Consider the following 55527-nt stretch of genomic DNA (forward strand, 5'->3'; position numbering starts at 1 on the left):
CGGCGGTGCGGGTGGCGGCGGTGATGCGGGTCAGTGGGGCGAGCATGCGGCCGGCGAGGATCCACCCTCCGACGAGGCCGAACACCAGCAGGAACGCCATCACGACGACGGCCGCCGGGGCGAAGACTGCTGGGCCGAAGGAGCCCGGATCGAAGACGTGCGGGAGGTTGGAGAGGTCGGGAACGCGGTAGGCGGTGGGCGTGCCGCGCAGGAGGAACACCCACACGGCCGCGAGCAGCAGGGCACCGGCGAGCACGAGGAACCCGGCGTAGCTGAGGGTGAGTTTGAGCCGAACGCTCAGCCCCGGCCGCCTGTCCACGGTCTCCTCCCTCACCCCCGCTGCCGGGTCCCTTTCCCCGATCACCACGCGCACCCGAGCTCTCGATGCTTCCAGCCGGGGCATATCGCCGGCATATCGGGAACCGCACACGTTCGGTCGGCACCACGCGGGCTCTGACACCCGGCGCCGGCCGGGCGCGCCGGGTCGCGCATCGCAGCATGGGGTGCAACCCCGGTGCAACTGTTGCCCCGCCGCGCCGGGCGGAGTGAAGTGGGTCACGCGGGGCGCAGGGGCCTCGCGGTGAGCTCGGAGGCGCGGGTGCAGCAGGGCGGGTCGAACGGGCGGGTGGCGCTGCCGTCCGGGACGACGGGGCTGCCGGTCGTGCCCGGCTCGACGGTCGGCATCGTCGCCAACCCGATGTCCGGGCGGGACATCCGCAGGCTCGTCGCACAGGCCTCGGTCTTCCCGAACGCGGAGAAGACCAACATGGCGCTGCGGCTCGTCTCCGCGACCGGGGCCACGGGCGTCGCGCGCGTGCTGATGTCGACCGACGGCATGGGCGTCGCGGCCGGCGTGCTGCGGGCGCGGGACAAGCGCCGTGCGGACGCGGCGCGCTGGCCCGAGCTGGAGTTCGTCGAGCTCGATGCGATCAGCGGCACCGCCGAGGACACCCGCGCGCTGGTGCGCCGGATGGTGGCCGCAGGGGCGTCGGTGATCGTCCTGCTCGGCGGGGACGGCACCGTACGGGCTGCCGCGGCGGCGAGCGGGGACGCCGCGCTGTTGCCGCTCTCCACGGGCACCAACAACGCGTTCCCCGAGATGTGGGAGGCGACGGTCGCCGGGACGGCGGCCGGGCTCGTCGCCACGGGCCGGGTGCCCCTCGCGGAGGCCAGCTACCGCGCGAAGGCCCTGCACGTGGTGGCGGGCGCGAGCCACGAGCTCGCACTCGTCGACGTGTGCGTCTCGACGGTGACGCACGTCGGCTCCCGTGCGCTGTGGCAGCCGGCCACGCTGCGCGAGCTCTTCTGCGCCTTCGCCGAGCCGCACGCGATCGGCCTGTCCAGCATCGCCGGGCTGCTGCATCCCGCCGCCCGCACCGACCCGCACGGGGTCGTCGTGCGGCTGGCCGGCGCCGAGGCCGCCCCGCATACCGTGCTCGCCCCGATCGCGCCGGGCGTCGTGGCGCCGATCGGCGTGCACCACGCCGGCCCGCTCGCCGCCGGGCAGCCGCATCCGGTCGGCCTCGCGCGCGGCACCGTCGCCGTGGACGGGGAGCGGGAGATCGAGTTCGGGCCTTCGACGCCCGTCACCGTCACGCTCGCGCCGGACGGGCCGCGGGTGCTCGACGTGCGCACCGTCCTCGCCGCCGCGGCGCAGCGGCGGCTGCTCGACCCGGACGCGATCACGCAGGAGGTCCGATCATGAGAGCGGCACGGTTCCACGGCAGGGGCGACATCCGCGTCGAGGAGGTGCCCGACCCACAGGTCGGACCGGGCCAGGTCGAGGTGAGCGTCGACTGGTGCGGGATCTGCGGCACCGACCTGCACGAGTTCCTCGAGGGTCCGATCTTCATCCCGCCGGAGGGGTCGCCGCACCCGATCACCGGTTCGGAGCTGCCCGTCGTCATGGGGCACGAGTTCGCGGGCGTCGTGTCCGCCGTCGGTTCCGGGGTCACGGGGGTGCAGGAGGGCGACCGGGTCGCCGTCGAGCCGTACTACGTCTGCGGCGAGTGCGTCGCCTGCACGGCGGGCCGCTACAACATCTGCCGCAAGCTCGGCTTCATCGGGCTGTCCGGGCAGGACGGCGGGTTCGCGGAGCGGTGCGTCGTGGACGCGCGCTGGGTGCACCCGCTGGGTGACCTCCCGACGGACGTCGGGGCCCTCGTCGAGCCCCTCGCGGTCGGCTACCACGCCGTGCGGCTGTCCGGTCTGGGGCCGGGAGGAACGGCGGCGGTGTTCGGTGCCGGGCCGATCGGCCTCGTCACGACGGCGGCGCTGAAGGCCGCCGGGGCCGGGAAGGTCGTCGTGGTGGAGCCCGCGGCCGCGCGCAAGGCGAAGGCGACGGGGGCGGGCGCCGACGAGGTCGTCGACCCGAGCGGCACCGACGTGCCCGACGCGATCCGCGACCTGACCGACGGTGCGGGCGCCGACGTCGCCTTCGAGTGCGCGGGGGTCGACGCGGTGCTGGCCGCCGCGATCGGCTCCGTCCGCCCGGGCGGCACCGTCGTGAACGTCGCGATCTGGGGCCACGTGCCGCAGGTGGCGATGAACGACCTCGTGCTGTCGGAGGTCACCGTGGTCGGCTCCCTCGCCTACTGCGGCGACCACGCCGACACGATCGCCCTGCTCCGCGACGGGAAGGTCGACGCCGGGCAGTTCATCACCGGCCGGATCGGGCTCGCCGACCTGGTCGACCGCGGCTTTCGGGAGCTGATCGACAACAAGGAGGAGAACGTGAAGATCCTCGTGTCGCCCAGGGACCTGTCGTGAGCGTCGCGGTGGTGACCGGCGCCGGGCGCGGGATCGGGCGCGGGATCGCGCTGCGGCTCGCCCGCGACGGGCACGCGGTCGCGGTCAACGACGTCGACAAGTCCACCGCCGAGGCGGTCGCGAGCGAGATCGCCGACGCGGGTGGGCGCTCGATCGCGGTGCCGGCGGACGTCACCGACCGGGACGCGGTGTTCGCGATGGTCGACCGCGCCGCAGCCGACCTGGGCAGCGTCGACGTCATGGTCGCCAACGCCGGGATCGCGCAGGTCAAGACATTGCTCGAGCTGACGCCCGCGGACCTGCAGCGGATGTTCGAGGTGAACGTCTTCGGCGTCGTGTACTGCCTGCAGGCCGCCGCCGAACGCATGATCGCGCAGGGCTCCGGCGGGAAGATCATCAATGCGGCGTCGATCGCCGCCCACTCCGGGTTCGACCACCTCGGGCACTACAGCGCCACCAAGTTCGCCGTGCGGGCGCTCACCCAGGCTGCCGCGAAGGAGCTCGCGCGCCACGGGATCACGGTGAACGCGTACTGCCCCGGGATCGTCGGCACGGAGATGTGGAACCAGATCGACGAGGGCCTCGGCGCCTACCTCGGCACCGGGAAGGGCGAGGCCCTCGCCCAGTACTCCCAGCTGATCGCGCTGGGTCGGGTGCAGACCCCGGAGGACGTCGCCGGGTTCGTCTCGTACCTCGCAGGACCGGATTCGGACTACATGACCGGGCAGTCGGTCATGATCGACGGAGGGATCGTGATGTCATGACGGGCACGCTCGCCAGCCCCGCCTCCCAGGACCTGACCCCCGACCAGCTCCTCGACGCCTACCGCGTGATGCGGACCATCCGGGACTTCGAGGAGCGGGTGCACGAGGAGTTCGCCGGTGGGGACATCCCCGGGTTCGTGCACCTGTACGCGGGCGAGGAGGCGTCCGCCGCCGGGGTGTGCGCGCACCTCGATGACCGCGACGCCATCGCCTCCACCCACCGCGGCCACGGGCACTGCATCGCCAAGGGCGTGAACATCGCCGGGATGATGGCCGAGATCTACGGCCGGAGCACCGGGTCCTGCCGGGGCAAGGGCGGCTCGATGCACATCGCCGACCTGTCCAAGGGCATGCTCGGCGCCAACGGCATCGTCGGCGGCGGCCCGCCGCTGATCTGCGGCCGTGCGCTCGCGTCCAAGCACAAGGGCGACGGCGGGGTGGCGGTCGCGTTCTTCGGCGACGGCGCGTCCAACCAGGGCACCACGCTCGAGTCGCTGAACCTCGCCACGGTCTGGAACCTGCCGGCGATCTTCGTGGCGGAGAACAACGGATACGCGGAGTCGACGTCGTCGAGCTGGTCGGTGGCCAGCGACGACATCGCCGACCGGGCCGCTGCCTTCGGGATGCCTGGCGTGATCGTCGACGGCTTCGACTTCTTCGCCGTGCACGAGGCCGCGGGCGAGGCGGTGGCGCGGGCCCGAGAGGGCGGCGGCCCGACGCTGATCGAGGTCAAGTTCACCCGCTACTTCGGCCACTTCGAGGGCGACCAGCAGCTCTACCGCGGCGCCGAGGTGGCCGACGCCCGCGAGCGGCTCGACTGCCTGAAGCGCTTCCGCGCGCGCGTCACCGAGGGTGGCCAGCTCTCCGCCGACCAGCTCGACGGGATCGACTCCGAGGTCGCCGCCGCCGTCGACGCGGCCGTGGCGGCCGCGAAGGCTGCCCCGAAACCGGGTCCGGACGACCTGCTCACCGACGTCTACGTCTCGTACTGAGGAGCGGAACCATGGCACGCACGATCACCTACCGCGAGGCGATCAACGAGGCGCTGGCGCAGGAGATGGAGCGCGACGAGCGCGTGATCGTCATGGGCGAGGACAACGCGGGCGGCGAGGGCGCCCCCGGCGACATGGACGCGTGGGGCGGGGTGCTCGGCGTCACCAAGGGCCTGTACGGGAAGTTCCCGGGCCGGGTGATGGACACCCCGATCTCGGAGTCGGCGTTCATCGGCGCGGCGATCGGGGCCGCCACCGGCGGCATGCGCCCGGTGGCCGAGCTGATGTTCATCGACTTCATGGGCGTCTGCTTCGACCAGATCTTCAACCAGGCCGCCAAGTTCCGGTACATGTTCGGCGGCAAGGCCGTCACCCCCGTCGTGATCCGGACGATGTGGGGCGCGGGTCTGCGGGCCGCCGCGCAGCACTCGCAGTCCCTTCTGTCGGTGTTCACGCACGTCCCGGGCCTGAAGGTCGCGGCGCCGTCCAACGCCTACGACGCCAAGGGGCTGATGATCGCGGCGATCCGCGACGACGACCCGGTGATCTTCGCCGAGCACAAGATGCTCTACGACACCTCCGCCGACGTGCCGGAGGAGAGCTACGCGCTCCCGTTCGGCGAGGCCAACGTCGTGCGGGAGGGTGGCGACGTCACGATCGTGGCCATCGGCCGGATGGTGCACACCGCGCTGGAGGCCGCCGACGAGCTCGCGGGCTCCGGTGTGCAGGCCGAGGTGATCGACCCGCGCACCACGAGCCCGCTCGACGTCGACACGATCCTGGAGTCGGTGGAGAACACCGGGCGCCTGGTCGTCGTGGACGAGTCGAACCCGCGCTGCTCGCTGGCCACGGACGTCGCGGCGACCGTCGCGCAGGACGCGTTCGGGTCGCTGCGGGCGCCGATCCAGCTGGTCACCGGCCCGCACACGCCGGTGCCGTTCGCCGACGCCCTGGAGGACCTGTTCATCCCGGACGCGGCGAAGATCGCCGGTGCCGTCAAGACGGCGGTGGACTATGAGCGATGAGCGAGCTTCCGAGCGAATCGATGACACAGCGCCCGCGCGGAGCGCACGACCGAGCGCAGCGAGGGAGAGCGAGAAGCGGATCCAGCGGGTGACGATGCCCAAGTGGGGCCTGTCGATGAAGACGGGCAAGATCGTCGACTGGTTCGTGTCCGAGGGCGACACGATCGCCAAGGGCGACGACATCGTCGACATCGAGACCGACAAGATCGCCGGCACCCTGGAGTCGCCGGTCGAGGGGCTGGTGCGGCGGATCATCGCCGAGCCGGGCTCCGACCTCCCGGTCGGCGCCGTGCTCGCCGTCGTCGCACCGGCCGACGTGCCCGACGCCGAGATCGACGCCGTCGTCGAGGAGGCGAGGGCCGCCGTCGAGTCGGGGGCGCTCGAGGAAGGGGACGAGCCGGAGCCGCAGCTCGTCGAGGTCGGCGGGCGGACGATCTCGTACCTGTCCCTCGGTCCGGACGAGGCGGATGCCCCGGTCGTCCTCGTGCACGGCTACGGTGGGGACAAGAACTCCTGGCTGTTCGTGCAGCAGCCGCTCGCCGAGGACGGGCACCGCGCGATCGCGCTCGACCTGCCCGGGCACGGCGCGTCGGGCAAGGACGTGGGCGACGGGTCGCTGAACACGCTCACCGAGACCGTCACCGGCTTCCTCGACGCGCTCGGGGTCGGACGGGCCCACCTCGTGGGGCACTCGCTCGGCGGGGCCGTGGTGGCCGCGGTGGCGCGGGCCGCACCCGGGAAGGTCGCCTCGCTGACGCTGATCGCCCCGGCCGGGTTCACGCCCGAGGTCGACGCGGAGTACCTGCGCGGGTTCGCGGCAGCATCCTCGCGGCGGGAGCTGAAACCGCTGGTCGGACGGCTGTTCGCGGACGAGGCCCTCGTCACGCGGCAGCTCGTCGACGACCTGCTGCGCTACAAGCGCCTCGACGGCGTCGACAAGGCGCTCACCGCCGTGCTCGGCACGTTGCTCGGCGACGGCGACCGGCAGGCCATCGACACGCCGGCCCTGCTCAAGGACGTCGACGTGCCACTGACGGTGGTGTGGGGCGCGTCCGACCGCATCGTCCCGGTGCCGGACGGGGTGGAGCTGACCCGGGTGGACGCCGGGCACATGGCGCACATGGAGGCGCCGGGCGAGGTCCTCACGGCGATCCGCGCCCGGCTCTGACGTCCCGCCGGCCCGGCCCGGAGTGCCAGCATGGTGGCCATACTGGCGTAACACGGCAGTATGGCCACCATGCTGCAACTCGGGCGGGGCCGGCCTCAGCTCGTGATGTCCTTCCGCTGGAAGCGCCAGACCGCGGCCGCGCCCAGCACCAGCGCGTAGATCGACGCCGAGAGTGCTCCCCGGGTCATGCCGTCCCAGTCCACCGGGTCGCCGAGCAGGCCCGCCCAGGCGTCGTCGAAGTGGGTGGGCAGGAAGTCGCGCAGGCCTTCGAGGGCGGTGATCTGGTCGAGGATCTGCGACACGATGGACACCATGACCGCCCCGCCCACCGCGCCGAGCGGGGCGTCGGTCGACACCGACAGCAGCAGTGCGAGCGCCGCCACCCAGCTCAGGTGCACCGCGAGGTACACCGCGCCGGACAGCACCCGCGCGGTGCCGGGCCCGTAGTCCAGCGACGCCCCCGTCGGGCTCACCATGTCGCCCGCGCCGTACGCGAGCGTGCCGACGACGAGCGACACGACCGGCAGCAGGAGCAGGGCCGCGAGCGACAGCATGGCGGCCACCACGGTCTTCTGCCGCAGCAGGCGCGCCCGCGGCACCGGCGCCGCGAGCAGGTAGCGCAGGCTCGACCAGGACGCCTCCGCCGCCACCGTGTCGCCGAAGAACAGCGCCACGACCACGACCAGCAGGAACGACGAGGACGCGAACATCGCGAAGACGGCGAAGTTCAGCCCGCTGCCGGTCGCGAGGTCGACGAGCGTGAGCGAGCCCGTGGGCGGGGCGTCCGGGGCCAGCTCGAACGCCACCCACAGCAGCACCGGCAGCAGCACGACGAGGCCGAACACCACCTGTGTCCGGCGGCGCCGCAGCTGGCGTTCGAGCTCGACCCGGAGCGGCAGCGTGCGCTCGGGGCGGAAGGGCCGGCGCGTCACCGACGAGGGCGGCTTCCCGAGGGTTTCGGTCAGTGCCGATGATTCGCTCGCAAGCTCACTCATGGCGTCCGGTCCTCCCCGACGAGCTGCAGGAACGCGTCCTCGAGGCGCCGCCGCGGACCCGCGCCCGTCACCTCGACCCCCGCGGTGACGAGCGCCCGCACCGCCTCGGCGCGCGGGGTGCCGTTCAGCTCCGCGTGCACGTCCCCGTCGACCACCTCGACCGAGCGGACGCCTGCGAGATCGGCGAGCACGGCCGCGGCGCGCTCCGGGGCGTCGACCGTGAACGTGGCGGCCCCACCGCCGCCGATGATCTCCTCGACGGTGCCGTCGGCCACCACCTCGCCGCGGTGCATGACGACCACGTGCGTGCACGTCTGCTCCACCTCGGCGAGCAGGTGGCTCGACACGACGACGGTCCGGCCCCGCGCGGCGTAGCGGCGCAGGACCTCGCGCATCGCGGAGATCTGGGGCGGGTCGAGCCCGTTGGTGGGCTCGTCGAGCACCAGCAGGTCGGGGAGGCCGAGCATCGCCTGCGCGATGGCCAGCCGCTGGCGCATGCCCTGGCTGTAGGTGCCCACGCGGCGGTCGAGCGCCGCGCCGAGCTCGGCGATCTCGAGCGCCTCCTCGAGGTGCGCGTCGGCGGCGGGACGGCCGGTGGCGGCCCAGTACAGGCGCAGGTTGTCCGCGCCGGACAGGTGCGGGAGGAAACCCGGGCCCTCGACGAACGCGCCGATCCGCGCCAGTACCGGCGCCCCGGGCCCGATCGGCTCCCCGAAAGCCGTGATCGTGCCGGCCGTCGGGCGCACCAGGCCCATGAGCATCCGCAGCACGGTGGTCTTGCCGGCCCCGTTGGGTCCGAGCAGGCCGAGCACCACGCCCCGCTCGACGGTGAACGAGACGGCCTTCACTGCCTGGAAGCCGCCGGAGTAGGTCTTGGCGAGGCCGGTGACGTGAAGCGGCGGGCCGTCGTCGGCGGAGGGCGTCTGGTCGCGCCGGCCGCGCAGCCGCGCCAGCACCCAGCCGAGCACCGCGATGGCGAGCACCACGCCGATCCCGGCCAGCGGCGCGAGCGGCACGGTGGAGGCGGTGGCGCTCGTGCCGGGCACCACCGGCACGGTGAGCTCGCCTGCCACGCCGACCTGCCAGACCGCGGGGTCGACCGGGCCGGTGAAGCCCTGGTCGGTGGTCGCGATCGAGACCTCGAGCTGGTTTCCGGACTCGACCGGCGCCACCACGCCCGGCAGCGCCACGGTCACCGTCGCGGGGCCGCCGTCGGCGGGTACCGGTACCCGCATCGGCGCGACCGCACCGCCGAGCAGGGTGCGCCGCCCGTCCGGTGACAGCTCCGTGACGCGGGCGAACAGCACGGCCTCGGCCGGGGCCGATTGCCCGGGTACGCGCGCGACGCTCACCTGCACACGAGGGGTGCCCGCCACCACGAGCGACGCCGCGAGCGGTGCCGTCCGGAACGTGGCGGACTGGCCGGGCGGGTCACCCGCGAACGCCGAGAGCCGGCCGGCGAGCGAGCCGAGTGCGCCGCCGATCCCGGGCAGCGACGTGATCGCCGCCGGATCGCCACCCGCGGGGTGCACGACCTGCTGCGGGGGGCCGTCGAGCGGGAGCGGGGTGGTGAGGAGGGGAGCGGACCCGGGCAGACCCGGGTAGGCGGGGGCGGCGAGGGTGCGGCTGGTGGGCGTGTTCGCGCCGGCGCGGACGCCGCTCGGCACCACGTAGGAGAACCCGGTGCCCGGGTCGTCGCCGGTGCCGGCGAGGTGGAAGTCGAACCAGTCGCCGATGTCGTCGCGGACGGCGTCGCCGGGGGCGGCGCCGTCGTGGCCGCCCGCGAACCACTCCACCTTCACGCGGCCGCCCGCGGCCGCTATCTGCCGGGCCGTCGCGTCGGCCTGGTCGAGGCCGAACAGCGTGTCCTGCTCGCCCTGCACCAGCAGCGTCGGCGCCGTGATCCGGCCGGCGACGGTGGCGGGCGACGAGCGGCTCAGGAGCTCCGCCGTGGCGGGGGAGAGCCGTCCGGTGGTGGCGGCCTCGGTGTAGGCGGAGCAGATCTCGGTGGTGAACCGCCCGCACGGGTTCGCCCCGGTTCCCCGGCCCTGGTCGTTCCCCGCCGAGAAGAGCATCCCCGCCCATCCGCTCTTGAACACCCCGTCCGGGGCGGCGATGCCGTGGGCGGGCGTGTCGGCCACGGGCGGGGTCGCGGTGGCCCGGTTCGGGAAGAGCGCCTGGCCGAGGTCGTTCCAGGTGATCACGGGGGCGAGCGCGTCGACGCGCGGGTCGTACCCGGCGAGCAGCAGCGCGAGCGCCCCGCCGTACGAGGCGCCGGTGACGCCGACGCGCGGGTCGCCCGGCCCGTCCTGCTGCACCTCGGCGAGGCCGGAGAGGTGGTCGACGAGCGCACGGGCGTCGGCCACCTCGTGGTCGGGCGAGTCGAGCGCGATCCGGCCGGTGCTCGTGCCGAACCCGCGCGCCGACCAGGTGAGCACCACGAACCCGCGTGCGGCGAGCGCGCGGGCGTCGGCGTCCACGGACGCCTTGCTCCCGCCGAAGCCGTGTGCCACCAGCACCGCGGGGGCGGGGGTGACGGCCGGCAGGTAGAGGGAGGTGTCCAGCTCGACGCCGTCGGACGTGCTGATCCGCTCCTCCGTCACACGCACGTCCGCGGGTGCCGCCGCGCCCGTGAGCAGGACGCCTGCCACCACCGCGAGCAGGACGCTGAGCGCGAGGGACGGCCGGGCGCCGCGGGCGGGGTGCACGGGACGACGTTACGGGGTGGCTCTCGGTAATGCCCTCAGTCCGCTCTCAGAAGTCGCGGCTCAGCCCGCAGCAGACCCCGGCAGGGTCACCTCGTCGAAGTGCTCCACCCGCGGGTCACCGTCCAGGAACGGGCCGATGTGGCCGCGCCAGCGGCCGTAGTTCTCCGACTCCCGGAACCCGACCGTGTGCGCCTCCACGCTGTCCCACTCGATCAACAGCACGAAGCGGCCGGGCGACTCGACGCCCTTGGTCAGTCGCGCGTTCCGGAAGCCGGGCGTGTCGGACACGTAGCGGATGCCCGCGCGGACGGCATCGGCGAACTCCTCCTCGGTACCGGGCTTCACGGCGATGTCGGCGATCTCCAGGACCATGGGGTCATCGTCGCACGAGTGGACCCGCGCTGATCCGGGCACAGATCGGTATGGAGCACTTCACCATCGCCACCGTCGCGGAGCGCAGCGACGACTTCCGCCGGGTCCTCTGGACCGGTGAGCGCACCCAGCTCGTGATCATGACGATCCCGCCGGGCGGGGAGATCGGCGAGGAGGTCCACGCGGGGATCGACCAGATCCTCACGTTCGTCAGCGGCACCGCGGAGGCACGGGTGGCCGGCGAGACGAAGGCCGTGGAGGCGGGCGACCTGGTGGTCGTGCCGGCGGGCACGAAGCACAACTTCGTGAACACGGGCCCGAACCCGCTGGTCCTCTACACCGTCTACGGCCCGCCGGACCACGCCGACGGCGCGGTCCACCGCACGAAGGAGGAGGCCGACGCCGCGGAGGAGTCGGGCGAGGACGAGCCCCCGGCGTCCTGACGCACGAACCCGGTCACACGTGCACGTTCTGCGGGCTCATCGGTACGTCTCGCCGATCGATGAGGAGGAACGATGCAGTTCGTACTGGTGATCCACCACGGCAGCTACCCGCTGCCGGGAACGCCGCAGGCGGAGTCGGTGTCCGAGGAGGAGCGGAAGTCGGCCTACGCCGACTGGGCCGCGCTCAACGGGATGGAGAACGTGGCGGGTGGCCCGCCGCTGGGCCTGCCGCAGCACGCGACGACCGTGCGCGTCGAGAACGGATCCACGGTCACCACCGCGGGCCCGTACCGGGACGCCGAGAGTGCGGTGGGCGGGTTCCTGGTGGTCGACGCGGAGGATCTCGACGCCGCGGTCGCGATCGCCTCCCGCGTACCGCAGGCGCGGCTGGGGGGCGCGGTCGAGGTGCGGCAGTCCGCCACGTACTGGTGACACCCGGGGGCCGGCGTCATCTCACCCCGTCCGGCCGAGGACCGCGGACGCGAGGCGGCGGACGCGGTCGGGGTCGCGGACGACGTCGATCCTGACGATCCTGTCGCGGGCGACGGTGAAGGCCATGACCGAGAACGCCTCCCCGCCTTCGGTGACCACCGCTCCGATCCCGCCGTTGACCAGCGCGGGGTACAGCCGGTCGCCGCGCGGGGTGCGGGCCTGCTCGGCCACGGCCGGCGCGCCGCGGACGACGGTGGGTGGCAGTGCCGCGCCGAAGTCGGTGTGCAGGGTGACCTCGGGGTCGAGGACCTCGAGGAGCGCGTCGAAGTCGCCGCCCCGCGCGGCCGCGTAGAAGGCGGTGACCACCTGCCGCTGCCGCGCCAGGTCCGCGTCCGGTGCCGGGATCTCGGCGCCGCTCACCCGGCGCCGGGCCCGGCTGGCGAGCTGTCGTGCGGCGGCCGGGCTCCGGCCCAGGATGGCGGCGATCTCCTCGAAGGGCTGTCCGAACAGGTCGTGCAGCACGAACGCCAACCGCTCGGCTGGCGCGAGGCGGTCGAGCACGACGAGCAGCGCCAGCCCCACCGAGTCGGCCAGCAACGCCTCCTGCTCGGGGTCCGGCCGTCCGTCCGGGACGACGACGGGGTCCGGCAGGTGGGCGTCGAACGGGTCCTCCCTGCGGCGCCGGCGGGAGCGCAGCACGTGCAGGCACTCCCGCGCGACGACGGTGGTCAGCCAGCCGCCGAGGTTGTCGATCCCCTCGGCGCCGGTGCGGCTCAGCCGCAGCCAGGCGTCCTGGACGGCGTCGTCGGCCTCGGTCAGCGAGCCGAGCATGCGGTAGGCCGTCGCCCGCAGCTTCGGTCGATGCTGTTCGAAGCGCTCGGCAAGCCACTCGGTCTCGTCCATCCGGCACACCGTCCTGTCGACAAGGCTCGTACTCCACGGATGAACCTCGGGACCCCTCGATCGTGACAGCACCCGACGGGCTGGAACCCGGCCGTCGCCACTGACAGGCCCACCCACGACGCGCTAGTTTCCCGACCGTGGTGCAGCGGGGCGTGGTCGCCGCGGGGCACCCGGCGTCGGCGGCCGCCGGAGCTGCGGCCCTGAAGGCCGGGGGCAACGCCGTGGACGCCGCGGTGGCCGCGGTCGTCACGTCGTTCGTCGCGGAGCCGCTGCTCACCGGGCTGGGCGCGGGTGGGTACCTGCTCGTCGCCCCACCGGGGCAGCAGCCGGTGCTGCTCGACTTCTTCGTGGCGGCCCCCGGCCGCGGAGCCGCCGCGCCCCCGGCGCCGATGACCCACATCGTGGTGACCTTCGAGGACGCCACGCAGATCTTCGACATCGGCGCCTCCTCCTGCGCGACGTACGGAGCGCCGGCGGGGGTGGCCGCCGCGGTGGAGCGGTTCGGCCGGATGCCGCTCGCCGAGCTCACCGCCCCGGCGGCCCGGCTGGCCCGCACCGGGGTGCGGGTGAACGCGATGCAGGCGTACGTCTTCGGGCTGCTGGCCGCCGTCGTCGGCTCGACGCCGGACGCCGCCGCGCGCTACCTGGTGGACGGCCGTCCGCCGCGGGAGGGCGAGCTGCTCCGGGACGGGGAGCTGGCCGACTCGCTCGACCGGCTCGGTGCGGAGGGGTCGGCGCCGTTCTACAGCGGCGACATCGGCCGCGCGGTGTCGGAGCGCGTCTGCGCAGGTGGGGGAGTGCTGACCACGGCCGACCTCGCGGAGTACCGGGTCGTGCCGCGGATCCCGCTGCGAGTCGGGTACCGCGGCCGCGAGATCTTCACCAACCCCCCGCCGAGCGCTGGCGGGAGCAGGCTCGTTCGCGCGCTGGTGCACCTGGGTGCCACCGACGGCACGCCGGACGTGCCCGGCATCGCCGCGGCACTGGCGGTGGGGGAGCACGCCCCGGAGCCGCACGTGCACCGGCTGGGTTCCACCACCCACGTCTCGGTGCTCGACGCCGACGGCTGGGCCTGCTCGGTGACCTGTTCCAACGGCACGGGCTCGGGCGTGACCGTTCCCGGGACGGGCATCCACCTCAACAACATGCTCGGCGAGCACGACCTGCTCGGCGGCCACGGCGTCGGTGAGCGGCTGCCGTCGTCGATGGCCCCGACGGTGGTGCGCCACGGGTTCGACGCCCGCGGGGGCACGGCCGAGCTCGTCGTCGGCTCCGCGGGCTCGAGCCGGATCCGCAGCGCGCTCCTTCAGGTGCTCGTGAACATGGTCGACCGGGGCATGTCGCCGCAGGACGCCGTGGACGCACCGCGGCTGCACGTGGAGCGGGGGGTCGCGTACGCCGAGCCGGGGGTCGACGTCGCGACGCTCCAGGCCGTGGCCGGCCCAGTCATGCGGTTCGACGCTCCGAACCTGTTCTTCGGTGGCTGCCAGGCCGTGCGGAGGGACGTGCGCACCGGCGCCCTGGACGGCGGAGCGGACGCGCGGCGCTGCGGGGGCGTCGTGGTCGTCTGAGGCCTACTGCTGCTGCGCCCGCTTCCGGCGCTTCCCCTCGTGCATCGCCGCCACCCGAGCGATCGGGATGGCGTGGCCCTCCTCCAGCAGGTCGGCCGGGAGGCGCTGGGGTGCCGGCATGCGCTCGCGCCACGGGTCCGCGCCGTCGAGGAGGCCGACGGCCGTGCGGACGGTGAAGTCGCGGGGCGCGACCCGGTCGAGGTCGTCCCACGCCACGGGGAACGACACCGGAACCCCCGGCCGGACGCGGGGGCTGTAGGCGGCCACGACCGTGGCACCACCCGCGCGGGTGGAGTCGACGAACACCTTCCCGGCCCGGTCCGCCTTGATGTACGCGGTGGTGGCGACGTCCGGGTCGATCCGTTCGGCACGGGCGGCGAGCGCACGGGTGCCCGCCGCGGCGTCCTCGAACCCCACGTCGTCGGCGAGGGGAACGATGATGTGCAGGCCCTTCGACCCGCTCGTCTTCACGATCCCCTCGAGCCCGCTGTCGGTGAGCGCCTGGCGCACGAGCTGTGCGGCCCGGACCACGTGCGTGAAGTCGTCGCCCTCGGGCGGATCGAGGTCGAGGATCAGGTACGTGGGATGCGACTCGCCCACGCGCATCAGCGTCGGGTGGTACTCCACCGAACGCTGGTTGGCGAACCACAGCAGCGTGCGCCGATCGTTCGCCAGCGCGTAGCGCACCTCGCGCCGCGACGCCTCGGCCCACACCGTGGTGGTCTCGACCCACTCCGGCGTGTACTTCGGCACGTTCTTCTGCATGAACGGCTCCTGCCCCGGCCGGATCCGGATCACCGAGAGCGGCCGTTGCCGCAGCTCGGGCAGGATGCGGTCGCGCACAGCGTCGAGGTAGTCGACGAGGTCGCGCTTGGTGGCGTCGGCGCCGTCGAAGAGCGGCTGGTCGAGGTTGGACAGCTCCACCCCGTCCCGCGTCTCCACGGTCTTCGCACGGCTCACCGCGCACTCCTACCACGGGCGCGGCGGCCGAGCCAGGCTTTCCCGATCGGCTTCACACACCCGGCACCGGCTTCACACAGGGCCGGCCCTGTGTGAAGCCCCTGCTGGATCTGTGAAGTAGCCCCGCAGGGGCACCGGTGGCGCCGCGCACGAGCTACGGCTCCAGGTGGTGCAGCCGCACGTCCCGGAGGCTGCCGTCGGCAACCTCCGCCGTCATCCAGGTGAAGGTCGGCTGCCGGCGCCGGTCGGTGGGGGAGCCCGGGTTGAGCAGGCGCAGGCCGGTGTCCGCGGTGGTGTCCCACGGGATGTGGCTGTGGCCGAACACCAGCACGTCGACATCGGGGTACTCCCGCGCGCAGCGCCGTTCGCGCCCGGTGGCGGCGCCGGTCTCGTGCACCACCGCGAACCGGACGCCCTCCAGCTCGACGCGCGCCACCTCGGGCAGCCGGGCCCGCAGCGCGGCGCCGTCGTTGTTGCCGAAGACGCCGACGAGCCGGCGCGCCCTCGCCTCGAGCGCGTCCAGCAGGTCGACCGACACCCAGTCGCCCGCGTGGATCACGACGTCGGCGGCGTCGACGGCGTCCCACACCGGTGCGGGCAGGTCCTTCGCCCGCACCGGGAGGTGGGTGTCGGAGATCAGCAGCAGTTCCAGGGTCAGTGCACGCCCACGAGGTCGACGACGAAGATCAGCGTCTCGCCGGGCTTGATCGCGCCGCCCGCGCCGCGGTCGCCGTAGCCGAGGTGCGGCGGGATCACCAGCCGGCGCCGGCCGCCGACCTTCATGCCGGCCACGCCGCGGTCCCACCCGGTGATGACGCGACCGGCGCCCAGGGGGAAGCGGAACGTCGAGCCCCGGTTCCAGGAGGCGTCGAACTCCTCCCCGGTGGAGTGGGCCACGCCGACGTAGTGCACCTCGACGGTGCGGCCCGGGGTCGCCTCGGCGCCGACGCCGGGGCTGAGGTCCTCGACCAGCAGGTCGGCGGGGGTGGGGCCGTCGTACGGGTCGACGTCGGGTCGTTGCAGACCCGGTTGTTCGAGTGCCACGTTCTTCCTCCTGACGGTGGGCGCGCTCAGCGTGCCAGACGAGGTGGTGCCGGGTAGACATGGCTCGTGGCAAGGCCCGACGCGCGTCGGTCGGACGCCCGAGCGCCGGACCCGAACCGGTGGCGGGCGCTGTCGGTCACGCTCGTCGCGGGGTTCATGAGCCTGCTCGACGTCAGCATCGTCTCGGTCGCGCTGCCGTCCATGCAGCAGGGGCTCGGTGCCGAGCCGGCCGCCGTCCAGTGGGTCGTCTCGGGCTACGCGCTCACGTTCGGCCTCGCGCTGGTCCCCGCGGGCCGGCTCGGGGACGCGCTGGGGCGGCGGCGCATGTTCCTCGGGGCACTGTCGGCGTTCGTGCTGTTCAGCGCGCTGGCGGGCGCGGCGTCGACCATCGGCGTGCTGGTGGCGGCCCGGCTCGCGCAGGGGCTCGCGGCCGGGGCGCTGGCACCGCAGAACTCCGGCCTGATCCAACAGCTCTTCGGCGGCGCCGAGCGCGGTCGGGCGTTCGGCCTCTTCGGCGCGACCGTGGGGATCTCGACGGCCGTTGGCCCGATCGTCGGCGGCGTCATCCTCGCACTCGCGGGTGGAGCGGACGGGTGGCGCTGGATCTTCCTGGTCAACGTGCCGATCGGGGTGGTCGCGCTCGCGCTCGCCGCCCGGCTCATCCCGCGGACGGCGCCCGGCCCGAGGGGGCGCATCGACGTCGTCGGGGGCCTGCTGCTCGGCGGCGCCGTGTTCGCGGTGCTGCTGCCGCTGGCGGAGGCCGGGGCCGGTGGCGTCGCCCGCCTGTGGTGGCTGTTCGTCCTCGCCGCGGGGATGGCGGTGCTCTTCGTGCAGTGGGAGCGGCGGGTGACGCGGCGGCGCGGGGCCCCGCTGCTCGACCTGCGCCTGCTCTCCGGCACGCGCGGCTACGCCCCCGGCGCGGCGCTCGGCACGGTCTACTTCCTGGGCTTCTCCGGCATCTGGCTGGTGTTCGCGCTCTTCCTGCAGTCCGGGCTGGGCTACACCCCGCTGCAGTCCGGGCTGTCGGTCACGGCGTTCGCGCTCGGGTCCGCGGTGTCGGCCGCGGTCGGCGGGCGCCTCGTGGAGCGCTTCGGGCGCCGGCTGACCGTCGTCGGGCTGGTCGGCGTGCTCACCGGCCTGGTCGCGACGATCGGGGTGGTGCTCGTCGTGCCGGCGAGCGCGCTCATGGGTGCGATGGCGCCCGCGCTGCTGGTCGCCGGGCTCGGCGGCGGGCTGGTGATCTCGCCGAACATCACGCTGACGCTGCGCGAGGTGCCGGTGCGCATGGCCGGTTCGGCCGGGGGAGCGCTGCAGACCGGCCAGCGCGTCGGGGCGGCGATCGGCACGGCCGCGCTGCCCGGCGTGTACTACCTGGTGCTCGCCGCCACCGGGCAGAACCACCCGGTCGCCGCCGCCGTGGCGCTCTCCGGGGCGGTGTGCTCGATCGCGGCCGCGCTCGTCATCGCCGTGTGGGACCTGCGGCAGGAGCGCATCGCCCGGCGCCGTTGCTCCGAGGAGGAGACCCACTCCTACGGCCACGCCGCCCACGGCTGAAGCGGTTCACGCCCCCAGTGCCTGCTTCAGGAACTGGACCTGCAGCAGGAGGAGGTTCTCGGCCACGACCTCCTGCGGCGTCATGTGGGTGACCCCCGACAGCGGCAGCACGCTGTGCGGCCGGCCCGCCGCGAGCAGGGCCGAGGAGAGGCGCAGGGTGTGGGCGGCCACGACGTTGTCGTCGGCGAGGCCGTGCACGAGCAGCAGCGGCCGGGTGAGCCGTGGCGCGTCGGCGATCAGCGACGAGCGCTCGTAGGCCTGCGGGTCGGTGTCGGGGCGGCCGAGGTAGCGCTCGGTGTAGTGGGTGTCGTACAGCGCCCAGTCCGTGACCGGGGCGCCGGCCACGGCCGCGTGGAAGACGTCGGGGCGGCGCAGAACGGCGAGGGCCGCGAGGTACCCGCCGAAGGACCAGCCGCGGATCCCGACGCGGGCGAGGTCGAGGTCCGGGTGGCGCTCGGCCGCGGCGTGCAACGCGTCGACCTGGTCCTGGAGCACGGGGCCCGCGAGGTCGCCGTGGACGGCCCGTTCGAACGCCGGCCCGCGCCCCGGGGTGCCGCGTCCGTCGACGACCACCACGGCGAAGCCCTGGTCGGCGAACCACTGGCTGGTCAGGAACGCGGCCCGCGCGGCGAGCACGCGCTGGGCGTGCGGGCCGCCGTAGGGGTCCATGAGGACCGGCAACCGGGTGCCCGGCTCGTGGTCGGCCGGGAGCAGCACCGCGGTGCGCAGGGCGCGCTCGCCCGCGGTGAGCAGCGTGACCCGCGGGGTGAGGCCCGGGAGGTCGGCGAACGACGCGATCGTGCGCTCGGCCCCGCCGCGGTGGACGGTGGTGGCCGTGCCGTCGGTGTCGAGGGCCTGCCGGGTCACCACCAGCGTGCCCCCGGCGAGCCTGCCGCTGTGCACGCCCGCGTCCGTCGCGGCGGGCGTGAGGCCGTCGGGCCCCCACGTCCAGAGGCCGACCGAGGTGGGGTCGTCGCTCGCGCGGAACAGCACGACGTCGCCGTCGACGTCCGCCACGTCGCGCACCTGCAGCGACGCGGGCGTCACCGGCTCCCCGTCGACGAGGAGCCGCATGCTCCCGCCGACGTCGCCGACCGTCACGAGCGCGCCGGACGCGGTGTGCGCGGGCACCCCGGGCACGATGTCGACCCAGACCGGGTCGGTCTGCTCGTGCACGGGCGCGGTCGCGCCGGTGGCCGGGTCGACGCGGAGCACCCGCAGGGCCCGCTGGTCGCGCGGCTGCACGACGATCAGCAGGCCGTGCCCGTCCCAGACGGCGTCGGCGAGGTACTCGTCGCGCTCGGTGTCCCACCGGACCGGCACCACCGTGCCGTCGAGCGCGATCACCTCCAGCGCCACCCGGGCGTTCGGCGTGCCCGCGGCGGGGTAGGCCACGGCGGTGGGCTCGCGGTCGGGGTTGGCCGGGTCGGCGATGTGCCAGCGCTGCACCGCGGCGTCGTCCACCCGCGCCACCAGCAGCGACTCCCCGTCGGGGGCCCACCAGTACCCGCGCATCCGGCCCATCTCCTCGGCGGCGACGAAGTCGGCGAGGCCGTAGGTGACGTGCGGGCCGTCCGGCTCGGCGAGCGCGGTCGTGATGCGGGAGGCGACGTCGTGGACGTGCAGGGCGCCGGCCCGGACGAACGCGACGGAACGTCCGTACGGGTCGGGCCGGGGGTCGATCACACCGGCCGACGTGTCGACGAGGCGCGGGCTGAGCCCGCCCGCGAAGTCCGCGAGGTAGAGCCGGCCGGACAGCGTGAACGCTGCGGTGGTGACCGGCCGGTCGGTGGCGTAGCCGACCACGCCCGCCGCCTGCTCCCGGCTGCGTTCGCGGCGGGCCCGCTCGTCCGGCGGGAGGTCCTCGTCGCCGTCGCCCGCCTCGAGCTCACGCGGGTCGGCGACGAGCCGTTCCTCCCCGGTGTCGAGGTCCAACGTCCAGAGGCAGGTGACGGGGTCGGTGCCGCCGCGGCTGCGCAGGAACACGACGCGCTCGCCGTCGGGGGAGACGGTGACGCCGCGCGGGGCGCCGAGGGTGAAGCGACGGGTGCGGGCCTGCCGGCGCGGGAAGCTGTCGGTCACGGGAGGTCAGTCTGCCTCCCGCGCGCGTCAATCGACGCAGGGCACGCCCTCCGCGGTGATCACCGGACGACTGCTGCTCGGCGGCGTCGGGCTGCCGGTGCCCGCGGGCTCGTCGGCAGGCTGCACGGTGAGCGGGTCGTCGTCGGCGGCGGGGCGTGCCGTGGTGGGCGCCTCGGGCCGGGCCGGGGTGGTGGCCGGCGGGGTGGTGCCCGGATCGAGCAGCGACCCGACGAAGCTCCGCACGGCGTCGCGGTCGATCTCCACCGCGATGCCGTCCGCGGGGGTGTGCAGGTCGGGGCGGCCGGTCGGGATCGTGTGGAACGTCAACGCGCTCGCCGAGACCTGGCGCAGCTGGGAGACGGCCTGCTCGAGGTCCCAGCCGCTGTCCAGCACGACGTAGCGCGTGGTGATGTCCACGAGCCGCTCCAGGCGAGCGGGATCGGTGATCGTGCTCGGGTCGAGCACGCGCTGGGCCAGGCCCGCGGCGAAGGCCTGCTGGCGGGCGATGCGGTCGAGGTCGCCGTCCTCGAGCCCGTGGCGCTGCCGCACGAACGCGAGCGCGCCTGCCCCGCTGACCAGGTGCTGCCCCGCCGGCAGGTCGACGCCGGAGTAGGAGTCGCGCACAGGTGCCTTCAGGCACACCGGCACCCCGCCGAGCGCCTCGGTGAGCTCGACGAACCCGGCCATGCCGATCTCGGCGAAGTGGTCGATCCGGGCCCCGGTCAGCTGTTCCACGGTGGCGACCAGCGTGCGCCGTCCGGCCTCGCGGGCGCGCCGGTCGAGCTCCGCGCCCTCGATGCCCTGCGCGCTCAGCGACTCCTCGGCGCCCTGCATGCCCCGCCGGTACGCCGAGTTGATCTTGTGGGTCCCCCGGCCCCCCGCGATCGGCACGAACGAGTCCCGCGGGATGGAGATGGCGGCCGCGGGTTCGCCCTGCTTCGCGGGGACGTGCACGAGGATGATCGTGTCGGTGTGCAGCTGGCCCTCGTCCGGGCCGGCGTGCAGTGCGTCGAGCATCGCGGGCGGGAGCGGCTCGCCCTGGGCATCGGTGCGCGCGTCCAGGCCCACCAGCAGTGCCGTGAACGCCTCGCCCGCCGGCGTGGGGCGCGGGGTCGGGATCGCCGCGGCGCTGCTGACGGCCCCCGTGTCGACGCGCTGGTGCAGCGACCAGACGAAGCCGGTGGCGACGAGCACGGCGGCCGACGCGAGTGCGGTGCCGACACGGACGGCCGCGCGCACGGTGCGTCTCGCGTCCATGTGCACTCCGGGTCGGTGCGGTCGCGCTGCGCCTTGACCAGCGCCGCGACCGCCCGGGGCTGCTCGGCCGCCGACGCGGCTCCGCTCCACTGTAGTCACGCGTGGTGGGACCTGACTGCTCCGAACGGTGCACGTCACAGGACGTTCGCGCGTCGAAATCACACGTTCGGTGACCAATCCATGATCAACACGCTAGGGTCGCCGCCTACCAGGCTTGCCACGGGGGGAGACGCGTTGAGGACCGAACTGCCGAGCCCGCAGTGTGAGGCGTTCGCGCCGGGTCGTACCCGCCGTAACGGCATTTGACAGAGATCGAGGTCATGCAGGGCAAGATCACAGCGCAGAACGGACCTTCGTGATGACCGCTCCCCACCACTCCCCGCAGAAGTCGGCGTTCCCCGGACGGCCGTACCCGCAGGAGCCCCACCAGCAGCCGAACCAGCCGGTGCACCCGCCCGTGGCCCCGGGGCAGCACCTGCGCCCGTGGCCGGTGAACCCCGAGCAGCAGCAGAACCCGTACCCGGAGCAGCCGTACCGGCCGTCCGGCCAGGCGGACCAACCGTCCGGCCGGCACGCCGCGGAGGAAGAGCTCCGCCGGGCGCGGGGACAGCAGCCGGGGGCCCCCGGCCAGTCGCCCGCGCCCGCCCCGCCGATCTTCGTCCGGAAGAAGCGGTTCGAGGCGCTGGCCTGGACCGCGCTCGTACTCGGGATCGCCAGCATCGTCTCCGGCGTCGCCGGCGCGCTCGTCGGTGCGCCGATCGTCATGCTGAAGTACCTGACGATCGGCCTCGCGGCGGTCGGCGTGCTGCTCGCGGTGATCGCGCTCCTGGGCACCCGGAAGGTTCTCGCGGGCTTCGGCGCGGTCCTGTGCGCAGGCGCGATCGCCGTCGCCACGACGGGCCAGGTGGTCGCCTCACCGGAGTCCGAGACCACGCTCGGTGGCGACGACGCCGCCGCGCAGGACGTGAGCGTCCGCGGGTGCACGGTGGTGAACGAGGGTGGCACCGCGAGGGCCGAGGCCACGCTGGAGATCAGCAACCGCACGAACCAGCGGCAGTCGTACAACATCACGATCACCGTGAACGACCAGAGCGGCCCGCGCCTCGGCGAGATCCACGCGATCTCCACGGCGGTCGAGCCGGGGCAGACCATGGTCGTGTCGGGCCCGCAGGCCAGCGGGAACGTCACCGGGCGGGCGCAGCCCGGACCGGCGGACTGCCGCGTCGCGGACGTGAACCGGCTGGCGCTCGGCGGCTGAGCCGGGCCGGGTCAGGTCATCGCGCGGGCGCTGTCGGCGGCCTCCTGCAGCGTGCGCGCGAGCTGCTCGGCCTCGTCCGCGGTGAACGACCAGCGGTGGGTGAGGCTCGCCGCGTCGCCGTCGCCACCGGCCGGCCAGACGACGACGTGCGCCTGCGCGCCCGCGTCGTCGTTCCGCGCCTCGGCCGGGATCGCGATCTCGACCTGGAGGTTCATCGCGAGGGTGGTGTCCTGCTGGATGCGCATCGCCCCACCATGCCCGAGGGCGCCCGGGCTCGCGCGCCGCGCAGGATGTCGGTGCCCGCCTCTACCGTCGGCTCGTGACCACTACCGATAACGTCCGAGGCGCGGGCATCGCCCGCTTCAGCGTCGTCGCGCTCGACTGCCCCGACCCGGTGGCGCTCGCCCGCTTCTACAGCGCCCTCACCGGCTGGCCGCTCGACGCGGACGCGTCCGGCGGCTGGGTCCAGCTCGACCCGCCCGACGGCCGCGGCGCCGCGCTGGCGTTCCAGAAGGTGTCGTCGGAGTACCGCCCGCCGCGGTGGCCCGGCCAGGACGTGCCCCAGCAGCTGCACATCGACTTCGACGTGCCCGATCTCGACGAGGGTGAGCGCCAGGTGCTGGCGATCGGGGCCCGCAAGCACGACGAGCAGCCCGCGCCGCAGAACTTCCGGGTGTTCCTCGACCCGGCGGACCACCCCTTCTGCCTGGTGCGCGCCTGACCGCCCCACCCGTCGCACACCAACCTCGGCGCTCGCACACCAACTGCAGTTCGTGTGCGAGCACCACGGTTGGTGTGCCAGCGGGCCGGGCTACCAGTGGCGTTCGCGCCACTCCCCGAGGTCCGGGCGCTCGCGTCCGAGCGTCGTGTCGTCGCCGTGGCCGGGGTACACCCAGGTCTCGTCCGGGAGCGGCCCGAAGATCCGCTCCTCCAGGTCGTCCATGAGCTGGATGTGGTCCTCGGGGGTGGTCGTCTTCCCGTGACCGCCGGGGAAGAGGGAGTCGCCGGTGAAGACGTGCGGGTGGCCGCCCTCGGCGGGGTCGCGGTAGACGAGGGCGATCGAGCCGGGCGTGTGTCCGCGCAGGTGCACCACCTCGAGCTCGATCTCGCCGAAGCCGATCGTGTCGCCGTGCTCCACCAGCACGTCCATCGGGATCGGCAGCTCGGGCGCGTCGAGCGGGTGCGCGATCTGCCGCGTCTGGAACATGCCGGCCACGGCGCCGAGGGCCTGCCAGTGGTCGTAGTGCCGGTGGGTGGTGACGAGGTGGTTCAGCTCCGGGCGGCCGTCGTCGGCGCCGACGAGGTCGGCGATCCGGTCGGGCTCGTTCGCGGCGTCGATCAGCAGCGCCTCGTTCGTGGCGCGACACACCAGGAGGTAAGCGTTGTTGTCCATCGGGCCCACCGAGATCTTGGTGATGCTGAGCGCATCGAGGTTGCGGCGGGTGGCGTCGCCGCCCGGGTCGACATGGCCGGTGTAGCTGTCGAGGACGTCCACCCCGCCAGCCTAGTGGTGCTACGTGTCCGTCACGATCGGATCGCGGCGAGATGCGCGGTTCACCCGAATCGTTGACAGCAGATCGGTCGCTCGACCACGATCCGTCGACACTCGACCCGGGCATGACGAGTTCGACGAGGAGCTGTCTGCGATGGATCCCCACCTGCTCACCCGACGACGCCTCCTCGGCCTGTTCGGTGCGGCCGCGTCCGTCCCGATCCTCTCCTCGTGCGGCAGCAGCGTCGGCGGGTCCGGTGGCGGGGGAGCCACCGGGGGCGGCGGGGGCACGGTCAAGGTCGGGCTCGTCGTGCCGCAGTCGGGCGTGTACGCGGCGCTGGGCACGGACATGCAGCGCGGCTGGCAGCTCTGGCTGGACCAGAACGGCGGCACGTTCGGTGACCGCAGCGTCGAGACCGTGGTCGCCGACGAGGGCGAGACCCCGCAGACGGGCGTGCCCGCGGTGCAGAAGGTGCTGCAGAGCGACGGCGTCGACGTGGTCGTCGGCCTGGTCAACTCGGCCACCGCGCTCGGCGTGCGGAACGTGATGTCGGAGGCGCGCAAGCTGCTGATCGTCACCAACGCGGGGGCGGAGGACGTCACCGGCGCCGGCCGCACCCCGTACGTGTGGCGCACCTCGTTCACCAACGGGCAGATCTCCGCCGCGATGGGCGCACACCTCGCCGAGTCGGGCTTCTCGGAGGGCGTCTACGCGATCGCACCCGACTACGCCGCGGGCACCGAGGTGATCGCGCACTTCAAGCGGGCGTTCGAGGCCGGTGGCGGGCGGGTGGTCGGCGAGGTGAAGACGCCGTTCGGCACCACGTCGGACTACCAGCCGTTCCTCACCGGGATCCAGGACTCGGGGGCGCGGGCGACGTTCTGCTTCTTCTCCGGTTCCGAGGCGATCACCTTCGTGCGGCAGTACGCGCAGTTCGGGCTCGCCGGGTCGATCCCGCTCTACGGATCGGGCTTCCTCACCGAGGGCAACGTGCTGCCGCAGCAGGGCGACGCCGCGCTCGGCGTGCAGAACACGCTGCACTACAGCGACCAGCTGGACAACCCGGCCAACAAGGCGTTCGTCGACGCCTACACCACGGCCCACGGTGAGGCGCCGAGCTGCTTCTCGATGGCGACCTTCGACGCGGCCAACGTCCTGAACCGGGCACTGCGCAGCGCGACCGCCATCGACGGTGACGCCCTCTCCGCGGCGCTCGGCGGCATCGGCACCGTCGACGACAGCCCGCGCGGCCCCTGGACGTTCGAGAACCAGACGCCGCGGCAGCACATCTACCTGCGCCGGGTCGACAACGTCGGCGGCAAGCTGGTGAACGCCGTGGTGCAGGACCTCGGTCCGCAGAGCCAGCCAGCGGCGGTCTGATGCTCGTCTCCGTCCTCAACGGGCTCGCCATCGGGTTCCTGCTGTTCATCGTCGCGATCGGGCTGTCGCTCGTGTTCGGGATGATGGACGTGCTCAACCTCGCCCACGGCGCGCTCTTCCTCGGCGGGGCCTACCTCGGCGCGGCGTTCTCCGGGAGCTGGGGCGGCTTCCTCGCCGCGCTCGGGATCGCGGCGGTGGGCGGCCTCCTCGCGGGGTCGGTGCTGTCGCTGATGACCGGGCCGCTGCGCCGGCGCTCGCACCTGGACCAGGCGCTGCTCACGCTCGGGGTGGCGTTCGTGGTGGCCGAGCTGTTGGTCCTCGCGTTCGGGGACGACCCGCTGTCGGTGGCCGCCCCTCCCGCGCTGGACGGCTCGGTCACGGTGTTCGACGCGGTCTACCCGGCCTACCGGCTCGTGCTGATCGGCGTCGGCGCGGTGCTGGCCGTCGTGGTGTACCTGGTCGTGGAACGCACGCGCGTCGGCGCCGTCGTGCGGGCCACGGTGGCCGACCGGGACATGGTGGCGACGATCGGCATCGACAACCGCCTCGTCACCACCGCCGTGTTCGCGGTCGGGTCGCTGCTCGCCACCACGGCGGGCGTGCTCGGCGGGCCGATCTACGGCGCCCGGCCGGGCCTCGACGCCACCGTGCTCATCCTCGCGCTGGTGGTCGTCGTGATCGGCGGGCTCGGCTCGGTGCGCGGCGCGCTGGTCGGTTCGCTGATCATCGGGCAGGTCGACACGCTCGGCCGGGTGCTGCTGCCGGAGCTGGCGTCGTTCGTGCTGTTCGCGGCCCTCGCGCTCGTGCTGGTGCTGCGACCGCAGGGGCTGTTCGGCGGCCCGGCGGCGGTGGGTGCGCGGTGACGGCGGTGGAGGCGCCCGCCGTTCCGGGCGGCGAGGCCGCGGTCCCGCCGCGCGCACCGCGGGGCCGGGCCTGGATCGTCGCGGTGGCCGTTGTCGTCGTGCTCGCGGCCGTGCCGCTCTTCCTCGCACCGTTCGCCACCACCACGCTCACCCGCATCCTCGTGTTCGCGCTGTTCGCGGTGAGCCTCGACCTGCTCGTGGGCGTGACGGGGCTGCCGTCGCTCGGCCACGCCGCCTACTTCGGCTCCGGCGCGTACGCGGCGGGGTGGGTGTCGATCAACGTCACGGCGCAGGCGCCGGTGCCGCTGCTGGCCGGGGTCGCGGTCGGCGCGGTGGCTGCCGCGCTCACCGGGTGGATCACGGTCCGCAGCGCGGGCGTGTTCTTCCTGATGCTCACGCTCGCGATCGGCGAGACCGTCCAGCAGCTGGGCAACGCGTGGGACTCCGTGACCGGCGGCGCGAACGGCCTCACCGGGATCCCGTCGGTGCGCATCGCCGGTGCGCCGCTCGCGAACGCCGGGTTCACCTACTGGTACGTGCTGGCGGTGTTCCTGCTCGGGTTCACGCTCGTCCGGCTGGTGGCGCGGTCGCCCTTCGGGGCCGCCCTGCGCGGGATCCGGGACAACGAGGCGCGGATGCGGGCGATCGGTTACCCCACGTCGCTCTACAAGTACGCGGTGTTCGTGCTCGCAGGCGGGGTCGCGGGGCTGGCCGGATCGCTGCTCGCCGCGCAGGCGCGGCTGGTCGCGCTGCCCGACCTCGGCTTCGCGACGGCGGCGTTCGCGCTGCTCGCCGTGGTCATCGGGGGCGCCGGGTCGTTGTGGGGCGCCTGCCTCGGCGCCGCGCTCGTGATCGTGATCCGCGACGCCCTCGGCCCCAGCCTGGGCGGGCACGGCACGCTGGTGCTGGGTGCGGTCTTCGTGCTGGTCGTCTACCTGCTGCCGCGCGGAGCGGCGGGGATCCGGCTGCGCCGTCGGAGGTCGCCGTCATGACCGCGCTGCGCTGCACGGGCCTCGGCCGGTCCTTCGGCGCGCTCAAGGCCGTCGACGGCGTCGACATCACCGTCGAGCCGGGCGCGCGGCACGCGCTGATCGGGCCGAACGGCGCCGGGAAGTCCACCCTGTTCAAGCTGGTCACCGGCACGATGCGGGCGCACGCCGGCACCGTGGAGCTGGCCGGCCGGGACGTCACGCGGCTGTCGGAGGTGGCGCGTTGCCGGCTCGGGATGAGCCAGACGATGCAGCACGCGAGCCTGTTCGGCTCGATGACGGCGGCCGAGACGGTCGCGCTGGCGGCGGCCCGGCACGAGGGTGGGCGGATCTCGCCGCTCCCGCGCAGGCGTTCGGCCGTGCGGGCGCGGGCCGGTGAGCGAGCTCGCGAGCGAACCAATGTCACAGCGCCCGCGCGAAGCGCCCGGCCGAGCGTAGCGAGGACGTGCGAGGAGCTGCTCGCCGAGGTCGGGCTCGCCGACCGCCGCGACGTGCCCGTGCCTGCCCTCTCGCACGGCGAGCGCAAGCAGCTGGAGGTGGCGCTCGCGCTGGCCTGCCGCCCGTTGCTGCTGCTGCTCGACGAGCCTGCGGCCGGGATGTCGCCCGCCGAGAGCGCGCGGCTGCTCGAGCTGCTCGCGGGGCTGCCCGCGGAGATCACGGTGCTGTTCGTGGAGCACGACCTGGACCTGGTGTTCTCGCTCGCCGACGCCGTCACCGTGCTGCACCTCGGGCGCGTGCTGCTCTCCGGGACGCCCGACGAGGTGCGCGCGAGCGAGACCGTGCGGGAGGCGTACCTGGGGGCGGGGCGCCGGGAGGAGCTGTTCTTCACATGAGCGAGCTCGCGAGCGAACCATCGGCGCCGAGTTTTCTCGAGGTCCGCGGGCTGGTCTCCGGGTACGACCGGGGCGTCGTGCTGCACGGCGTCGACCTCGACCTGGACGCAGGCGCGGTGCTCGGGCTGCTCGGGCGCAACGGGGTCGGCAAGTCGACGCTGATCATGACGCTGGCCGGGCTCGTGCCGCCGTCCGCGGGATCGGTGCTCCTGGATGGCCGGGAGCTGGCCGGGCAGCGCCCGGACCTGATCGCGCGCGCCGGGGTGGCGCTCGTCCCGCAGGGGCGGCGGGTGTGGGCGACGCTGACGGTGGCCGAGCACCTCGCCCTCTCCTCCCGGTCGCGGACGGGTACCTGGACCGTCGACACCGTGCTCGACCTGCTGCCCCGGCTCGGCGAGCGCCGCAGGCACCTCGCGGGCCGGCTCTCCGGTGGCGAGCAGCAGATGCTGGCCGCCGCGCGGGCGCTGCTGACGAACCCGCGGCTCGTGCTGCTCGACGAGCCGTCCGAAGGGCTCGCGCCCGCGATCGTCGACCAGATCGCAGGTGTCGTCACCACCTTGCGCGACGCGGGGGTGGCGGTGCTGATCGTCGAGCAGGACCTGCACCTGGCGTTCGCCGTGGCCGGGGAGATCGCGGTGATGGAGAAGGGCGTGCTCGTGCACCGGGTGCCGACGCCGGAGTTCCGCCGGGACCCGGACACGGCGTACCGCCTGCTCGGCGTGGCGTGAGCACCGCGCCCGCCGACGCGGCCGTGATGCAGCCGATGGCCACCCGGTGCCGCGCGTCCAGCAGTTCGGCCAGCAGCACGACACCCGCCAGCGCGCCGACCACCGGTTCCAGGCTCTGCAGCACGCCCACCGTGCGCGGCGGCAGCCGGCGCAGTGCAGCGAGGTCGAGCGAGTAGGGGAGCACCGCCGACAGGACGGCGACCGCGAGCCCCACGGCCAGCACGGGCGGCCGCAGCAGGTCGGTGCCCGATGCCCTGATCCCGAACGGGAGCGAGACGACGGCCGCCCACGTCACGGCGAGGGCGAGGGTGCCGGGGTCGGCGCTCCCCGCGCGCCGGCTGAGCAGGAGGTACCCGCCCATCGCGATGCCCGACGCGAGCGCGAGCAGCACGCCGTGCACCGGCAGCGGCCCGCCGCCGTCGTTGATCAGGAACACCCCCGCGGCGGCGAGGAGCGCCCACGCCGCGTCCAGGGGGCGGCGGGACCCGGCCAGTGCGACCGTGAGCGGACCGATGAGCTGCAGCGACGTCGCCACGCCGAGCGGGAGGTGCCGCAGCGCGGGGTAGACGAGGTTCATCCCCGCGATCGCGGTGCCGAAGGCGACGACGAGGCCGAGCGCGCGGGCGTCGGCGGGCGGGCGCGGGCGCAGGACGGCGAGCAGGACGAGCGCCGCGAGCCCGAGCCGCAGCGTGACGACGCCGGCCGGCTCCAGCAGGTCGAACGCCCGCTTCCCGACGGCCTGCCCGACCTGGACGCTCACCACGCTGGCGAGGCAGAGGAGCGGGGCGCGGGACATGCACCCACCTTCCGGCGGAGATTCGTGAACGTCCAGCTACGATTTCCTGCTGCATTTCTTGTAGAATCGCCTGAATGATCGACCTGCGCCGGCTGCACGTCCTGCGGATGCTCGACGAGCACGGCACCGTCACGGCGGCCGCGGCGGCACTGCACCTCACCCCGTCCGCGGTGTCGCAGCAGATCCGGCTGCTCGGCCGGGACGTCGGCGTCGAGCTCCTGGAGCGGGTGGGCCGCGGGGTGCGGCTCACCCCGGCCGCGCGGAGCCTGCTCGGCCACGCCGACCGGCTCTACGCCGAGTGGGAACGCGTGCTCGCCGAGGCGGCCGGCGCGCCCGCGGGCGGGGTGCTGCGGCTCTGCGGTTTCCCGACGGCGCTCGCCGCGCTGCTCGCGCCCGCCGCCGCCGAGCTGCGCGACGCGGGGGTGGCCGTCGAGGTCACCGAAGCCGGCAACGCCGAGTGCTTCGCGCTGCTGCTGGCCGGGGACGCGGACATCGCCGTCGTGCTGCCCGCGCCCGACGCACCCCCGCGCGACGACCCGCGGTTCGACCAGCAGCCGCTGCTGCACGACCCGTTCGACCTCGTGGTGCCCGCAGGCCACCCGCTCGCGTCCGCCGCCGGGGTCGATCTCGCCGCGGCCGCCGACGAGGTCTGGATCGGCGCCGACGGCTGCGACGACTCCGCGATCGTCATGGCGGCCTGCAGCGCCGCGGGCTTCACACCGCGGATCGCCCACGGTGCGAAGGAGTGGAACGCGGTCGTCGCGCTCGTCTCGCACGGGTTCGGGGTGTGCCTGATGCCGCGGCTCGCGCCGATCCCCGCGCACCACCGCGTCGTGCGGATCCCGCTCGCCGGGGCCCCCTCCCGAGCGGTCCTGACGTGCGTGCGCCGGGGAAGCAGGGGCCGGCCCGCGATCGTGCGGGGACTGGGCGCTCTCGCCGCGGTGGCGGCGCAGTCACCGCTGCCGCTGGTCGACGGCGAGCACGACGAGGCGGTGCCGCACCGGCACACCTACCGCAGCTGATCCCGGTCCGGCGTGCACACCGTCGCGGTACCGCGCACACCTCCCGCGATGTGCACGGCCGCCGCGGGATGTGCACGCGCCGCCGGGGCTACCCCGTCGTCAGCACCGTGCGGATCGTCACGGCGTCGCGCAGCAGGACCGTGACCGGGGTGCTGTCGACCACCGCCGCGAGCTGCTCCCGCAGATCGGTGCCCACCTCGCCGTCCACCGTGACGCGCCGGTCGAGCATCGGCGGCACGCTCGGGTGCACGCCCACGTGCACCGTGACGGCGCCGGGGTCGACGTGCCAGCGCTGCAGGAACGTGCGCACGGACATGGCCGTGCACGCCGAGAGGGACGCGGCGAGCAGGCCGAACGGCGTCGCCCCCGGCGGCTCGGCCGCGGTGCCGTCCGGCACCGCGCAGCTCAGCTCGAACCCGTTGACGACCAGGTCGGCGGAGTCGCTCTCCGGGGTCGGCAGGCGCGCGACGGACCAGACGTTCGGCTCTCCCACCGGATCAGCCTATGACCCGGACCTCGCTCGCACACCAACAGTGGTGCCGGCACGCCAACTGCAGTTGGGGTGTGGGCGCCGGTGTTGGTGTGCGACGGCCGGGCGGCGCGGGCGGGCCCCGGTCGGCGGTTGATCGAACGTGTGTGCGATCCTCGTCGTGGTCGTCCGGCTCCCCGGGGCGGCCGCTCGCCGGGCCGACGCACCGGTTCTGTCGGTGGCCGCGCCTAGCATGGATTTCGGGGCCGCTCTCGGCCCTGGCACCCGCATCTCAGGAGGCTTCACCACCGTGGCCGACCGTCTGGTAGTACGCGGCGCCCGCGAGCACAACCTGCGCGGCGTCGACCTCGACCTGCCGCGCGACAGCCTCGTGGTGTTCACCGGCCTGTCCGGGTCGGGCAAGTCCAGCCTCGCGTTCGACACGATCTTCGCGGAGGGCCAGCGCCGGTACGTCGAGTCGCTGTCGGCGTACGCGCGGCAGTTCCTCGGGCAGATGGACAAGCCCGACGTCGACTTCATCGAGGGCCTGTCGCCCGCCGTGTCGATCGACCAGAAGTCCACCAACCGCAACCCGCGGTCGACGGTCGGCACCATCACCGAGGTCTACGACTACCTGCGCCTGCTCTACGCGCGCGCGGGCGTGCCGCACTGCCCGGTGTGCGGGCACGTCATCGAGAAGCAGACGCCGCAGCAGATCGTCGACCAGGTGCTCGCCATGGAGGAGGGCAGCCGGTTCCAGGTGCTGGCGCCGGTGGTGCGCACCCGCAAGGGCGAGTTCGTCGACCTGTTCTCCAACCTGCAGTCGCAGGGCTACTCGCGCGTGATGGTCGACGGCACGATCCACCAGCTCACCGACCCGCCGAAGCTCAAGAAGCAGGAGAAGCACGACATCTCCGTCGTGGTCGACCGGCTCACCGTCAAGGAGTCGGCAAAGCAGCGGCTCACCGACTCGGTGGAGACGGCGCTGCGGCTGGCCGACGGGCTGGTCGTGCTCGACTTCGTCGACCTCGACGACGACCACCCGCACCGCGAGGTCCGCTTCTCCGAGCGGATGGCCTGCCCCAACGGCCACCCGCTCTCGCTCGACGACCTCGAGCCGCGCACGTTCTCCTTCAACTCGCCGTACGGCGCGTGCCCCGAGTGCACCGGCATCGGGATCAAGAAGGAGGTCGACCCGGAGCTCGTGGTGCCAGACCCGGAGCGGTCCCTCGCGGAGGGGGCGATCGCGCCGTGGTCGGGCGGGCAGTCCGCGGAGTACTTCGGGCGCCTCCTCGAAGGGCTGGCCGGCGCGGTCGGCTTCCGGATGGACACGCCGTGGCGCAAGCTGGGCGCGGCGGCACAGAAGGCGGTGCTGCACGGCACCCAGGACCAGGTGCACGTCCGCTACCGCAACCGGTACGGCCGCGAGCGCTCGTACTACGCCAATTTCGAGGGCGTCGTCCCGTTCCTGGAGCGGCGGCTCGACCAGACCGACTCCGAGTACGCGCGGGAGAAGTACGAGGGGTACATGCGCGACGTGCCCTGCCCGGCGTGCAAGGGGGCGCGGCTCAAGCCCGAGGTGCTGGCCGTCACGCTGGCCCACCGCACCCAGGGCGACCGGTCCATCGCCGAGGTCACCGCGATGTCGGTGGGCGAGTGCTCCGAGTTCCTCGACGGGATGCAGCTCGACGCGCGGCAGACCGCGATCGCGGGGCGGGTGCTCAAGGAGGTGCAGGCGCGGCTGGGTTTCCTGCTCGACGTCGGGCTCGACTACCTCTCGCTCGACCGCGCCGCGGGCACCCTGTCCGGCGGCGAGGCCCAGCGCATCCGGCTGGCCACGCAGATCGGCTCCGGCCTCGTCGGCGTGCTCTACGTCCTCGACGAGCCGTCGATCGGGCTCCACCAGCGCGACAACCGGCGGCTGATCGAGACCCTCTCCCGGCTGCGCGCACTCGGCAACACGCTCATCGTCGTCGAGCACGACGAGGACACCATCCGGCACGCCGACTGGATCGTCGACATCGGCCCGGGGGCGGGGGAGCACGGCGGTCAGATCGTCCACAGCGGCACGGTCGCGGAGCTGGAGGCGCACGACACGTCGCTCACCGGCGCCTACCTGTCCGGCCGCCGCTCGATCCCGGTGCCCGACATCCGCCGCCCGCGCGACCGGAAGCGGCAGCTGACGATCGTCGGAGCGCGCGAGCACAACCTGCGCGGCATCGACGTCGACATCCCGCTCGGCTGCCTGGTGTCGATCACCGGGGTGTCCGGCTCCGGCAAGTCCACGCTGATCAACGACATCCTCGCCACCGTGCTCGCCAACAAGCTCAACGGCGCGCGCCAGGTGCCGGGGCGCCACACCCGGATCACCGGGCTCGACGGGCTCGACAAGCTCGTGCGCGTCGACCAGTCGCCGATCGGGCGCACCCCGCGGTCCAACCCCGCCACCTACACGGGTGTGTGGGACCAGGTCCGCAAGCTCTTCGCCGCCACCACCGAGGCGAAGGTCCGCGGCTACCAGCCGGGCCGGTTCTCGTTCAACGTCAAGGGCGGGCGCTGCGAGGCCTGCTCGGGCGACGGCACCATCAAGATCGAGATGAACTTCCTGCCCGACGTGTACGTGCCGTGCGAGGTCTGCAAGGGCGCCCGGTACAACCGCGAGACGCTGGAAGTGCACTACAAGGGCAAGACGGTCGCCGACGTCCTCGACATGCCCATCGAGGAGGCGGCCGAGTTCTTCGCACCGATCAACTCGATCGCCCGCTACCTGCGCACCCTCAACGACGTCGGGCTCGGGTACGTCCGGCTCGGGCAGCCGGCGCCCACCCTGTCCGGCGGCGAGGCGCAGCGCGTCAAGCTCGCCTCGGAGCTGCAGAAGCGGTCCAACGGCCGCACGATCTACATCCTCGACGAGCCCACCACGGGCCTGCACTTCGAGGACATCCGCAAGCTCCTCGACGTCATCAACGGGCTGGTCGACAAGGGCAACTCGGTGGTCGTGATCGAGCACAACCTCGACGTGATCAAGACGTCCGACTGGATCATCGACATGGGCCCGGAGGGCGGCTCCGGCGGTGGCACGGTGATCGCGCAGGGCACCCCGGAGCAGGTGGCCGCCGACCCGGGGAGCTACACGGGCCAGTTCCTGAAGGGCCTGGTCACGCCGGAGGAGGCGCCGGCACCGAAGGCAGGCCGTCGGAAGCGCGCGGCGGCCGCGAGCTGATCGCACGAACGGCAGTTTCGTCCGATGGAGCTGGACGAGGGCGCCGTTCGTCCGCATCTCGCAGCGATCATGCCCGAGGCACCCCGCCGTGTGCATGATCAGATCGACGCCACGGGTGTCCGAGACCCGTGGCGTCGACCTGATCATGCTTGGGCGCGCCGTTCCCGACACCGCGCGGATCGCAGAGCGCCCACACCGTCGGTGGTTCTCCCACCCAGCCACCCGCCACACCGCAGCGCGCGACGCGCCCGCTCGCGTCCCGATGGAGGGCCCGAGCAGCCCGGTGCCGTGCATCTCCGACCGACCGAGGCGAGGGCACCCGAAAATCGCGGCAACCCCACCAACTCGCGCCCCGCAGGCGACCGGCACCGAACTGTGCACAGCACGGGCACGATGTCGAAGTGTGCTCGGCCGTCGATCGACAGGTTCGGACGAAAGTGCCGTTCGTGCCGACCTGAGGTGTGCCGTCGGGGATTACTGCAGGGCGCCTTCCCGGGTGTCGCGCTCCACCCACGTCATGTCGGTGTAGCGGTCGCCCGCGGGTCGCAGCGTGTCGAGCCGGGCGAGGTCGGCCGGCGTGAGCGTGACGGTGAGCGCGCCCGCGTTCTCCTCCAGGTACCGGACGCGCTTGGTTCCGGGGATCGGGGCGACGTCATCGCCCTGCGCGAGCAGCCAGGCGAGCGCGACCTGCCCCGGTGTGGCGTCGTGGGCCGCGGCGATCTCCCGGACGGCCCCGACCGTCTCGAGGTTGCGCTCGAGGTTCTCCTGCTGGAACCGCGGCAGGGTGCGGCGGAAGTCGTCGTCGGCGAACTCGGCGGGCAGGGTGCCGGTCAGGAGGCCCCGCCCCAGCGGGCTGTACGGCACCAGGCCGATGCCGAGCTCCCGGCACGTCGGCAGGACGGCTCGCTCGATGTCGCGGCTGAACACCGACCACTCCGACTGCAGGGCGGCGATCGGGTGGACGGCCGCGGCCCGGCGGATCGTCTCCGCGGAGCTCTCGGAGAGCCCGATGTGCCGCACCTTCCCGGCCGCGACGAGCTCGGCCATCGCGCCGACGGTCTCCTCGATCGGCACCTCGGGGTCGGGCCGGTGCAGGTAGTACAGGTCGATGTGGTCCACGCCGAGCCGGCGCAGCGACGCGACGCAGGCGCGGCGCGCGTACGCCGGGCTCCCGTCGACGCCGCTCGGGTAGCCGTCCTCGCCGGTCAGGATGCCGAACTTGGTGGCGAGCGTGACCTCGTCCCGCCGGTCGGCGAGCACGGTGGCGAGCAGCTCCTCGTTGGCCCCGCCGCCGTACATGTCGGCGGTGTCGAGGAAGGTGACGCCGAGGTCGATGGCCCGGTGCAGGGTTGCGGTCGCCTCGCCGCGGTCGGCCGAGCCGTACGCGAAGCTCATGCCCATGCAGCCGAGACCGAGCGCGCTCACGGAGAGGGGGCCGAGGGCACGGGTGGGTAGGGACACAGGTGTCTCCTGAGGTGAGGGGTGATGAGGGCGACGAGCGGGGGCTACGGCTGGGCGTGCCCGCCGTAGGCGGCGATCTTGAACTCGATCGTCTCCAGGGCGAACGTGAGCTCCTGGATCTGCGCTCGCACCGCATCGCGGTGCGCGAGCATCATCTGCAGCCGCTCCGGCACGCTGGCCTCGCCCTCGGCGACGAGGGCGATGTAGCCCTGCAGATCGCGGATCGACATCCCCGTCATCCGTAGCCGGTTGAGGAACACCACGCGGGCGTAGTCGCCTGCGGTGTACACCCGGTATCCGGCGGCGTCGCGGGCGACCGACAGCAGCCCGATCCGCTCGTAGTACCGCAACGTGTGGGCGGACACCCCGGTGCGCTCGGCCATCTCGGCGATGGTCAGCGTGGCGTCCGGGGCGGGTACCGCGGCGTCCTGCCTCTTCAGGCGATCCAGCGCGGCGTCCACCGATGCGGTCATGCCGATGACGCTAGGCCTTCGAGCGCGCTCGAAGGCAAGCCGCTACCAGGAGACGGGGAGGTGGTGCACGCCATAGATGTTGGAGTGGGTGCGCAGCGGTACGTCTGCCGGCTCGCAGTCGAGCCGCAGCGCCGGGAACCGGGTGAGCAGCGCGGGGAAGGCCACCCGCATCTCCACGCGCGCCAGTTGCTGGCCGAGGCACTGGTGGATGCCGTGGCCCAGCGTCAGGTGGCCGGTGGCGCGCCGGCGCAGGTCGAGCACGTCGGGGTCCGGGTACCGGACGGGGTCGCGGTTGGCGGCCTGCATCGAGATCGTGACGGTCTCGCCCGCCCGGATCAGCTGTCCCTCCACCTCGACGTCCTCGAGCGCGGCCCTGATGTTGGTGTGGGTGATCGTCAGATAGCGCAGCAGCTCCTCGACCGCGCCGTCGACGATGCCGCGGTCCGAGCGGAGCACGGCGAGCTGGTCGGGGTGGCGCAGCAGCGCGAACGTGCCGAGGCCGAGCATGTTCGCCGTGGTGTCGAGGCCCGCCCCGAGCAGGAAGGCGCCGGTGCCGGCGAGCTCGTCGTCGGTCAGGGCGCTGCTCGGGATGCTGCTGAGGATGTCGTCGCCGGGGTGACTGCGCTTGGTCCGCACGAGGCCGAGCAGGTACGTGTGGAGCGCCTCCATGGCCGCGCCCCTCGCCGCGGCCGCGCTGCTCAGGTCGGTCAGCGTGTACACGTGGCGCTGGAACGTGTCGCGGTCGGCGTAGGGCACGCCGAGCAGCTCGCAGATCACCAGCGCCGGGATCGGCGACGCGAACGCCGTCACGAGGTCCACCGGCGGGCCCTGCCGCTGCATGCCGTCGAGCCGGGCCGCGGTGATCTCCTCCACCCGCTCCGAGAGCGCCCGCATCCGGCGCACGGTGAAGTAGCCGACGAGCAGGCGCCGCAGGCGCGTGTGGTGCGGCGGGTCGATCCCCGTGAGGTCGCCGACCGGGGCAGGCGGCAGCTCGGCCGGAGCACCCTCGATCGGCATCGGCAGGTGCATGAGCTCGTAGCGGCTGCTGAAGCGGCGGTCCGCGAGGATCGCGCGCCCGGCCTGGTAGCCGGTGGCCAGCCAGCCGTCGTGGCCGTCGGGATAGGTCATCCGAACGAGGGGATACCGCTCGCGGATGGCGGCGAGCTCGGCGGGTGGGTCGAACGGCCGGTCCGGGTGGCGTGCGGTCGGGAGGGTGGTGACGCGCGGGGCGAGGGTCTCGGTCATGGCGGTGCTCCGTCCAGCGGTGGTTCAGAGGCGGTTGTAGCGGCGGATCGCCCACACGTAGGAGCCGATCCCGATCCCCGCGCTCCAGCCGAGAGCGGCGGCGACGTGGCCACCGGCCGGGGCGCCCATCAGCAGGCCGCGCACGGCCTCGATGACCGGCGTGAACGGCTGGTACTCGGCGAACCAGCGCAGCGCGGCCGGCATGGAGTCGGTGGGCACGAACCCGCTGCCGAGGAACGGCAGCAGCATGAGCGGCATGGGCGTGTTGCTCGCGGTCTCGACGCTGCCCGCGCTCATGCCGAGCGCGACGCCGAGCCAGATCAGCGCGAACGAGAAGACGGCGATCGTCCCGAGGGCGGCCAGCCAGCCGACGGCGCTCGCGGCCGGGCGGAAGCCGACCAGCACCGCGACGCAGGCCACGACGCCGACCGAGAGCATCGTCTGCACCATGCTGCCCAGCACGTGCCCGGTCAGGACGGACGGCCGGAAGATCGCCATGGTGCGGAAGCGGGCGACGATGCCCTCCGTCATGTCCATCGCCACCGAGACGGAGGTGCCGCTGACGGCGGTGCCCACGGTCATCAGCAGGATCCCGGGGGCGACGTAGGTGGCGTAGTCGCCGCGTCCACCGCCGAGCCCGGCCCCCAGCGTGCCGCCGAGGACGTAGACGAACAGCAGCAGGAAGATCACCGGCATCCCGACGAGCATCAACGTCATCGAGGGGTAGCGCTGCAGGTGCCGGAGCTGCCGGCGCAGCATCGTGGAGCAGTCGCGCAGCGCGAGGGTGGTGGTCGTCGCAGTGGTCATCGGGAGTTCGCCTCCACCGGGGCCGGTCGCCCGGTGAGGGCGAGGAACACGTCGTCGAGGTCGGGGGTGTGCACGCTCAGCCGGTCGGCCTTGACCTCGAGGCGGTCCAGCTGGTCGAGCAGGTCGCGGATCTCGTACGCGGTGCCGCCGCCCGCCACCTGCAGCGCCAGCGCGGCGTCGTCCCGGACGGCGCCGGTGAGCACCCGCGCGGCCGCGTCGTAGCCGACGGCGTCGGAGAAGGTCAGCCGGACGTGACCGCCCGGCACGAGGCTCTTGAGCTCGTCCGCGGTGCCCTCCGCGACGATCCGGCCGTGGTCGAGCACCGCGATGCGGTCGGCCAGCTGGTCGGCCTCCTCCAGGTACTGCGTGGTGAGCAGCACCGTGACGCCGGTCGCCGCGAGCTCGCGGATCATGTCCCAGAGCCCGCGCCTGCTGCGCGGGTCGAGCCCCGTGCTCGGCTCGTCGAGGAAGAGCACCCGCGGGCGGCCGACGAGACCCATGGCCAGGTCGAGGCGCCTGCGCATGCCGCCGGAGTAGGTGGCCGCGGGCTTGTGGGCGGCGTCGACGAGGTCGAAGCGCTCGAGCAGGTGCTGGGCCCGGCGCCGGCCCTCGGAGCGGGGCAGGTGGAGCAGGTCGGCCATCAGGACGAGGTTCTCCTCGCCGGTGAGCAGGCCGTCGACGGCGGAGAACTGGCCGGTGACGCCGATCGCGGCGCGCACCCCGTCGGGATCGGTGGCCGGATCGCGGCCCGCGACGCGCACGCTCCCGCCGTCCGCGGGGACCAGCGTCGAGAGGATGGTGACGATGGTGGTCTTGCCGGCGCCGTTCGGCCCGAGCAGGGCGAAGATCGAGCCGGCCGGGATGTCGAGGTCGAGGCCGTCGAGCACGATCTTCTCGCCGTAGGCCTTGCGCAGGCCACGCACGCTGATCGCGGGTGGGACGGGCATGTCGGGGCTCCTCATCGGGCGGTGCGGGTCTCGGGGCGCCGGATGACGATGTCGCCGAGGGAGGTGCGGGCGCGGACGCCGGCGATCTCGTCCGAGCCGGCCGGGCCATCGGCCGCGTCGAGGGCGTTGCGCACGCGGCCGAGGCGCGAGTGGACGTCGAGCCGCGCCGCCGTGCCGGGGCGGATGCCGACCTCGATGCGGCCGTTCGCGGTTTCGAGGGAGATGTCGCCGCGCACGACCTCGTCGACGCGGATGTCGCCGTTGGAGGTGGTGGCCTTGACGTCGGCCAGCGCGGTGTCGATCGAGATGCCGCCGTTGGCGGACCTGCAGGTGAGGCCGCCTCCCACGATGCCGACCTGCGTGGCGCCGTTCAGGTTCTTGATCGTGGTGGTGCCGGCGGTCTCGTCGATCCGCACCGCGCCCGCGGAGCTGATCTCGGCGGCTCCGCCGATCCGGCCGACGGTCACCCGCCCGTGCGTCGACAGCGTCGCGGGACCGGTCCGGTCGAAGGTGAGGTCACCGATCGAGGTCGTGAAGCGGCAGGCGCCGAGCTCGCCGGCGGCGTGCACCTCGGCGATCGACGCCTCGCCGCGCACCTCCGAGCCGGCCGGCAACTCGATCTCGATCTCGAGTGCGCCGCCCGTGCGGAACGGGCTGAGGCTGCGCCACGAGCGGTGCGCGCGGATCTCCAGGCGGCCGTCGGCGAAGTCGACGCGGGTGCGCTCGGCGAGCTGGACGTCCTCGGAGTTGGACGGGTCGCGCGGGCCGATCGTGACGACGGTGTCGGCGCGCTCGCCCGCCCGCAGCCGGAGATCGGCGATGACCAGGTCGAGCGTGACCGTGATGGGTTCGGGGGTGGCGAATGTGGGCATGGCGAAGCCCTCCCTTGTCAGGAGTGGTGGGTCGGGAGTTGATGTAGGAGTGCGGGCTAGCGGACCCAGCCGGTGAGGCTCTGGCCCCCGCGTGGCGTTCGGCGCGGGGGTGGGGCGGTGCCGCGGTCGTCGGGCCTGAGCGCTGCCGTGGCGGCGCGGACCAGCCACGCGTTCACCGAGAGGCGCTCGCGGCCCGCGGCCTCCTCGACCCGGGCTTTGAGGGTGTCGGGCAGCCGGAGGTTGATGCGCGTCATCGCACCCTCGTCGAGATCGGGTGGTGCGACGCCGCCGGCACCACCCCCCGTCGTGCCGGCGGCGTCGTGGTCGGGTGCGTCGTGGTCGGTGGTGGTGACGTCGTGCGGGGCCGGGGTGACGGCGAAACCCGGCTCCCGGCCGCGCAGCCGCATCTCGACGGAGCCGGGGGCGAGCTCCCGGGTGATCTCGTCGGCGGCCTCGGACAGGGCCTCCAGCAGCACCAACCGCACGGCGGACTCCAGCGGAGCGGTGAGCCGTTCGGCGAGCGCCCGCGCGTCCTCACCGCCGGCGGCAGCGGCGATCCCGAGCTCGTAGCGCAGCCGCTCCACGTGGGGTGTCAGGTCCATGGGTGCCACAGTGGCACCACGATGATGCCAAGTCAAGGAGCGTTTGGTGCCATCCGTGGTGCCGAGGCACACTTGGCCCGTGTTGATCGGGCTGCTGGGCGCCGTTGCCGTGGTGCACGACGCGCGGCGGGACGGCGCGTCCGTCCCGCTCGGTGGCCTGCGCGTGCGCGGGCTGCTGGCCCGGCTCGCGCTCGACGCGGGCCACGCCGTGCCGGTGGCGGCGCTCGTCGACGCACTGTGGGGGGACGCCCCGCCCGGTAGCGCCACCAACGCGCTGCAGGCGCTGGTGTCCCGGCTGCGCCGCGCCCTCGGGCCGGAGCTCGTCGCCACCGTCGCCGGGGGGTACCGCCTCGAGGTGCCGCCCGACGCCGTGGACGCGGCGCGGTTCGGGGATCTGGTGGCCGCCGCGCGCGGGGCGGGCGACCCACGTGCCGGCCACGCGCTGCTCGGGCAGGCGCTCGGGCTGTGGCGTGGACCCGCGCTGGCCGACGTGCGGGAGCTGCCGTTCGCCGAACCCGCGGCGCACCGGCTGGCCGAGCGCCGGGCGGCCGCCGTCGAGGAACGGGCCAGGCTCGCGCTGCTGCTCGGCGAGCCGTCCCCGGAGATCGACGCGCTCACCGCCCAGCTGGACGCCGCGCCGCTGCGGGAGACCACCGCCGCGCTGCTGGCCCGCGTGCTGCACGCCGCGGGCCGCCAGGCCGACGCGCTCGCGGCGCTGGACCGCACCCGGCACCGCCTCGTCGAGGAGCTGGGCGTCGACCCGGGCGCGGAGCTCGAGGAGGCCCGGCTCGCCGTGCTGCGCGGCGCCGCGGCGCCCGCGCGGCGCCCGGGGCCGGGCCCGGTCCCGGCGCTCACCAGCTTCGTCGGGCGCGATCGCGACGTGGACCGGGTCCGCGAGCTACTCGCCAGCGTCCGGCTCGTCACGCTCATCGGGCCCGGGGGCGCGGGCAAGACCCGGCTGGCCAGGGAAGCGGTCGCGGGCGGCGTGGACGAGGCCCGCGTGGCCGAGCTCGCCGCGCTGACCGACGCCCACCAGCTCCCGGCCGCGGTGCTCGCCGCCGTCGGCGAGCCCGAGCTGCTGGTCCGCTCCGGCGACGGGGCCGAACCGGACACGACGGCCCGGCTCGTCGGGGCGCTGGCCGGCCGCCGGGTCGTGCTGGTGCTGGACAACTGCGAGCACCTCGTCGACGCGGTCGCCACCCTCGCCGAGTCGTTGCTGCACGCCTGTCCGGGCCTGCGGGTGCTGGCGACGAGCCGGGAGCCGCTCGGCGTGGCGGGCGAGGTGCTGCACCCCGTCGACGCGCTCACACCGGCGGACGCCACGCACCTGTTCGCCGACCGCGCCGCCGCCGTGCGCCCCGGGTTCGCCCTCACCCCGGACGTCGCACCCGCCGTCGACGAGATCTGCCGCAGGCTCGACGGCCAGCCGCTCCCGATCGAGCTGGCGGCCGCGCGACTGCGCACGCTGTCCCCTGCCGAGATCGCCGCGCGCCTCGACGACCGGTTCCGGCTGCTCACGTCGGGCGCCCGCACGGCCCTGCCGCGGCACCAGACCCTACGGGCCGTGGTCGACTGGAGCTGGGACCTGCTCGGCGAGGCCGAACGGGCGGTCGCGCGGCGGCTCGCGGCCTTCGCCGGTGGGGCCACAGCCGCGGCCGCGGAGCGGGTCTGCGCGGGGCCGCCCGTCTCCGGGGACGTGTTCGAGCTGCTCGCGTCGCTGGTCGACAAGTCGATCGTGGTCGCCGTCCCGCAGCCGGACGGCGCGCCGACCCGCTACCGGATGCTGGAGACGATCCGCGAGTACGCCGCCGAGCGCCTCGACGAGGCGGGGGAGCGGGACGCCGCCGAGGCGGCGCACCTCGCGGTGCTGCTGGAGCTCGTCGAGGCCGCCGAGCCGCACCTGCGCCGCGCCGACCAGCTGCCGTGGCTCGCCCGGTTGCGGGCCGAGGCCGAGGAGATCGACGTCGCGCTGCACCGGGCGCTCGCCGCGGGGGATGCGGCGAGCGCGCACCGGATCGTGGCGGCCATGGTGTGGTCGTGGGTCATCCGCGGGCTGTTCGACGACGCGGACCGGTGGCTCGACCTCGTCGCTGCCATGGACGGCCCGGCACCGGCCCGGGCCCGCGCGTTGAACCACGCGCACATGGCCCTCCTGCGCGCCGCCCGGCGGGACTTCGCGCGGGTGCGGGTCGAGATCGACAGCGCGCTCGGCCTGTGCCGGGAGCTGCCGCGGCCGCTGCCTCCGCTGCTCGAGCTGGCCGGTCCGGCCTTCGCGCTGTTCGGCGGGGGCGGCAGCGACGACGTCCGGCGCCTCGCGGCCGAGTCCCACGACCGGTGGGTGCGCGGGTTCGCCCACCAGTTGCTCGCGATGGTGGCGGAGAACGAGGGCGAGGTCGACCGGGAGCGGCTCCTGCTGCGGGTGGCGCACGAGGAGTTCCGGGCCGTCGGCGACCGGTTCGGGCTGGGGATCGTCGTCCACTCGTTGGGCGAGCTGGAGGACGTCGCGGGCCACCACGACGCGGCGGAGGCCGCGTACGACGAGTCCATCGCACTCGCCACGGAGCTGGGCAACGACGACGACCTGCCGCAGTTCCTGGGCAACCGCGCGTTGCTCGCCGCGCGCCGGGGCGACCTCGACGCGGCCCGTGCCCGGCTCCACGAGGCGCTCGCCCGGTACGCGCCCGGGGTGGACGGTGCGTTGCGCATCTCGCTCGCCCACGTCGAGCGGATGGCGGGGAACCTCGACGAGGCCCGGCGCCACCTCGCGGACGTCGACACGGCCGAACGGAAGGGACGCCCGCACCGGATGGCGGCGTGCGCCACCGCGGGGGCCGCGGTCGAGCTGGCGGCGGGCGACCGGGCGGCCGCCCGTGCGCGGCTCGCGATCGCGGCCGAGGCGGCGGCGGACTCCGTCGACGGGCCCGTCGTCGCGGCGGTCGCCGAGGTCGCCGCGGCGCTCGCGCTGGACGAGGGCGACCCGGGGACCGCGGGCCTGCTGCTGGGCGTCGCCGCGATGCAGCGCGGGGCCACCGACGTCGGCAACCCCGAGGTGCTCGCCGCGCACGACCGCGTCCGGGCCGCCATGGGTGCGGGCGCGGACGAGGCCGTGCGGCGGGGCCGGGAACTGCCCCGCGACGAGGGCCTCGCCGCACTGGTCGCGTACGTGGGAGACGCGGCCGGTCAGGTCCGGCGCTGGTAGAGGGTCACCGCGAGCGGCGCGAAGATCGCGATGATCACGGCGGAGGCCAGCAGCGCCGCCGTCGCGTGCCCGGCCACCGGGCCGCCCGTGAACAGCCCGCGCACGGCGTCGGACAGCTTCGACACGGGGTTGAGCTCCACGAACCAGCGCAGCCACGACGGCATCGTCTCGGCGGGGACGAACACGTTGCTGCCGAAGGTGATGGGAAGCATGATCAGCGCGCTGAGGCCCTGCACGGAGCGGGGCTGGCGCACCACCATCGCCAGTGCGGTGAACACCCAGCACAGGCCGAACGCGAACACGGTCACCAGGCCGAGGCCGGCGAGCACGGCCAGGGGGTTGGTGCCGAAGCGGAACCCGAGGAGCACGCCCAGCCCGAGCATGATGAGCCCGGACGTCAGGTACCGGACGAGATCGGCCCCGATCGCGCCCAGCAACGGCGCCGAGCGGGCGATCGGGAGGCTGCGGAACCGGTCGAAGATGCCCGTGCTGAGGTCGTCGGCGAGTGCCACGCCGGTGCCGGCGGACGCGAACACGAACGTCTGCACGAGGACCCCGGGCAGGGCGAAGTTCAGGTACGTCGCGGTGTCGCCGGAGATCGCGCCGCCGAAGACGTAGACGAACAGCAGCAGGAAGATCACCGGCTGCAGGGTGACGTCGAGCAGCGCCTCCGGCGAGTGGATCGTCTTGACGATGCCGCGCCGGGCGAGGGTGGCGCCGTGGCGCAGCGCCGACGGCACGCGGGGCGCGGCCGGTGCCGGGGGCGGGGTCGTCACTGCGTTCCGGCGTGCGGCCTCGGTCGTGGTGGTCATGCGGCCTCCGGTTCGGAGTCGGTGTCCGGGTCGTTCTCCGCGGCGTGCCCGGTGATGGTCAGGAAGACGTCGTCGAGGCTCGGTAGCCGCAGGCCCAGCTCCGCGACCGGGATCCAGCTCTCGTCGAGCCGTGCCCCGAGCCGGTGCAGCAGCCCGGTGTCGGCGGAGGGCAGGACCAGCTCGCCCGCCGCGTCCACGACCGGCTCGAGGTCCGGTGCCTGCTCGGCGACCAGCGCGGCGACGCGGGGGAGGTCCTCGCGGTACAGCGGGCGGACGTGCAGGCGCTGGCCCCCGACCTCGGCCTTCAGCGTGGCCGGGGTGCCGGCGGCGATCACGCGGCCGCGGTCGAGCACGACGAGGTCGTCGGCGAGCTGGTCGGCCTCCTCCAGGTACTGGGTGGTGAGCAGCACCGTGACGCCGTCGGCGACGAGCGCGCGGACCGCGTCCCACACCTCGCCGCGGTGCCGCGGGTCGAGCCCGGTGGTCGGCTCGTCGAGGAACAGCACCTCGGGGCGGCCGACGAGGCTGACCGCGAGGTCGAGCCGGCGGCGCATGCCGCCCGAGTAGGTGCGCACGAGCCGGCCCGCGGCCTCGGTGAGGCCGAACCGGCCGACCAGCTCGGCGGCCCTGGCCTTGGCCGCGCGGCGCGGCAGGTCGAGCAGGCGGCCGACGAGCACGAGGTTGTCGGTGCCGGACAGCGCGTCGTCGACGGCCGCGTACTGGCCGGTGAGGCCGATCAGGGAGCGGACGGCCGGTGCGTCGTGCACCACGTCGCGCCCGAGGATGCGCGCGCGCCCGGCGTCGGGGCGCAGGAGGGTGGTCAGCACCCGCACCGACGTCGTCTTGCCGGAGCCGTTCGGGCCGAGCAGGCCGAGCACGGTGCCGCGGCGGGCGGAGAAGTCGACGCCGGCGAGCGCGGTCGTGTCCGCGAAGCGCTTCACCAGGCCCTCGGCCTGGATGACTGGTTGCATGTCGACGAGACTGCGGGACGGCGCTGACAACCCGGCGACATTCCGCTGACAGAGCCGGGTGGACGCGGGGCGGCCCGGCACTGGTACCCTCCGGAATGCGACCACCCTGTCGCGCGTTGTTGGGCGTGTCAGGGCGACAAGCGGAGCCCCGCTCCCACCCGCCATCTCGAAGGTGTCCGGGTCCGGTCCGCCGGTGAGCCACAGGCTCCGCCGGCGTATCACGGGTCTTCGTTTTTCGTCGCGCACAGCGCTGTACCAACTGCAGTGACGTCGATACGAGGAGACCCCATCAGCACAGAGACGCGCATCAACGACCGCATCCGCGTTCCCGAGGTCCGCCTGGTCGGGCCGAACGGGGAGCAGGTCGGCATCGTGCGCATCGAGGACGCCCTGCGGCTCGCGCAGGAGGCCGAGCTCGACCTCGTCGAGGTCGCCGCCCAGGCCCGCCCGCCGGTCTGCAAGCTCATGGACTACGGGAAGTTCAAGTACGAGAGCGCGCAGAAGGCCAGGGAGTCCCGCCGCAACCAGCAGCTCACCACGATCAAGGAGCAGAAGCTCCGGCCGAAGATCGACACCCATGACTACGAGACCAAGAAGCGCAACGTCGTGCGCTTCCTCGAGGGTGGCAACAAGGTCAAGGTCACGATCATGTTCCGCGGCCGCGAGCAGTCCCGCCCCGAGCTGGGCTTCCGGCTGCTCCAGCGTCTTGCAGAGGACGTGGCGGAGCTGGGCACGGTCGAGGCCGCGCCCAAGCAGGACGGGCGGAACATGACGATGGTGATCGCTCCGAACAAGAAGCCGGCAGCTCGCCCGCGCGCCACGGCCCCCGCAGCGGGGCCGGCGGACGCGCCGCAGGGCTGACGGCTCCACGGATCGCCCGGTACGACAAGCTCGACGCCCCTGCCCCCGGGGGCGTCAACGGTGAACGGAACAGTCATGCCCAAGAACAAGACGCACAGCGGGATCGCCAAGCGGGTCAAGGTCACCGGCCGGGGCAAGCTGCTGCGCCAGCAGACCGGCCTGCGGCACCGCCTCGAGGTCAAGTCGAGCAAGGAGACGCGCGACCTGTCCCGCGTCGTGCCCGTGAGCAAGGCCGACGTCAAGCGCGTCAAGAAGCTCCTCGGCCGCTGACAGCGGCCCCTCGACGAACCCCTCCCGCCTGACCGGCGCGGCCAACCCGCCGCCGGCCCGACATTAAGGAACACCCTCATGGCACGCGTGAAGCGCGCGGTCAACGCTCAGAAGAAGCGCCGCACCACCCTCGAGCTGGCCAGCGGCTACCGCGGGCAGCGGTCGCGCCTGTACCGCAAGGCGAAGGAGCAGATGCTCCACTCGCTCAACTACGCCTACCGCGACCGCCGCGCCAAGAAGGGCGACTTCCGGCAGCTGTGGATCACCCGCATCAACGCAGCCGCCCGCGCCAACGGCATGACGTACAACCGCTTCATCCAGGGCATCAAGGCCGCGGGTGTCGAGGTCGACCGCAAGAACCTGTCGGAGATCGCCATCAGCGACCCGGCCGCGTTCACCGCGCTCGTCGAGCTCGCCCGCGCGAACGTGCCCTCGCAGAACGGGAGCGCCGCCTGAGCGCTCTGGCACCTGCCGAACCGCCCGGCACCGAACGCACCCCGCGCGTTGTCGCAGCCCGCAAGCTGCTGCGGCGCGCGGGACGTGATCGGGCCGGGCGGTTCCTCGTGGAGGGGGCACAGGCGGTCCGCGAGGCCGTCCGGTACGCCCGGGTGCACGAGCTGTTCGTCACGGCGGCGGCCGCCGAGCGGCATCCCGACCTGGTCGAGGCCGCCGCGGGGGCCGGCGCGCGGACCAGCCTCGTCACCGACACGGCCGCCGGGTCGCTGTCGGACACCGTCACGCCGCAGGGTCTCGTGGCCGTCTGCGACCTGCTCGACGTCCCCGTCGACGCCGCGCTGGGCCGGCACCCGTCGCTCGTGGCCGTGTGCGCCGGCATCGCCGACCCGGGCAACGCCGGCACGGTGATCCGGGTGGCCGACGCCGCGGGCGCCGACGCCGTGCTGCTGGCAGGCGACACCGTCGACCCGCACAACGGCAAGGCGGTGCGCGCCTCCACGGGCAGCGTCTTCCACCTGCCGCTGGCCCGGGACCGCGACGCCACCGCCGTGCTGGACGCCTGCGCCGCCGCCGGCCTCACCGTGCTGGCCGCCGACGCGGCGGGCGAGCTGGACCTGCACGAACCCGCCGCCCGGCCGGTGCTGGCCGGGCCGGTGGCCTGGGTCTTCGGCGGGGAGGCGCACGGTGTGCCCGGGGACCTCGCGGCGCGCGCCGACCACCGCGTCCGCATTCCCATCCACGGCCGGGCGGAGAGCCTGAACCTGGCCGCTGCGGCCGCCGTCTGCCTCTACGCGAGTGCCGCCGCACGTCGCGGATAGGATCCCTTCCACCATGACTGAGAGCACGGACCTCCAGAGCCTGCTGGAGCCCGACGCGCTGAAGGCCGCCGTCGCCGCCGCGGAGCGGGCCTTCGCCGAGGCGTCCGACCTCGCGGAGCTCGCCGCCGTGCGCCCGGCGCACCTGGGCGACCGCGCCCCGATCCTGCTCGCGCGCCGCGAGCTCGGCTCGCTGCCCGGGCCCGACCGAGCCGACGCCGGCAAGCGCGTCAACGCCGCGCGGCAGCAGGCGCAGGAGGCGTTCGACGCCCGCCGCGCCGTGCTCGTCGAGGAACGCGACGCGCGGGTGCTCGCCGAGGAGGCCGTCGACGTCACGCTGCCGTGGGACCGCGTGCCGCGCGGCGCCCGGCACCCGATCACCCAGGTCGCCGAGCACATCGCCGACGTGTTCGTCGCGATGGGCTGGGAGGTGGCCGAGGGCCCCGAGGTCGAGTCGTCCTGGCTGAACTTCGACGCGCTGAACTTCGGCAAGGACCACCCGGCCCGCACGATGCAGGACACCTTCTACCTGGGGGAGTCCGAGCAGTCGGGCACCGTGCTGCGCACCCACACCTCACCGGTGCAGGTCCGCGCGCTGCTGGAGCGGGAGCTGCCGGTGTACGTCGTGTGCCCCGGCCGCACGTTCCGCACCGACGCCCTCGACGCCACCCACACCCCGGTGTTCCACCAGGTCGAGGGCCTCGCCGTCGACCGCGGGATCACGATGGCCCACCTGAAGGGCACCCTCGACGCGTTCGCCCGCGCCATGTTCGGCGCGGAGTCCCGCACCCGGCTGCGGCCGTCGTTCTTCCCGTTCACCGAGCCGTCGGCCGAGGTCGACGTCTGGTTCCCGGAGAAGAAGGGCGGCGCGGGCTGGGTCGAGTGGGGCGGCTGCGGCATGGTCAACCCCAACGTCCTGCGCGCCTGCGGCATCGACCCGGAGGTGCACTCCGGGTTCGCGTTCGGCATGGGACTGGAGCGCACGCTGCAGTTCCGCAACGGCATCCCCGACATGCGCGACATGGTCGAGGGCGACGTGCGGTTCAGCCGCGCGTTCGGCGTCTGAGTCTGCCCGGGAGGGCGAAGAGTGCGTGTTCCGCTGTCCTGGCTCGCCGAGCACATCGGCGAGGCGACCCCATCGGCCGACGACACCGCCGAGGCGTTCGTGCGCGTCGGGCTGGAGATCGAGGACGTCCACGAACCCCCGGAGCTGACCGGGCCGATCGTCGTCGGCCGGGTGCTGGAGTTCGAGGTCCTCGAGGGGCTGAAGAAGCCCATCCGCTGGTGCCAGGTCGACGTCGGCGAGAAGGTGCGCGGCATCATCTGCGGCGCGTCCAACTTCGTGGCGGGCGACCTCGTCGTCGTCGCGCTGCCGGGCGCCGTGCTGCCGGGGCCGTTCCCGATCTCGGCGCGCAAGACCTACGGCCACGTCTCGGACGGCATGATCGCCTCCGCGCGCGAGCTCGGACTCGGCTCCGACCACGCCGGGATCATGGTGCTCCCGCCCGGCACGGCAGAGCCCGGCGCCGACGCCCTGCCGCTGCTCGGGCGCGACGACCCGGTCGTCGAGCTGGCCATCACCCCCGACCGGGGCTACTGCTTCTCGGTCCGCGGGCTCGCCCGCGAGCTGGCAGGCTCCCTCGACGCCGATTTCGCCGACCCCGCCGCCCGGGTCGACGTGCCGGCCGCCGACGGCGACGCATGGCCGGTGGAGCTGCCCGACCCCGGGTGCGCGCGGTTCGTCGCCCGCCGCGTCGACGGCGTCGACCCGGCCGCGCCCTCGCCGTGGTGGATGCAGCGCAGGCTCCTCGCGGCCGGGATGCGCCCGATCTCGCTGATCGTCGACGTCGCCAACTACGTGATGCTCGAGCTCGGCCAGCCGCTGCACACCTACGACGCCAACCGGGTGTCGGGCCCGATCGTCGTGCGCCGCGCCCGGGCGGGGGAGAAGCTCGTCACCCTCGACGACGTCGAGCGCACCCTCGACCCGGACGACCTGCTGATCACCGACGACTCCGGGCCCATCGGGCTCGCGGGCGTCATGGGCGGGGCGTCGACCGAGATCGCCACGGCCGGAGGCCGGTCCGACGGCACAGTGCCGGGCGAGGACGGGCGCATCGACGTCCTCATCGAGGCCGCGCACTTCCAGCAGGCCGTGATCGCGCGCGCCGCACGGCGGCACAAGCTGCCGTCGGAGGCGTCGAAGCGGTTCGAGCGGGTGGTCGACCCGCAGCTGCCGCCGGTGGCCGCCGAGCGGGCGGCGCAGCTGCTCGTCGAGCACGGGGGTGGCACCCTCGCCGCGGGCCGCACCGACGCCGGCGCCGCGCCCCGGCAGACGCCCGTCCGGATGCCGATCAACCTGCCCGACGAGGTGGCGGGCGTCGCGTACGCGCCGGGCGTCACCGTCCGGCGGCTCTCGCAGATCGGCTGCGCCGTTGACCTGGTCACCGGTGACGACGGCCGCGCCCGGGTCGTCGCGCTCCCGCCGTCGTGGCGACCCGACCTCGCCCAGCCCGCCGACCTGGTGGAGGAGGTGCTGCGCCTGGAGGGCTACGACGTGATCCCGTCGGTGCTGCCCGCCGCGCCCGCCGGCCGCGGGCTCACCCCGGGCCAGCAGCGCCGCCGCGCCGTGTCGCGGGCCCTCGCCGAGGCCGGGTACGTCGAGGTGCTGCCGTTCCCGTTCGTCGGGCCCGCCGCGTGGGACGCGTTCGGGCTGGCGGCCGACGACGTGCGCCGCCGCACCGTGCCCGTGCTCAACCCGCTCGACGCCGAGCGCGCCGAGCTCGCCACCACGCTGCTGCCGGGGCTCCTCGACACGCTGGTGCGCAACCGATCCCGCGGCGCCGCCGACCTCGCGCTGTACCACGTCGGGCAGGTCGTGCTGCCACACGCCGAGCCGAAGCCGATGCCCGACCCGGACGTCACCGGCCGCCCGTCCGACGCCGAGCTGGCGCAGATCGAGGCCGCCCTGCCGGCGCAGCCGCTGCACGTCGCGGCGGTGCTCGCCGGCGAGCGCGAGGCGCGCGGATGGTGGGGACCGGGTCGCGCGGCCGGGTGGGCCGACGCCGTGCAGGCCGCCCGGCTCGTCGGGCAGGCGGCGGGCGTCGAGCTGCGGGTCACCGCGGCCACGCTGGCGCCGTTCCACCCCGGCCGGTGTGCCGCGCTGCGCGTCGGGGACTGGGTCGTCGGCCACGCGGGCGAGCTGCACCCGAAGGTCGTGGAGGCCCTCGGGCTGCCGGAGCGCACCTGCGCCATGGAGCTGGACCTCGACGCGATCCCCCTGGACGACCGCAGGCCCGTGCCGAAGGTGTCGCCGTACCCGCCGATCGCGGTCGACGTCGCGCTGGTGGCCGACGCCGGGGTGCCGGCCGCCGACATCGCCGACACCCTCCAGGACGGGGGCGGCGACCTCCTCGAGGACGTCCGGCTCTTCGACGTCTACACCGGTGAGCAGGTCGGCGAGGGCCGGCGGTCGCTGGCGTTCACCCTCCGGTTCCGCGCGCCCGACCGCACGCTGACCAGCGAGGAGGCCAACGAGGCCCGCGACGCGGCGGTGGCGCTCGCCGGACGGCGGTACGGGGCGAGCCTGCGCGTCTGACGCCGCGCGGCCCGATCCGGTGAGTCCGGCCCCGCGGCACGATCCTTCCGAGGTCACGATCGACGCCCTCCGGAGGACGATGAGGCGGATCCCGGAGCGATCAGTGGCGCATGATCGATACGAGTTCGGCGCGATGGCCCTTCGGAGGGCCGAAACCCGGATCTCTGAACGATCAGAGCCGCGTCGCGAACGATCAGAGCTGCGTCGCCGGCCCGCGTCAGGCGCCGAGGTGGCGCAGTGCCTCGCGCCGGGAGAGCGGTGACAGGTCCGGGTGCTCGGCGACGAACGCGCGGACCCAGCCCGGGTCGGTGCGGGCGTGCTGGCGCAGTGCCCAGCCGATGCCCTTGCGGAGGAAGAAGTCGGGGTCGGCGATGTTGGCCTCGATCGCCTCGGTGAGCAGCGCGGTATCGGTGTCGCCGCCGGCCTGGAGCTGGCAGATCACGGACGTGCGGCGCAGCCAGCGGTCCGGGTCGGTGATCCACCCGCGGACCACGGGGCGCAGGGACCCGGGGTGCGCCCGCAGGAGCGGGCCGATCCGGCGGCTCGCGATCTCGTCGGTGAAGTCCCACCATGCACCCGTGACGACGAGGTGGCGCAGCAGCGGCACCCAGGACGGGTCGAGCCACGCCGCGTGGCGCCGGAGCCCGGTGAGCGAGAGGGCCAGGTAGCGCTCCTCGCGGAACTCCGCGCCGTCCCACAGCTCGCGCACGACGGCATCCAGCGTCGCGGCGTCGGCGAGCGGGTGCGCGGCGACGGCCGCCTTCAGGAGCCGCTCCCGGGCCGGTTTCGGGACACCGCGGAACGGCATCGCGGACTTCATGTACTGCTGCATCTCGGGGGCCGCGGCCGGGTCGGCCACGGCGGCGAGATCGGCCCGCAGCCGCGTGACGATCGGGTGCACGCCCCGGACGGTACGGCTCGGAAATGTCGGTGACCCGCCTCACCCTTCGCGTGGGAGAAGGGGGACGAGATGAACGTGCTCGTGGCCACGGCCGCCACCCAGGGCGACCGGCCGAACGACTACCACCACTGCATCGAGGGCGAGCTGGTGCGGATCAACGAGGTGTGCGCCCGCGGCCGCGGCGACCCGGACGGCGGCTGCGGCTGCGGGCGCGGGTTCGGCGGGCTCAACTCGCACCGGGCCACCACCACCGCGCGGATCGCCGAGGTGCCGCTCTCGCTCGCGGAGTACGCGTTGGCCATCCGGTCCAGCCTCCAGCAGCAGGGCTGGAACCCGTGCGCCGACTGCGCGATGTCGGAGGCCGTCGACCTGGCCGCGCTGGTCCTGGGTTGGCCCGCCGGCTCGGTCGTCGAGCGACGGCTCGACGAGCTCGTGGTCCGCTGCCTCGCCGACACGGGCTAGGAGCGCGCTCCGCCGGGTGGCGCCGGTCGGGTGGCGCCGGGTCAGGTGGCGCGGTCGAACGTGCGGGCCCAGCCCCGCACGTGGTCGAGCAGCTCGGGCGGGGACACCACCTCGAAGTCCGCGCCGATCGCGCCGAGCAGCATGGCCGGCCAGTCGAGCGAGTCCACGCGCATCTGCAGCCGGCACCGCCCGTCGCCGGTGTCGTCGGCGGTGCCCCAGCGGTCCACCATCTTCCGCACCGTCGCGGTGGGCGCGTCGACCAGCACCTCAACGGTCCAGCCGGGCACCTGCTCGGTCGATGCACGCACGAACGCGGCGGCGTCCTCCGCGGGCAGCGTGCGGGGTAGGAACCGGGCGCCGGTTGCCCGGGGAGCGTCGATCCGGTCGACGCGGAAGCTGCGCCAGTCGTGCCGCGTCAGGTCGTAGGCGACGAGGTACCAGCGGCGGCCGAGCGACACGAGCCTGAGCGGCTCGACGTGCCGGTCGGTGCGCTCGCCGGACCTCGCGCTGTAGGCGAACTCGAGCCGCTCGGTGTCCCGGCACGCCTGCGCGAGGGCGGTGAGCACGGCCGGGTCGGTGCTGGGCGCGGCGCCGCCCCAGGTCACCGGCACCGTCATGGCCCGCAGCGCGTCCACGCGGCGCCGCAGCCGCGGCGGCATCACCTGCACCACCTTGGTGAGCGCCCGCACCGACGACTCGGCGATGCCGGCAACCCCGCCCTGTGCGGCGGCCTGCAACCCGACGGCGAGCGCCACGGCCTCCTCGTCGTCCAGCACGAGCGGCGGGAGCGCGGCGCCGGCCGCGAGCTGGTAGCCGCCGTCGACGCCGCGGCTCGCCTCCACGGGGTAGCCGAGCTCGCGGAGTCGGTCGATGTCGCGGCGCAGCGTCCGCACGGACACGCCGAGCCGGTCGGCCAGCTCCGGGCCCGGCCAGTACCGGTGTGTCTGCAGCAGGGACAGCAGCCGCAGCGTCCGCGAGCTCGTGTTCGCCATGGCCTCAGATTCTCCCGAATTGAGGTCAGAAAGTGGCACTTGAGGCCATAACGTAGTCCTCGACAGCACCGATACGGAGAGGCGGAACCGATGACCAGCCCGACCCAGCAGGAGGCCCCCGAGATGACCACCGCGCTGACCGGCGAGCGTGCCGACATCCTGGAGACGCTCAGGGTGCACCGGCAGTTCCTGCGCCACACCGTGCAGGGGCTCACCGACGACCAGGCCCGGCAGCGCACCACGACGAGCGAGCTGACCCTCGGCGGGCTGATCAAGCACGTCGCCGAGACCGAGTCGGGCTGGGTGGACTTCATCCTCGACGGCCCCGACGCGATGGGCGGCGGCGACGTCGACTGGAGCGAGCCCAGCCCGGAGCTGGTCGAGCGGTACGAGAAGGGCTTCCAGCTGCTCCCCGACGAGACCCTGGAGGGCGTGCTCGCCCGCTACGACGAGGTCGCCCGGCGCACCGACGAGCTGGTGGCCACCATCGACCTCGACCTGTCGCACCCGCTGCCCGAGGCGCCGTGGTTCCCGAAGGGCGCCACGCGGACGGTGCGGCGGGCTTTCCTGCACATCGTCGCCGAGACGGCCCAGCACGCCGGGCACGCCGACATCATCAGGGAGTCCCTGGACGGGCAGAAGACGATGGGCTGAGCCTGGTGGTCCCCGCCCGATGGAGTGTGTGTTGCCGAATCGGCCGCCGTGGCCGGCGCCGGCGATGAGACCGGGCTTGGGCCGGATCACCGTCCCGCTTCACGCATCCCGTCGACGGGCCGCGTAGGCGACACGAGTCGCGTGGCTGACAGGTGGTTCGGGGCCAGCCCGCAACTGCGCCGCACATGGGCGGGCGGCGGCCGCTGATCAGCACGAACGTGGCATGGATCGCAGGGGTGCGGCTCGTGTCACGATCCCGTCGACCGGCGAGGTTTGCATCGGCTTGCGCCGGCGTGCATAGTCATACGCATGGCGCGGGTAGCGGTAGCAGGCGCGAGCGGGTACGCCGGGGGAGAGCTCCTCCGGCTCCTGCTCGCGCATCCGGACGTGGAGATAGGGACCCTCACGGCGGGCGGGAGCGCGGGCACGCGCCTGGGGGCGCACCAGCCCCACCTGCTCCCGCTGGCCGACCGCGTGCTGGAGGACACGACACCGGCCACGCTCGCCGGGCACGACGTCGTCTTCCTCGCGTTGCCGCACGGCAAGTCCGCGGAGCTCGCCGCACAGCTCGGCGATGACACCGTGGTGATCGACTGCGGTGCGGACCACCGGCTCGCCGACCCGGCCGCGTGGGAGCGCTGGTACGGCGGCACCCACGCCGGGAGCTGGCCGTACGGCCTGCCCGAGCTGCCCGGAGCGCGGGATGCACTCCGGGGCGCGAAGCGGGTCGCCGTCCCCGGCTGCTACCCGACGGCCGTGAGCCTGGCCATGGCCCCGGCGTTCGCCGCCGGGATCGTGGAGCCCGAGGTCGTCGTCACGGCGGTCACCGGGACGTCGGGTGCGGGCAAGTCGCTCAAGCCGCACCTGCTCGGTGCCGAGGTGATGGGCTCGCTGTCCGCCTACGGGGTGGGCGGCGTGCACCGGCACACGCCGGAGATGGTGCAGAACCTGTCCGCGGCGGCCGGCGCGGCCGTCTCGGTGAGCTTCACCCCCGTCCTGGCTCCGTTGCCGCGCGGCATCCTCGCCACCTGCACGG

At 74.0% G+C, this 55527-nt stretch carries 52 protein-coding genes and 2 pseudogenes (1 of these 54 only partly in view); 29 read left to right on the top strand and 25 right to left on the bottom strand.

Translation table 11 applies throughout. The features are described from left to right. Positions 1-319, bottom strand: a pseudogene (locus ABEA81_RS38395) (sensor histidine kinase); the annotation flags it as partial. 261 nt (positions 320-580) lie between these two features. Between ABEA81_RS38395 and ABEA81_RS38400 the strand changes: the two are divergent. From ABEA81_RS38400 to ABEA81_RS38425, 6 genes are all read left to right on the top strand, one after another. Continuing rightward, positions 581-1705 carry an ATP-NAD kinase family protein gene (locus ABEA81_RS38400; protein ID WP_345612347.1) on the top strand — a complete coding sequence of 375 codons (1125 nt, stop codon included), beginning with the start codon at positions 581-583 and terminating at the stop codon, positions 1703-1705. Further along, positions 1702-2769, top strand: a complete 1068-nt coding sequence (locus ABEA81_RS38405; protein ID WP_345612349.1) for a 2,3-butanediol dehydrogenase — start codon at positions 1702-1704, stop codon at positions 2767-2769. Before ABEA81_RS38400 ends, ABEA81_RS38405 begins: the two co-directional genes overlap by 4 nt. Further along, positions 2766-3533 carry an acetoin reductase gene (locus tag ABEA81_RS38410; RefSeq protein ID WP_345612351.1) on the top strand — a complete coding sequence of 256 codons (768 nt, stop codon included), beginning with the start codon at positions 2766-2768 and terminating at the stop codon, positions 3531-3533. Before ABEA81_RS38405 ends, ABEA81_RS38410 begins: the two co-directional genes overlap by 4 nt. After that, the gene (locus ABEA81_RS38415) at positions 3530-4525 is read left to right on the top strand and encodes a thiamine pyrophosphate-dependent dehydrogenase E1 component subunit alpha (RefSeq protein WP_345612353.1); all 996 of its coding nucleotides are present in this window, start codon (positions 3530-3532) and stop codon (positions 4523-4525) included. The genes ABEA81_RS38410 and ABEA81_RS38415 overlap by 4 nt, the downstream gene beginning before the upstream one ends. Before the next feature lie 11 nt (positions 4526-4536). Next, the gene (locus tag ABEA81_RS38420) at positions 4537-5550 is read left to right on the top strand and encodes an alpha-ketoacid dehydrogenase subunit beta (RefSeq protein ID WP_345612355.1); all 1014 of its coding nucleotides are present in this window, start codon (positions 4537-4539) and stop codon (positions 5548-5550) included. Positions 5551-5638: 88 nt separating this feature from the next. Next, a complete protein-coding gene (locus tag ABEA81_RS38425; RefSeq protein WP_345612357.1) occupies positions 5639-6718 on the top strand; it encodes an acetoin dehydrogenase dihydrolipoyllysine-residue acetyltransferase subunit in 1080 nt (359 codons plus the stop codon). 95 nt (positions 6719-6813) lie between these two features. Here ABEA81_RS38425 and ABEA81_RS38430 read toward each other — a convergent pair whose 3' ends face one another. Genes ABEA81_RS38430 through ABEA81_RS38440 form a run of 3 tightly spaced genes read right to left on the bottom strand, consistent with a single transcriptional unit; the run spans position 6814 to position 10793 of the window. Further along, positions 6814-7713, bottom strand: coding sequence for an ABC transporter permease (locus tag ABEA81_RS38430; protein ID WP_345612359.1), 900 nt, complete (start codon positions 7711-7713; stop codon positions 6814-6816). Beyond that, entirely contained in the window at positions 7710-10421 is a 2712-nt protein-coding gene (locus ABEA81_RS38435) for an alpha/beta fold hydrolase (RefSeq protein ID WP_345612361.1), read from the bottom strand. Before ABEA81_RS38435 ends, ABEA81_RS38430 begins: the two co-directional genes overlap by 4 nt. Before the next feature lie 60 nt (positions 10422-10481). Beyond that, entirely contained in the window at positions 10482-10793 is a 312-nt protein-coding gene (locus ABEA81_RS38440; protein WP_345612363.1) for an antibiotic biosynthesis monooxygenase family protein, read from the bottom strand. Positions 10794-10843: 50 nt separating this feature from the next. Here ABEA81_RS38440 and ABEA81_RS38445 point away from each other — a divergent pair, with 50 nt between their 5' ends. Both ABEA81_RS38445 and ABEA81_RS38450 read left to right on the top strand, forming a co-directional pair. Next, on the top strand, positions 10844-11236 hold the full coding sequence (locus tag ABEA81_RS38445) for a cupin domain-containing protein (protein WP_345612365.1): 393 nt from the start codon (positions 10844-10846) through the stop codon (positions 11234-11236). A gap of 72 nt (positions 11237-11308) precedes the next feature. Next, positions 11309-11668: a YciI family protein gene (locus ABEA81_RS38450; RefSeq protein ID WP_345612367.1), complete on the top strand. Its 360-nt coding sequence runs from the start codon at positions 11309-11311 to the stop codon at positions 11666-11668. 21 nt (positions 11669-11689) lie between these two features. Here the strand turns inward: ABEA81_RS38450 and ABEA81_RS38455 are convergent, their stop codons facing one another. Then, complete coding sequence (locus ABEA81_RS38455) at positions 11690-12571, bottom strand: sigma-70 family RNA polymerase sigma factor (protein WP_345612369.1); 882 nt, start codon at positions 12569-12571, stop codon at positions 11690-11692. Positions 12572-12708: 137 nt separating this feature from the next. Here ABEA81_RS38455 and ABEA81_RS38460 point away from each other — a divergent pair, with 137 nt between their 5' ends. After that, positions 12709-14142, top strand: coding sequence for a gamma-glutamyltransferase (locus tag ABEA81_RS38460; protein ID WP_345612371.1), 1434 nt, complete (start codon positions 12709-12711; stop codon positions 14140-14142). A 3-nt stretch (positions 14143-14145) separates the two neighbouring features. Here ABEA81_RS38460 and ligD read toward each other — a convergent pair whose 3' ends face one another. The 3 genes from ligD to ABEA81_RS38475 all read right to left on the bottom strand — a co-directional run bounded on the left by ligD (position 14146) and on the right by ABEA81_RS38475 (position 16146). Continuing rightward, entirely contained in the window at positions 14146-15102 is a 957-nt protein-coding gene (ligD, locus tag ABEA81_RS38465; protein ID WP_345612373.1) for a non-homologous end-joining DNA ligase, read from the bottom strand. Between the two features lie 154 nt (positions 15103-15256). Then, positions 15257-15754 carry a metallophosphoesterase family protein gene (locus ABEA81_RS38470; protein WP_345612462.1) on the bottom strand — a complete coding sequence of 166 codons (498 nt, stop codon included), beginning with the start codon at positions 15752-15754 and terminating at the stop codon, positions 15257-15259. 2 nt (positions 15755-15756) lie between these two features. Next, complete coding sequence (locus ABEA81_RS38475; RefSeq protein WP_345612375.1) at positions 15757-16146, bottom strand: FKBP-type peptidyl-prolyl cis-trans isomerase; 390 nt, start codon at positions 16144-16146, stop codon at positions 15757-15759. Positions 16147-16212: 66 nt separating this feature from the next. Here ABEA81_RS38475 and ABEA81_RS38480 point away from each other — a divergent pair, with 66 nt between their 5' ends. Continuing rightward, positions 16213-17700, top strand: coding sequence for an MFS transporter (locus ABEA81_RS38480; protein ID WP_345612377.1), 1488 nt, complete (start codon positions 16213-16215; stop codon positions 17698-17700). A gap of 6 nt (positions 17701-17706) precedes the next feature. On the opposite strand, the gene ABEA81_RS38485 is transcribed toward ABEA81_RS38480, so the two are convergent. Beyond that, on the bottom strand, positions 17707-19782 hold the full coding sequence (locus ABEA81_RS38485; protein WP_345612379.1) for a S9 family peptidase: 2076 nt from the start codon (positions 19780-19782) through the stop codon (positions 17707-17709). 27 nt (positions 19783-19809) lie between these two features. Further along, a complete protein-coding gene (locus ABEA81_RS38490) occupies positions 19810-21039 on the bottom strand; it encodes an LCP family protein (RefSeq protein ID WP_345612381.1) in 1230 nt (409 codons plus the stop codon). 358 nt (positions 21040-21397) lie between these two features. Between ABEA81_RS38490 and ABEA81_RS38495 the strand changes: the two genes are divergently transcribed. Beyond that, positions 21398-22297: a hypothetical protein gene (locus ABEA81_RS38495; protein WP_345612383.1), complete on the top strand. Its 900-nt coding sequence runs from the start codon at positions 21398-21400 to the stop codon at positions 22295-22297. 11 nt (positions 22298-22308) lie between these two features. Here the strand turns inward: ABEA81_RS38495 and ABEA81_RS38500 are convergent, their stop codons facing one another. Continuing rightward, on the bottom strand, positions 22309-22542 hold the full coding sequence (locus tag ABEA81_RS38500) for a hypothetical protein (protein WP_345612385.1): 234 nt from the start codon (positions 22540-22542) through the stop codon (positions 22309-22311). A 74-nt stretch (positions 22543-22616) separates the two neighbouring features. Between ABEA81_RS38500 and ABEA81_RS38505 the strand changes: the two genes are divergently transcribed. Then, positions 22617-23018, top strand: a complete 402-nt coding sequence (locus ABEA81_RS38505; protein WP_345612387.1) for a VOC family protein — start codon at positions 22617-22619, stop codon at positions 23016-23018. Positions 23019-23108: 90 nt separating this feature from the next. Here ABEA81_RS38505 and ABEA81_RS38510 read toward each other — a convergent pair whose 3' ends face one another. After that, complete coding sequence (locus ABEA81_RS38510; protein ID WP_345612389.1) at positions 23109-23792, bottom strand: MBL fold metallo-hydrolase; 684 nt, start codon at positions 23790-23792, stop codon at positions 23109-23111. Positions 23793-23943: 151 nt separating this feature from the next. Here ABEA81_RS38510 and ABEA81_RS38515 point away from each other — a divergent pair, with 151 nt between their 5' ends. The 5 genes and pseudogenes from ABEA81_RS38515 to ABEA81_RS38535 form a co-directional block, all read left to right on the top strand. Beyond that, a complete protein-coding gene (locus ABEA81_RS38515) occupies positions 23944-25170 on the top strand; it encodes an ABC transporter substrate-binding protein (RefSeq protein ID WP_345612391.1) in 1227 nt (408 codons plus the stop codon). Beyond that, a complete protein-coding gene (locus ABEA81_RS38520) occupies positions 25170-26033 on the top strand; it encodes a branched-chain amino acid ABC transporter permease (protein WP_345612393.1) in 864 nt (287 codons plus the stop codon). The genes ABEA81_RS38515 and ABEA81_RS38520 overlap by 1 nt, the downstream gene beginning before the upstream one ends. Further along, positions 26030-27025: a branched-chain amino acid ABC transporter permease gene (locus tag ABEA81_RS38525; RefSeq protein ID WP_345612395.1), complete on the top strand. Its 996-nt coding sequence runs from the start codon at positions 26030-26032 to the stop codon at positions 27023-27025. The genes ABEA81_RS38520 and ABEA81_RS38525 overlap by 4 nt, the downstream gene beginning before the upstream one ends. Further along, positions 27022-27855, top strand: coding sequence for an ABC transporter ATP-binding protein (locus ABEA81_RS38530; protein ID WP_345612397.1), 834 nt, complete (start codon positions 27022-27024; stop codon positions 27853-27855). Before ABEA81_RS38525 ends, ABEA81_RS38530 begins: the two co-directional genes overlap by 4 nt. Next, a pseudogene (locus ABEA81_RS38535) lies at positions 27852-28349 on the top strand (ABC transporter ATP-binding protein); the annotation flags it as partial. The gene ABEA81_RS38530 and the pseudogene ABEA81_RS38535, both read left to right, overlap by 4 nt. A gap of 55 nt (positions 28350-28404) precedes the next feature. On the opposite strand, the gene ABEA81_RS38540 reads toward ABEA81_RS38535, so the two are convergent. Then, complete coding sequence (locus ABEA81_RS38540; protein WP_345612399.1) at positions 28405-29379, bottom strand: EamA family transporter; 975 nt, start codon at positions 29377-29379, stop codon at positions 28405-28407. A 74-nt stretch (positions 29380-29453) separates the two neighbouring features. Here ABEA81_RS38540 and ABEA81_RS38545 point away from each other — a divergent pair, with 74 nt between their 5' ends. Continuing rightward, positions 29454-30401 (top strand): LysR family transcriptional regulator, encoded by a 948-nt coding sequence (locus tag ABEA81_RS38545; protein ID WP_345612400.1) that lies wholly within the window; start codon positions 29454-29456, stop codon positions 30399-30401. Between the two features lie 88 nt (positions 30402-30489). Here the strand turns inward: ABEA81_RS38545 and ABEA81_RS38550 are convergent, their stop codons facing one another. After that, positions 30490-30894, bottom strand: a complete 405-nt coding sequence (locus ABEA81_RS38550) for an OsmC family protein (protein ID WP_345612402.1) — start codon at positions 30892-30894, stop codon at positions 30490-30492. 286 nt (positions 30895-31180) lie between these two features. On the opposite strand from ABEA81_RS38550, the gene uvrA reads away from it, so the two are divergent. Further along, positions 31181-34093: an excinuclease ABC subunit UvrA gene (gene uvrA, locus ABEA81_RS38555; RefSeq protein WP_345612404.1), complete on the top strand. Its 2913-nt coding sequence runs from the start codon at positions 31181-31183 to the stop codon at positions 34091-34093. A gap of 474 nt (positions 34094-34567) precedes the next feature. On the opposite strand, the gene ABEA81_RS38560 is transcribed toward uvrA, so the two are convergent. The 7 genes from ABEA81_RS38560 to ABEA81_RS38590 form a co-directional block, all read right to left on the bottom strand. After that, entirely contained in the window at positions 34568-35494 is a 927-nt protein-coding gene (locus tag ABEA81_RS38560; RefSeq protein WP_345612464.1) for an aldo/keto reductase, read from the bottom strand. A gap of 104 nt (positions 35495-35598) precedes the next feature. Next, complete coding sequence (locus ABEA81_RS38565) at positions 35599-36027, bottom strand: MerR family transcriptional regulator (protein ID WP_345612405.1); 429 nt, start codon at positions 36025-36027, stop codon at positions 35599-35601. A gap of 42 nt (positions 36028-36069) precedes the next feature. Further along, complete coding sequence (locus tag ABEA81_RS38570; RefSeq protein WP_345612407.1) at positions 36070-37272, bottom strand: cytochrome P450; 1203 nt, start codon at positions 37270-37272, stop codon at positions 36070-36072. Between the two features lie 24 nt (positions 37273-37296). Further along, a complete protein-coding gene (locus ABEA81_RS38575; RefSeq protein ID WP_345612409.1) occupies positions 37297-38079 on the bottom strand; it encodes an ABC transporter permease in 783 nt (260 codons plus the stop codon). Further along, positions 38076-39026: an ATP-binding cassette domain-containing protein gene (locus tag ABEA81_RS38580; protein ID WP_345612411.1), complete on the bottom strand. Its 951-nt coding sequence runs from the start codon at positions 39024-39026 to the stop codon at positions 38076-38078. Before ABEA81_RS38580 ends, ABEA81_RS38575 begins: the two co-directional genes overlap by 4 nt. A gap of 11 nt (positions 39027-39037) precedes the next feature. Beyond that, entirely contained in the window at positions 39038-39898 is an 861-nt protein-coding gene (locus tag ABEA81_RS38585) for a DUF4097 family beta strand repeat-containing protein (RefSeq protein WP_345612413.1), read from the bottom strand. Positions 39899-39954: 56 nt separating this feature from the next. Then, positions 39955-40500, bottom strand: a complete 546-nt coding sequence (locus tag ABEA81_RS38590; RefSeq protein ID WP_345612415.1) for a hypothetical protein — start codon at positions 40498-40500, stop codon at positions 39955-39957. Between the two features lie 79 nt (positions 40501-40579). Here ABEA81_RS38590 and ABEA81_RS38595 point away from each other — a divergent pair, with 79 nt between their 5' ends. After that, the gene (locus ABEA81_RS38595) at positions 40580-43699 is read left to right on the top strand and encodes a BTAD domain-containing putative transcriptional regulator (protein ID WP_345612417.1); all 3120 of its coding nucleotides are present in this window, start codon (positions 40580-40582) and stop codon (positions 43697-43699) included. Here ABEA81_RS38595 and ABEA81_RS38600 read toward each other — a convergent pair. Then, a complete protein-coding gene (locus ABEA81_RS38600) occupies positions 43681-44511 on the bottom strand; it encodes an ABC transporter permease (RefSeq protein ID WP_345612418.1) in 831 nt (276 codons plus the stop codon). The two genes, ABEA81_RS38595 and ABEA81_RS38600, sit on opposite strands and share 19 nt — an antisense overlap. Continuing rightward, complete coding sequence (locus ABEA81_RS38605; protein WP_345612419.1) at positions 44508-45482, bottom strand: ATP-binding cassette domain-containing protein; 975 nt, start codon at positions 45480-45482, stop codon at positions 44508-44510. Before ABEA81_RS38605 ends, ABEA81_RS38600 begins: the two co-directional genes overlap by 4 nt. Before the next feature lie 264 nt (positions 45483-45746). On the opposite strand from ABEA81_RS38605, the gene infC reads away from it, so the two are divergent. The 6 genes from infC to pheT all read left to right on the top strand — a co-directional run bounded on the left by infC (position 45747) and on the right by pheT (position 51482). Beyond that, entirely contained in the window at positions 45747-46343 is a 597-nt protein-coding gene (gene infC, locus ABEA81_RS38610; protein ID WP_345612421.1) for a translation initiation factor IF-3, read from the top strand. A gap of 75 nt (positions 46344-46418) precedes the next feature. Next, on the top strand, positions 46419-46613 hold the full coding sequence (gene rpmI, locus ABEA81_RS38615) for a 50S ribosomal protein L35 (protein WP_345612423.1): 195 nt from the start codon (positions 46419-46421) through the stop codon (positions 46611-46613). Positions 46614-46691: 78 nt separating this feature from the next. After that, positions 46692-47069: a 50S ribosomal protein L20 gene (gene rplT / locus ABEA81_RS38620; RefSeq protein ID WP_345612425.1), complete on the top strand. Its 378-nt coding sequence runs from the start codon at positions 46692-46694 to the stop codon at positions 47067-47069. 5 nt (positions 47070-47074) lie between these two features. Next, positions 47075-47887 (top strand): TrmH family RNA methyltransferase, encoded by an 813-nt coding sequence (locus tag ABEA81_RS38625; protein WP_345612466.1) that lies wholly within the window; start codon positions 47075-47077, stop codon positions 47885-47887. A gap of 13 nt (positions 47888-47900) precedes the next feature. Further along, complete coding sequence (gene pheS / locus ABEA81_RS38630) at positions 47901-48950, top strand: phenylalanine--tRNA ligase subunit alpha (RefSeq protein ID WP_345612427.1); 1050 nt, start codon at positions 47901-47903, stop codon at positions 48948-48950. A gap of 21 nt (positions 48951-48971) precedes the next feature. Next, positions 48972-51482 (top strand): phenylalanine--tRNA ligase subunit beta, encoded by a 2511-nt coding sequence (gene pheT, locus ABEA81_RS38635; protein WP_345612428.1) that lies wholly within the window; start codon positions 48972-48974, stop codon positions 51480-51482. A gap of 217 nt (positions 51483-51699) precedes the next feature. Here the strand turns inward: pheT and ABEA81_RS38640 are convergent, their stop codons facing one another. Beyond that, complete coding sequence (locus ABEA81_RS38640) at positions 51700-52383, bottom strand: DNA alkylation repair protein (RefSeq protein ID WP_345612430.1); 684 nt, start codon at positions 52381-52383, stop codon at positions 51700-51702. A gap of 69 nt (positions 52384-52452) precedes the next feature. Between ABEA81_RS38640 and ABEA81_RS38645 the strand changes: the two genes are divergently transcribed. Next, positions 52453-52845 (top strand): DUF7715 family protein, encoded by a 393-nt coding sequence (locus tag ABEA81_RS38645; RefSeq protein ID WP_345612431.1) that lies wholly within the window; start codon positions 52453-52455, stop codon positions 52843-52845. A gap of 41 nt (positions 52846-52886) precedes the next feature. On the opposite strand, the gene ABEA81_RS38650 is transcribed toward ABEA81_RS38645, so the two are convergent. Then, complete coding sequence (locus ABEA81_RS38650) at positions 52887-53837, bottom strand: helix-turn-helix transcriptional regulator (RefSeq protein WP_345612433.1); 951 nt, start codon at positions 53835-53837, stop codon at positions 52887-52889. A gap of 90 nt (positions 53838-53927) precedes the next feature. On the opposite strand from ABEA81_RS38650, the gene ABEA81_RS38655 reads away from it, so the two are divergent. After that, positions 53928-54491, top strand: a complete 564-nt coding sequence (locus tag ABEA81_RS38655; protein ID WP_345612435.1) for a DinB family protein — start codon at positions 53928-53930, stop codon at positions 54489-54491. Positions 54492-54800: 309 nt separating this feature from the next. Further along, a protein-coding gene (gene argC / locus ABEA81_RS38660; protein ID WP_345612437.1) for an N-acetyl-gamma-glutamyl-phosphate reductase crosses the window boundary here: on the top strand, positions 54801-55527 show its 5' portion. Its footprint extends 293 nt past the window's final position; 727 of the gene's 1020 nt are visible here — the first part of the coding sequence; its start codon is at positions 54801-54803; its stop codon lies off the right edge, out of view.

Origin of the sequence: Pseudonocardia adelaidensis (genome assembly GCF_039543345.1) — a bacterium.
GTDB classification, from domain to species: Bacteria; Actinomycetota; Actinomycetes; order Mycobacteriales; family Pseudonocardiaceae; genus Pseudonocardia; species Pseudonocardia adelaidensis.

Excerpts from the sequence above, each read along its gene's own strand:
- rplT (WP_345612425.1), top strand. The coding sequence starts at position 46,692 with ATGGCACGCGTGAAGCGCGCGGTCAACGCTCAGAAGAAGCGCCGCACC.
- ABEA81_RS38450 (WP_345612367.1), top strand. The coding sequence starts at position 11,309 with ATGCAGTTCGTACTGGTGATCCACCACGGCAGCTACCCGCTGCCGGGA.
- ABEA81_RS38415 (WP_345612353.1), top strand. The coding sequence starts at position 3,530 with ATGACGGGCACGCTCGCCAGCCCCGCCTCCCAGGACCTGACCCCCGAC.
- ABEA81_RS38515 (WP_345612391.1), top strand. The coding sequence starts at position 23,944 with ATGGATCCCCACCTGCTCACCCGACGACGCCTCCTCGGCCTGTTCGGT.
- ABEA81_RS38585 (WP_345612413.1), bottom strand. The coding sequence starts at position 39,898 with ATGCCCACATTCGCCACCCCCGAACCCATCACGGTCACGCTCGACCTG.
- ABEA81_RS38650 (WP_345612433.1), bottom strand. The coding sequence starts at position 53,837 with ATGGCGAACACGAGCTCGCGGACGCTGCGGCTGCTGTCCCTGCTGCAG.
- ABEA81_RS38405 (WP_345612349.1), top strand. The coding sequence starts at position 1,702 with ATGAGAGCGGCACGGTTCCACGGCAGGGGCGACATCCGCGTCGAGGAG.
- ABEA81_RS38520 (WP_345612393.1), top strand. The coding sequence starts at position 25,170 with ATGCTCGTCTCCGTCCTCAACGGGCTCGCCATCGGGTTCCTGCTGTTC.
- ABEA81_RS38455 (WP_345612369.1), bottom strand. The coding sequence starts at position 12,571 with ATGGACGAGACCGAGTGGCTTGCCGAGCGCTTCGAACAGCATCGACCG.
- ABEA81_RS38580 (WP_345612411.1), bottom strand. The coding sequence starts at position 39,026 with ATGCCCGTCCCACCCGCGATCAGCGTGCGTGGCCTGCGCAAGGCCTAC.
- ABEA81_RS38645 (WP_345612431.1), top strand. The coding sequence starts at position 52,453 with ATGAACGTGCTCGTGGCCACGGCCGCCACCCAGGGCGACCGGCCGAAC.
- ABEA81_RS38440 (WP_345612363.1), bottom strand. The coding sequence starts at position 10,793 with ATGGTCCTGGAGATCGCCGACATCGCCGTGAAGCCCGGTACCGAGGAG.
- ABEA81_RS38655 (WP_345612435.1), top strand. The coding sequence starts at position 53,928 with ATGACCAGCCCGACCCAGCAGGAGGCCCCCGAGATGACCACCGCGCTG.
- ABEA81_RS38430 (WP_345612359.1), bottom strand. The coding sequence starts at position 7,713 with ATGAGTGAGCTTGCGAGCGAATCATCGGCACTGACCGAAACCCTCGGG.
- ABEA81_RS38445 (WP_345612365.1), top strand. The coding sequence starts at position 10,844 with ATGGAGCACTTCACCATCGCCACCGTCGCGGAGCGCAGCGACGACTTC.
- ABEA81_RS38490 (WP_345612381.1), bottom strand. The coding sequence starts at position 21,039 with ATGGACGCGAGACGCACCGTGCGCGCGGCCGTCCGTGTCGGCACCGCA.
- rpmI (WP_345612423.1), top strand. The coding sequence starts at position 46,419 with ATGCCCAAGAACAAGACGCACAGCGGGATCGCCAAGCGGGTCAAGGTC.
- ABEA81_RS38565 (WP_345612405.1), bottom strand. The coding sequence starts at position 36,027 with ATGACCGCATCGGTGGACGCCGCGCTGGATCGCCTGAAGAGGCAGGAC.
- ABEA81_RS38590 (WP_345612415.1), bottom strand. The coding sequence starts at position 40,500 with ATGGACCTGACACCCCACGTGGAGCGGCTGCGCTACGAGCTCGGGATC.
- pheS (WP_345612427.1), top strand. The coding sequence starts at position 47,901 with ATGACTGAGAGCACGGACCTCCAGAGCCTGCTGGAGCCCGACGCGCTG.
- ABEA81_RS38500 (WP_345612385.1), bottom strand. The coding sequence starts at position 22,542 with ATGCGCATCCAGCAGGACACCACCCTCGCGATGAACCTCCAGGTCGAG.
- ABEA81_RS38570 (WP_345612407.1), bottom strand. The coding sequence starts at position 37,272 with ATGACCGAGACCCTCGCCCCGCGCGTCACCACCCTCCCGACCGCACGC.
- ABEA81_RS38495 (WP_345612383.1), top strand. The coding sequence starts at position 21,398 with ATGACCGCTCCCCACCACTCCCCGCAGAAGTCGGCGTTCCCCGGACGG.
- ABEA81_RS38560 (WP_345612464.1), bottom strand. The coding sequence starts at position 35,494 with ATGGGCATGAGCTTCGCGTACGGCTCGGCCGACCGCGGCGAGGCGACC.
- ABEA81_RS38420 (WP_345612355.1), top strand. The coding sequence starts at position 4,537 with ATGGCACGCACGATCACCTACCGCGAGGCGATCAACGAGGCGCTGGCG.
- ABEA81_RS38605 (WP_345612419.1), bottom strand. The coding sequence starts at position 45,482 with ATGCAACCAGTCATCCAGGCCGAGGGCCTGGTGAAGCGCTTCGCGGAC.
- ABEA81_RS38600 (WP_345612418.1), bottom strand. The coding sequence starts at position 44,511 with ATGACCACCACGACCGAGGCCGCACGCCGGAACGCAGTGACGACCCCG.
- ABEA81_RS38540 (WP_345612399.1), bottom strand. The coding sequence starts at position 29,379 with ATGTCCCGCGCCCCGCTCCTCTGCCTCGCCAGCGTGGTGAGCGTCCAG.
- ABEA81_RS38530 (WP_345612397.1), top strand. The coding sequence starts at position 27,022 with ATGACCGCGCTGCGCTGCACGGGCCTCGGCCGGTCCTTCGGCGCGCTC.
- ABEA81_RS38575 (WP_345612409.1), bottom strand. The coding sequence starts at position 38,079 with ATGACCACTGCGACGACCACCACCCTCGCGCTGCGCGACTGCTCCACG.
- ABEA81_RS38545 (WP_345612400.1), top strand. The coding sequence starts at position 29,454 with ATGATCGACCTGCGCCGGCTGCACGTCCTGCGGATGCTCGACGAGCAC.